The 40,849-nt window shown below is 41.4% G+C and carries 42 protein-coding genes; 25 read left to right on the top strand and 17 right to left on the bottom strand.

The features are described from left to right. Nucleotides 1–364 precede the first annotated feature (364 nt). The 8 genes from secA to H5180_RS21055 all read left to right on the top strand — a co-directional run bounded on the left by secA (nucleotide 365) and on the right by H5180_RS21055 (nucleotide 13,952). The gene (gene secA / locus H5180_RS21090; protein ID WP_182732376.1) at nucleotides 365–3,073 is read left to right on the top strand and encodes a preprotein translocase subunit SecA; all 2,709 of its coding nucleotides are present in this window, start codon (nucleotides 365–367) and stop codon (nucleotides 3,071–3,073) included. 546 nt (nucleotides 3,074–3,619) lie between these two features. After that, nucleotides 3,620–4,015, top strand: coding sequence for an 8-oxo-dGTP diphosphatase MutT (gene mutT, locus H5180_RS21085; RefSeq protein WP_149980579.1), 396 nt, complete (start codon nucleotides 3,620–3,622; stop codon nucleotides 4,013–4,015). Nucleotides 4,016–4,244: 229 nt separating this feature from the next. Continuing rightward, entirely contained in the window at nucleotides 4,245–4,700 is a 456-nt protein-coding gene (locus H5180_RS21080; protein WP_182732378.1) for an REP-associated tyrosine transposase, read from the top strand. 577 nt (nucleotides 4,701–5,277) lie between these two features. Then, nucleotides 5,278–6,822 (top strand): PAS domain-containing methyl-accepting chemotaxis protein, encoded by a 1,545-nt coding sequence (locus H5180_RS21075; RefSeq protein ID WP_145236694.1) that lies wholly within the window; start codon nucleotides 5,278–5,280, stop codon nucleotides 6,820–6,822. A gap of 237 nt (nucleotides 6,823–7,059) precedes the next feature. Beyond that, complete coding sequence (locus tag H5180_RS21070) at nucleotides 7,060–9,129, top strand: M13 family metallopeptidase (RefSeq protein ID WP_145236699.1); 2,070 nt, start codon at nucleotides 7,060–7,062, stop codon at nucleotides 9,127–9,129. A gap of 1,176 nt (nucleotides 9,130–10,305) precedes the next feature. Next, nucleotides 10,306–11,181 (top strand): NTP transferase domain-containing protein, encoded by an 876-nt coding sequence (locus H5180_RS21065; protein WP_182759018.1) that lies wholly within the window; start codon nucleotides 10,306–10,308, stop codon nucleotides 11,179–11,181. Nucleotides 11,182–11,230: 49 nt separating this feature from the next. Next, nucleotides 11,231–12,304 carry a phosphotransferase enzyme family protein gene (locus H5180_RS21060; RefSeq protein WP_182759019.1) on the top strand — a complete coding sequence of 358 codons (1,074 nt, stop codon included), beginning with the start codon at nucleotides 11,231–11,233 and terminating at the stop codon, nucleotides 12,302–12,304. Between the two features lie 277 nt (nucleotides 12,305–12,581). Then, nucleotides 12,582–13,952 carry a Gfo/Idh/MocA family protein gene (locus tag H5180_RS21055; protein ID WP_182759017.1) on the top strand — a complete coding sequence of 457 codons (1,371 nt, stop codon included), beginning with the start codon at nucleotides 12,582–12,584 and terminating at the stop codon, nucleotides 13,950–13,952. A gap of 550 nt (nucleotides 13,953–14,502) precedes the next feature. On the opposite strand, the gene yjgA is transcribed toward H5180_RS21055, so the two are convergent. Next, a complete protein-coding gene (yjgA, locus tag H5180_RS21050; RefSeq protein WP_182732384.1) occupies nucleotides 14,503–15,030 on the bottom strand; it encodes a ribosome biogenesis factor YjgA in 528 nt (175 codons plus the stop codon). An 11-nt stretch (nucleotides 15,031–15,041) separates the two neighbouring features. Between yjgA and H5180_RS23680 the strand changes: the two genes are divergently transcribed. The 3 genes from H5180_RS23680 to H5180_RS21040 all read left to right on the top strand — a co-directional run bounded on the left by H5180_RS23680 (nucleotide 15,042) and on the right by H5180_RS21040 (nucleotide 17,418). Continuing rightward, nucleotides 15,042–15,176: a hypothetical protein gene (locus H5180_RS23680; RefSeq protein ID WP_259398338.1), complete on the top strand. Its 135-nt coding sequence runs from the start codon at nucleotides 15,042–15,044 to the stop codon at nucleotides 15,174–15,176. A gap of 261 nt (nucleotides 15,177–15,437) precedes the next feature. Next, a complete protein-coding gene (gene pmbA / locus H5180_RS21045; RefSeq protein ID WP_145236716.1) occupies nucleotides 15,438–16,787 on the top strand; it encodes a metalloprotease PmbA in 1,350 nt (449 codons plus the stop codon). A gap of 214 nt (nucleotides 16,788–17,001) precedes the next feature. Next, complete coding sequence (locus tag H5180_RS21040) at nucleotides 17,002–17,418, top strand: VOC family protein (protein WP_182759015.1); 417 nt, start codon at nucleotides 17,002–17,004, stop codon at nucleotides 17,416–17,418. A gap of 394 nt (nucleotides 17,419–17,812) precedes the next feature. Here the strand turns inward: H5180_RS21040 and H5180_RS21035 are convergent, their stop codons facing one another. After that, the gene (locus H5180_RS21035) at nucleotides 17,813–18,469 is read right to left on the bottom strand and encodes a LiaF domain-containing protein (protein ID WP_145236722.1); all 657 of its coding nucleotides are present in this window, start codon (nucleotides 18,467–18,469) and stop codon (nucleotides 17,813–17,815) included. 342 nt (nucleotides 18,470–18,811) lie between these two features. Here H5180_RS21035 and H5180_RS21030 point away from each other — a divergent pair, with 342 nt between their 5' ends. From H5180_RS21030 to H5180_RS23670, 4 genes are all read left to right on the top strand, one after another. Beyond that, nucleotides 18,812–19,375 (top strand): BON domain-containing protein, encoded by a 564-nt coding sequence (locus H5180_RS21030; RefSeq protein WP_182759013.1) that lies wholly within the window; start codon nucleotides 18,812–18,814, stop codon nucleotides 19,373–19,375. A 64-nt stretch (nucleotides 19,376–19,439) separates the two neighbouring features. Then, nucleotides 19,440–19,598 carry a YqaE/Pmp3 family membrane protein gene (locus tag H5180_RS21025; RefSeq protein WP_064667813.1) on the top strand — a complete coding sequence of 53 codons (159 nt, stop codon included), beginning with the start codon at nucleotides 19,440–19,442 and terminating at the stop codon, nucleotides 19,596–19,598. Nucleotides 19,599–19,655: 57 nt separating this feature from the next. After that, the gene (locus tag H5180_RS23675) at nucleotides 19,656–19,790 is read left to right on the top strand and encodes a hypothetical protein (protein ID WP_259397404.1); all 135 of its coding nucleotides are present in this window, start codon (nucleotides 19,656–19,658) and stop codon (nucleotides 19,788–19,790) included. A 338-nt stretch (nucleotides 19,791–20,128) separates the two neighbouring features. After that, entirely contained in the window at nucleotides 20,129–20,251 is a 123-nt protein-coding gene (locus tag H5180_RS23670; RefSeq protein ID WP_259399602.1) for a hypothetical protein, read from the top strand. A 498-nt stretch (nucleotides 20,252–20,749) separates the two neighbouring features. On the opposite strand, the gene mgtE is transcribed toward H5180_RS23670, so the two are convergent. The 12 genes from mgtE to H5180_RS20965 all read right to left on the bottom strand — a co-directional run bounded on the left by mgtE (nucleotide 20,750) and on the right by H5180_RS20965 (nucleotide 30,216). Further along, entirely contained in the window at nucleotides 20,750–22,108 is a 1,359-nt protein-coding gene (gene mgtE, locus H5180_RS21020) for a magnesium transporter (RefSeq protein ID WP_145236729.1), read from the bottom strand. A gap of 124 nt (nucleotides 22,109–22,232) precedes the next feature. Beyond that, a complete protein-coding gene (locus H5180_RS21015; protein WP_064667815.1) occupies nucleotides 22,233–22,505 on the bottom strand; it encodes an HPr family phosphocarrier protein in 273 nt (90 codons plus the stop codon). 28 nt (nucleotides 22,506–22,533) lie between these two features. Then, a complete protein-coding gene (rapZ, locus tag H5180_RS21010) occupies nucleotides 22,534–23,376 on the bottom strand; it encodes an RNase adapter RapZ (protein ID WP_145236732.1) in 843 nt (280 codons plus the stop codon). A 188-nt stretch (nucleotides 23,377–23,564) separates the two neighbouring features. Beyond that, entirely contained in the window at nucleotides 23,565–24,017 is a 453-nt protein-coding gene (gene ptsN / locus H5180_RS21005; RefSeq protein ID WP_145236736.1) for a PTS IIA-like nitrogen regulatory protein PtsN, read from the bottom strand. 4 nt (nucleotides 24,018–24,021) lie between these two features. Further along, complete coding sequence (gene hpf / locus H5180_RS21000) at nucleotides 24,022–24,309, bottom strand: ribosome hibernation promoting factor (protein ID WP_145236739.1); 288 nt, start codon at nucleotides 24,307–24,309, stop codon at nucleotides 24,022–24,024. A gap of 28 nt (nucleotides 24,310–24,337) precedes the next feature. Continuing rightward, on the bottom strand, nucleotides 24,338–25,834 hold the full coding sequence (locus H5180_RS20995) for an RNA polymerase factor sigma-54 (protein WP_145236743.1): 1,497 nt from the start codon (nucleotides 25,832–25,834) through the stop codon (nucleotides 24,338–24,340). 66 nt (nucleotides 25,835–25,900) lie between these two features. Continuing rightward, nucleotides 25,901–26,626 (bottom strand): LPS export ABC transporter ATP-binding protein, encoded by a 726-nt coding sequence (lptB, locus tag H5180_RS20990; protein WP_145236746.1) that lies wholly within the window; start codon nucleotides 26,624–26,626, stop codon nucleotides 25,901–25,903. Further along, nucleotides 26,623–27,156 carry a lipopolysaccharide transport periplasmic protein LptA gene (gene lptA, locus H5180_RS20985; RefSeq protein ID WP_145236749.1) on the bottom strand — a complete coding sequence of 178 codons (534 nt, stop codon included), beginning with the start codon at nucleotides 27,154–27,156 and terminating at the stop codon, nucleotides 26,623–26,625. Before lptA ends, lptB begins: the two co-directional genes overlap by 4 nt. After that, on the bottom strand, nucleotides 27,146–27,700 hold the full coding sequence (gene lptC / locus H5180_RS20980; protein ID WP_145236752.1) for an LPS export ABC transporter periplasmic protein LptC: 555 nt from the start codon (nucleotides 27,698–27,700) through the stop codon (nucleotides 27,146–27,148). Before lptC ends, lptA begins: the two co-directional genes overlap by 11 nt. Beyond that, nucleotides 27,697–28,248 carry a 3-deoxy-manno-octulosonate-8-phosphatase KdsC gene (gene kdsC / locus H5180_RS20975; RefSeq protein ID WP_145236755.1) on the bottom strand — a complete coding sequence of 184 codons (552 nt, stop codon included), beginning with the start codon at nucleotides 28,246–28,248 and terminating at the stop codon, nucleotides 27,697–27,699. Before kdsC ends, lptC begins: the two co-directional genes overlap by 4 nt. Next, entirely contained in the window at nucleotides 28,248–29,219 is a 972-nt protein-coding gene (locus H5180_RS20970; protein WP_182759010.1) for a KpsF/GutQ family sugar-phosphate isomerase, read from the bottom strand. Before H5180_RS20970 ends, kdsC begins: the two co-directional genes overlap by 1 nt. 25 nt (nucleotides 29,220–29,244) lie before the next feature. After that, nucleotides 29,245–30,216 (bottom strand): calcium/sodium antiporter, encoded by a 972-nt coding sequence (locus tag H5180_RS20965; protein WP_145236761.1) that lies wholly within the window; start codon nucleotides 30,214–30,216, stop codon nucleotides 29,245–29,247. Between the two features lie 255 nt (nucleotides 30,217–30,471). On the opposite strand from H5180_RS20965, the gene mlaF reads away from it, so the two are divergent. Genes mlaF through murA form a run of 7 tightly spaced genes read left to right on the top strand, consistent with a single transcriptional unit; the run spans nucleotide 30,472 to nucleotide 35,132 of the window. Further along, the gene (gene mlaF / locus H5180_RS20960; protein WP_145237133.1) at nucleotides 30,472–31,287 is read left to right on the top strand and encodes a phospholipid ABC transporter ATP-binding protein MlaF; all 816 of its coding nucleotides are present in this window, start codon (nucleotides 30,472–30,474) and stop codon (nucleotides 31,285–31,287) included. After that, nucleotides 31,287–32,066 carry a lipid asymmetry maintenance ABC transporter permease subunit MlaE gene (gene mlaE / locus H5180_RS20955; protein ID WP_145236765.1) on the top strand — a complete coding sequence of 260 codons (780 nt, stop codon included), beginning with the start codon at nucleotides 31,287–31,289 and terminating at the stop codon, nucleotides 32,064–32,066. The genes mlaF and mlaE overlap by 1 nt, the downstream gene beginning before the upstream one ends. Nucleotides 32,067–32,080: 14 nt before the next feature. Next, nucleotides 32,081–32,629, top strand: coding sequence for an outer membrane lipid asymmetry maintenance protein MlaD (mlaD, locus tag H5180_RS20950; RefSeq protein ID WP_145236769.1), 549 nt, complete (start codon nucleotides 32,081–32,083; stop codon nucleotides 32,627–32,629). A gap of 6 nt (nucleotides 32,630–32,635) precedes the next feature. Next, entirely contained in the window at nucleotides 32,636–33,310 is a 675-nt protein-coding gene (locus H5180_RS20945) for a phospholipid-binding protein MlaC (protein ID WP_145236773.1), read from the top strand. Continuing rightward, nucleotides 33,303–33,596, top strand: coding sequence for a lipid asymmetry maintenance protein MlaB (locus tag H5180_RS20940; protein ID WP_145236776.1), 294 nt, complete (start codon nucleotides 33,303–33,305; stop codon nucleotides 33,594–33,596). The genes H5180_RS20945 and H5180_RS20940 overlap by 8 nt, the downstream gene beginning before the upstream one ends. Before the next feature lie 5 nt (nucleotides 33,597–33,601). Then, nucleotides 33,602–33,859, top strand: a complete 258-nt coding sequence (locus tag H5180_RS20935; RefSeq protein ID WP_145236780.1) for a BolA family protein — start codon at nucleotides 33,602–33,604, stop codon at nucleotides 33,857–33,859. A 13-nt stretch (nucleotides 33,860–33,872) separates the two neighbouring features. Then, on the top strand, nucleotides 33,873–35,132 hold the full coding sequence (gene murA / locus H5180_RS20930) for a UDP-N-acetylglucosamine 1-carboxyvinyltransferase (protein WP_145236783.1): 1,260 nt from the start codon (nucleotides 33,873–33,875) through the stop codon (nucleotides 35,130–35,132). Between the two features lie 39 nt (nucleotides 35,133–35,171). Here the strand turns inward: murA and H5180_RS20925 are convergent, their stop codons facing one another. The 3 genes from H5180_RS20925 to H5180_RS20915 form a co-directional block, all read right to left on the bottom strand. Further along, on the bottom strand, nucleotides 35,172–36,254 hold the full coding sequence (locus H5180_RS20925; RefSeq protein ID WP_145236786.1) for a trypsin-like peptidase domain-containing protein: 1,083 nt from the start codon (nucleotides 36,252–36,254) through the stop codon (nucleotides 35,172–35,174). A 102-nt stretch (nucleotides 36,255–36,356) separates the two neighbouring features. Beyond that, on the bottom strand, nucleotides 36,357–37,709 hold the full coding sequence (locus H5180_RS20920; protein WP_145236789.1) for a Do family serine endopeptidase: 1,353 nt from the start codon (nucleotides 37,707–37,709) through the stop codon (nucleotides 36,357–36,359). Nucleotides 37,710–37,917: 208 nt separating this feature from the next. Continuing rightward, a complete protein-coding gene (locus H5180_RS20915) occupies nucleotides 37,918–38,358 on the bottom strand; it encodes a YhcB family protein (protein WP_145236792.1) in 441 nt (146 codons plus the stop codon). Nucleotides 38,359–38,508: 150 nt separating this feature from the next. Between H5180_RS20915 and zapE the strand changes: the two genes are divergently transcribed. From zapE to rpsI, 3 genes are all read left to right on the top strand, one after another. Then, nucleotides 38,509–39,597 carry a cell division protein ZapE gene (gene zapE, locus H5180_RS20910; protein ID WP_145236796.1) on the top strand — a complete coding sequence of 363 codons (1,089 nt, stop codon included), beginning with the start codon at nucleotides 38,509–38,511 and terminating at the stop codon, nucleotides 39,595–39,597. Nucleotides 39,598–39,909: 312 nt separating this feature from the next. Then, nucleotides 39,910–40,338 (top strand): 50S ribosomal protein L13, encoded by a 429-nt coding sequence (gene rplM, locus H5180_RS20905; RefSeq protein ID WP_002957960.1) that lies wholly within the window; start codon nucleotides 39,910–39,912, stop codon nucleotides 40,336–40,338. 11 nt (nucleotides 40,339–40,349) lie between these two features. Continuing rightward, the gene (gene rpsI / locus H5180_RS20900) at nucleotides 40,350–40,739 is read left to right on the top strand and encodes a 30S ribosomal protein S9 (RefSeq protein ID WP_016710054.1); all 390 of its coding nucleotides are present in this window, start codon (nucleotides 40,350–40,352) and stop codon (nucleotides 40,737–40,739) included. The last annotated feature ends 110 nt before the right edge of the window (nucleotides 40,740–40,849 follow it).

The raw sequence follows: 40,849 nt of genomic DNA, 5'->3' as shown, positions 1-40,849 counted from the left end.
GAACCTAGAACCTAGAACCTAGAACCTAGAACCTAGAACCTAGAACCTAAGTTCTTATACTCCCCTTGATTTTCTTTTATCCACCTCCATATCTTCATAGTTAATATAATTTTATAGTCTTAATTAAAGTTATGTTTACGGCTTATTTTAAATTTTCTTGCAGAAAACTGATATCTTAACTACGCGATGGTTTGATGTTTCGCAGAGTCTGGTATAGTAGCGCACGTATTGAACGCTGTATTTCACAACGTTTCTCGAAATTGCTAATTAATATGTGCTCGTGTGAGTAATCTATTAATTAGTAATTATAAAAATGGGTTAGCTGATACTCGGCTAGCAAAGAACACATTGTAACGGTTTTATCATGATATCTAATTTATTTACCAAGATTTTTGGTAGTCGCAATGACCGCACTATTAAAAATTTAAGAAAGACGGTCGCGCTGATCAACGCGCTTGAAACGCAACTTGAAGCGCTTTCAGACGAAGATTTAAAAGCCAAAACAGCAGAGTTTAGAGAGCGTTACGATAACGGACAAAGTCTTGATGACATTCTACCAGAAGCGTTTGCTGTGGTACGTGAAGCATCAAAACGTGTAAATGGTATGCGTCACTTTGACGTGCAGTTGCTAGGTGGTATGGTTTTACACCAAGGCCGCATCGCAGAAATGCGTACTGGTGAGGGTAAAACCCTTACCGCAAGTTTACCAGCATACTTACGTGGTATAACGGGTAAAGGTGTTCACGTAATTACCGTGAATGACTACCTTGCCAAGCGCGATGCTGAAACTAACCGCCCATTATTTGAATTTTTAGGTTTAACTGTTGGCTGTAATGTACCGGGTATGATGCCGCAACAGAAAAAAGAAGCCTACGCCGCTGATATTACCTACGGTACCAATAACGAATTTGGTTTTGATTACTTGCGTGACAATATGGCGTTTAGCATTAACGAACGCGTGCAACGTCCACTTTACTATGCGGTAGTCGATGAAGTTGACTCAATCTTAATTGATGAAGCCCGTACTCCACTGATCATCTCAGGTCCTGCTGAAGATAGCTCGCAGTTATATGCTGAAATCAATACCATAGTTCCGCTTCTTGAGTTACAAGAGAAAGAAGACGAAGAAGGTATTGAAGGCGATGGTGATTTCACTATTGATGAAAAAGCCAAGCAAGTTCATTTAACTGAACGTGGTCAAATTAAAGTTGAAGAATTACTGATTGAACGTGGTTTGATAGCTGAGGGCGACTCGCTTTATTCTGCTGCGAGTATTACCCTGCTTAGCCATATTTATGCGGCATTACGTGCCCATAAGCTGTATCAAAAAGACATTGATTACGTTGTAAAAGAAAACGAAGTAATCATTGTTGATGAACACACTGGCCGTACAATGGAAGGGCGTCGTTGGTCTGAAGGTTTGCATCAAGCTGTTGAAGCAAAAGAAAATGTAAAAATTCAAAACGAAAACCAAACGTTAGCGTCAATTACATTCCAAAACTACTTCCGTATTTACGATACCCTTGCAGGTATGACCGGTACTGCCGACACTGAAGCATTTGAGTTTCAGTCAATCTATGGTCTAGATACTGTTGTTATGCCAACTAATAAGCCGATGATCCGTGAAGATCGCGCTGATTTAGTTTACTTAACGCAAGAAGAAAAATACGAAGCCATTCTAATCGATATTAAAGATTGCCAAGAGCGCGGCCAGCCAGTATTGGTAGGTACGATTTCAATCGAAAGCTCTGAATATTTATCGCAATTTTTACGTAAAGAAAAAATCAAGCACAACGTACTTAATGCTAAATTCCATGCCCAAGAAGCAGACATCGTTGCCGATGCTGGTTTACCAGGCACAGTAACAATCGCAACTAACATGGCCGGTCGTGGTACTGATATCGTGTTAGGCGGTAACTGGAATAGCGAAGTTGAAAAACTTGAAAACCCAACTGATGAGCAAATTAAAGCGATTAAAGAAGCATGGCAAATTCGCCATGATGCAGTAATTGCTGCTGGTGGTTTACATATCATTGGTACTGAGCGTCACGAATCACGCCGTATCGATAACCAGTTACGTGGTCGTTCTGGCCGTCAAGGTGACGCCGGTTCAAGCCGTTTTTATCTATCGATGGATGACGCATTAATGCGTATCTTCGCTGGTGAACGTATGACTAATATGATGCGTAAACTAGGTATGCAACGTGGCGAAGCGATTGAGCATCCATGGGTTAACCGTGCCATTGAAAACGCGCAACGTAAAGTTGAAGCACGTAACTTTGATGTGCGTAAACAGTTGCTTGAATACGATGATGTAGCAAACGACCAACGTCGTGTTGTTTACTCACAACGTAATGAGTTGCTTGAAGAAGGCGATATTTCAGAGACTATCACGGTTATTCGTGGCGACGTATTGGGCAACACTATTGACCAATACATTGCACCACAAAGTTTAGCTGAAATGTGGGATATTCCGGGCCTTGAAGAGCGCTTAAAACAAGACTTCTTAATTGAGTTACCGATTACACAATGGTTAGCTGACGATAACAAACTTTACGAAGAAAAGTTACGTGAGCGTATTGAAGAGTCAGTAGAGCAAGCTTACAAACAGAAAGAGCAACAAGTTGGCGATTCTGTACTTCGTCAGTTTGAAAAAGCAATCATGCTACAAAGCTTGGATCAACATTGGAAAGATCACCTTGCTGCGATGGATCACCTTCGCCAAGGTATTCATTTACGTGGCTATGCGCAAAAGAATCCTAAGCAAGAGTACAAGCGTGAGTCGTTTGAGTTGTTCTCTGAAATGCTTGAGAACCTGAAAATTGATGTAGTTAGTATTTTAAGTAAAGTACAAGTACGTGCTGAAGAAGATGTTGAAAAAATTGAAGAGCAACACCGCCAAAGTGAAAATGCTCCTCGCGAATATCAACATGAAGAGGTTGAGCACGTAGGCGGCGAAGCACCAAAAGGTGCGGTCGTAACATCACGCGCAGAGCCAAAAGTTGGCCGCAACGAACCTTGCCCGTGTGGCTCGGGTCAAAAGTTCAAACAGTGTTGTGGTAAGTTAAAATAACCAAATGTTATAATTAACAATTAAAAAGCGACGCCTGCGTCGCTTTTTTTGTTTGTAAGGTTAAATATCAGGCGAGTGGCTTGCCACCGCGTTTTTAAAATGTGGTGTGGTGTTTTTGCGTCAGCAAGCTCAACGCCTACGGGTGTTAAATTTTACTCTGGTGTCTAATTAATTACTTGTAGGCGAGTGGCTTGCCACCGCGATATTCAATATTGTTTCGGTTTTTGTGCGTCAGCAAGCTTAACGCCTGCGGTGTTAAATTGTATTCTGGTGTTAAATCACTTGTAGGCGAGTGGCTTGCCACCGCGATATTCAATATTGTTTCGGTGTTTTTGCGTCAGCAAGCTCAACGCCTACGGGTGTTGCATTTTACTCTGGTGTTTAATCACTTGTAGGCGAGTGGCTTGCCACCGCGATATTCAATATTGTTTCGGTGCTTTTGCGTCAGCAAGCTTAACGCCTACGGGTGTTAAACTTTACTCTGATGTTTAATTAATTACTTGTAAGCGCGGCTTTATGCCGCGCGGTTTTAATTAAGGTATTACGATGAATAAGAAAATTGTGCATGTAGCGGTGGGGGTTATCAAAGCAGATAACACACTATTTATCTGTAAGCGCCCTGACGATAAACACCAAGGTGGTTTGTGGGAGTTTCCGGGCGGCAAAGTAGAAGCTGGCGAAACCGTATTCGAAGCACTAAAGCGCGAGCTTCAAGAAGAAGTAGGTTTAACAATTAATAGTTCAAGCGAGCTGATGGTTATTGAGCATGATTATGGCGATAAATGTGTAAAACTCGACGTGCATTTAGTTACTGATTTTAGCGGCCAAGCCCATGGCGCAGAAGGTCAGCAAAGTGCATGGGTCGCGATTGATAAGTTAGACGATTACAATTTTCCTGCCGCCAACGTAGAGATTATCGAAAAAATAAAAGTGGATGTTTAAATTTACCTAGGCGGGTGGCTTGCCACCGCGTTTTTAAAATGTGGTGTGGTGTTTTGCGTCAGCAAGCTCAACGCCTACGGTGTTAAAGTTTATCTCGGTGTTTAATCACTTGTAGGCGAGTGGCTTGCCACCGCGTTTTAAAATTCCGTGTTTATTAAGAAAGCTCAATCTTTACTGGAGGGATCTCGATTAATTGCTATATTTACTTGTAGTTAATTGAGGGAAAGTAATGGTTGATACCAGTAAGCGGACTAAAGGGCGATGCTCGATAATTAATCATTATTACTCAGTTACAATTTGTACTGAAAATAGAATGCAGCTTTTTTGTGATTTTGATAGTAGCTGTTTAATTATGAGGGAGTTACATTTTTTTTCGCATTCGGGAAACCTTAAGACAATTTGTTTTTCATTAATGCCTGATCACTTGCATTGGCTATTTCAGCTTAGAAATACTGATGATTTATCCAAAGTTATTGGTCAATTTAAAAGTATTACTACGATTAAATTGAACCGTTATTTACTTTCTAGCGGAAAAATTTGGCAAGCTAACTTTTATGATCACAAGCTTAGATCTGATGACGATTTACTTAACCAAGCTAGATATATAGTTGCAAACCCGCTCAGGGCTGGCTTGGTTAAAAGTGTGGGTGATTATCCATTTTGGAATTGTGTATATTTAAATTAATCCCAGTACATCTAATCTACTCTTTCGTAATATGCCACCGCATTTTAAATGTGGAACGGTGTTTGTGCGTCAGCAAGCTTAACGCCTACGGGTGTTAAAGTTTACTTTGGTGTCTAATTAATCACTTGTAGGCGAGTGGCTTGCCACCGCGTTTTAAAATGTGTTGTGGTGTTTTGCGTCAGCAAGCTCAACGCCTACGGGAGTTAAGTTGTACTTGATGTCTAATTAATCACTTGTAGGCGAGTGGCTTGCCACCGCGTTTCAAAATGTGGCGTGGTGTTTTGCGTCAGCAAGCTCGACGCCTACGGGTGTTAAATTTTACTTTGATGTTTAATTAATTACTTGTAGGCGAGTGGCTTGCCACCGCGTTTTGAAATGTGCCCTGGTGTGTTTGCGTCAGCAAGCTCAACGCCTACGGGAGTTAAAGTTTATCTCGGTGTTAAATTTTACTCTGGTGTTTAATTAATTGCTTGTAGGTGAGTGGCTTGCCACCGCGAAAAGAGTTGTTTTTTTAGATAATTTGGTGTGCTGTGCTTTTTAGACTATATTTTAAGCGTTGATAATTTAAGGGATAAATATGCGCGAAAATCTTCCCGTCACTACGACAGAAAGAACTTTTCCTAGTGGCTCTAAACTCATATCTGTGACTGATTTAAAAGGTCAAATTGTTGATTGTAATGATGAGTTTGTAGCCATTAGTGGTTTTACTAAAGAGCAATTAATAGGCCAACCACATAATATTGTGCGGCATCCAGACATGCCTTCTCTTGCTTATAAAGTGATGTGGGAGCATTTAAAGGCGGGCAAACCTTGGATGGGCTTAGTTAAAAACCGTTGTAAAAATGGCGATTTTTATTGGGTTGATGCTTATGTCACCCCTGTGACTGAGCGCGGTAAAGTGACTGGTTATGAGTCAGTACGCTCATGCCCTAGTCGAGTTGATGTAAAACGGGCTGACGCATTATATAAAAATATAGTAAATAATAAACAGCTAAGCTTGCCTATTGCAGTAGAGAATATTGCCTTAATTATTGCCGCTATTATAGCGCTGTTGTTATTTGCGATGGGCTGGCAAAATGCCGCGTTATTGCTATTTATTGCTGCGACATTAAGTTATGCAATATGGGGGCAAATAGCTAAAAAACGCTTGGTGCATGCACTTAATGAAATGTTATCTGGCGCGTTTTCTCATTCGCTGGCGGTTAGCAGCTATACCGATGACACGGGTGACTTAGGCTATTTAAAAGTGGCAATTAAAAGTCAGCAAGCGCACTTAGGGGCGGTGATCACCCGTATTGAAAATGAGTCTAAGAATGTGTCGCAGCAGTCTGATATTGGCGAGCGCTTAACTAAAACCATGCTTGATAAAATTGAGCAACAGCAAAACGAAACTATGCAAGCCGCAGCGGCCATGAATCAAATGGCCACCACGATTGCTGATGTGGCAAAGCATGTTACTGATACCGCATCACATGCCGATATTGCTAACGAGTTGACTATTAGAGGCGGGCAAATTGCCAATGCCACACAGCAAGCTATTGAACAGCTACGCGACACAGTTGTTGAAATAAGCGAGTCGGTACAGCGTGTGTCTGAGCAAACTAAAAATATTGCTGAAGCAGCACAAATGATCGAGCAAATTGCTGAGCAAACAAATTTATTAGCACTGAATGCTGCCATTGAAGCGGCACGTGCTGGTGAGCAAGGGCGTGGCTTCGCAGTGGTGGCCGATGAGGTTCGTAATTTAGCTAAACGTACTCAAGACTCCACTAAAGATATTTATGACATAGTGAATGAGTTAACAACACGGGCAACGCGTGCGGTGGATGTTGCCGAAAAAGGTGGTAAAAATGCCCAGCATGGTTTGACTCAAGTGCTGCAAAGTAGCGAAATGCTTAAAGGTGTATCTGAAGCGGTAAGTGAAATTGCCGGTATGTCGACCCAAATGGCAACGGCTGTTGAACAGCAGTCACATGTTGCAGAAGACGTGAATCAGCAAATTTTACGAATTTCAGAGCTAGCTAACCACAGTTTTACTGATGCAAAAGATACCGCTGAGGCTATTTCATTATTAAAAACAGTATCGGAGGCGCTGCACGAGCTAGTGGTAAGGTTTAAATAATCAGCCTGAGCTTCGGATAATAAATTAATACGTTTGTAAGTTTTTTAATCCAATCTTAGATAATCAATGACTGCTAAAGCAGTGTGATCGATAACCGTATTAGAGTTTTGATACGAATTGTTACATATTCGATTTTATTGTTGCTCCGATGAGGTTTATGATGGGATCAGCGAGCAGCTAATTATTAAGCTGCTTAAACGGTTTGTATTATCAACAATAATGATTTACGGGATTCCCATGAAAAAAATATCGCTCACTGCAGCAAGTATTGCACTTGCGCTGGGCCTAGTTGGCTGTGGTGAACAACAAGATGTTAAAGCGCCAGAAAGCAATGCTGTTAGTGAAGTGAAAACAGCTCTTAATTCAGGTATTGAATTAGCAAATATAGATAAGTCGGTCCGTGCACAGGATGATTTTTATTATCACATTAATGGTCAATGGTTGGCGACGACTGAAATCCCTGGTGATAAATCAAATTACGGTTCATTCTCACAATTGTATGACGACTCTCAAGCCGCAATGAAAACAGTGCTTGAACAAGCGGCTGCTAATACAGCTGCTAAAGCTGGAACTGATGAATATAAGCTAGGTGCGTTCTTTAAGAGTTACATGAATGAAGCCAAGCGTGATGAATTAGGTATAACACCGCTAAATGGCCCGTTAACTGCTATTGATGGTGTTAAAAATAAGTCTGATTTAGTCGCACTTATGGCGCAAATACGTATTCAGGGTGGCGCGGTGCCATTTGGTTGGTATGTAAATAATGACGCTAAGAACTCGAGTGAAAATGCATTATATGCGTATCAATCAGGCCTTGGCTTACCGGATCGTGATTATTATTTAAAAGACGACGAAAAGTTCACTAAAATTCGTGCCGCATACCAAGTTTACATTGCTGACGTTCTAAAACGCGCTGGTGTAGAAAAAGCCGATGAAGCTGCTAAAGCAATTATTGCACTTGAAACCAGTATTGCTGATGCACAGTGGACGCGTGTTGAAAGTCGTGATGCTACAAAGTCTTATAACAAAATGAGCGTGAGTGATGCAAGTCAGCTAACAGGTGAGTTTGACCTTGCTGAATACTTCAAAGCGTCTGGTGTAAACGTACAAGATATTATCGTCAGTCAGCCTAGCTACTTTGAAAAATTTGCTGATATTTATAAAACGACAGATCTTGAAACGTGGCAACAATACCTTAAATTTCATTTAGTAAGTAACTATGCAGGTATATTAGATAAAGATCTGGTTGATTTAAACTTTAACTTTTACAGCACCACATTGCGCGGCGTAAAAGAGCAAACTCCGCTTTGGAAACAAGCCGTGGATGCATCAAATGAAGTGTTAGGTGAAATTTTAGGAAAAGTGTACGTTAAAGACAATTTCCCGCCAGAAGCAAAAGCGCGCATGGAAGAGTTAGTTGATAACGTGATCAAAGGCTATGGCGTTGCAATTGAAAATCTTGAGTGGATGAGCCCAGAAACCAAGCTTGCTGCAAAAGAAAAACTAGATAAGTTTACCCCAAAAATTGGCTACCCTGATAACTGGAAAGACTATTCACAGTTAAGCATTAATGCGGATGATTTAGTTGGTAACTATATTCGTCATAGTGAATGGGCTTATGCTGATATGATTGACAAGCTAGGCAAGCCAGTGGATCGTTCTGAATGGCACATGACACCACAAACAGTCAATGCTTACTATAACCCGGTGAATAACGAAATTGTATTTCCTGCGGCAATTTTACAACCACCATTTTTTAACTTAGAAGCTGATGATGCGGTTAACTACGGTGCAATTGGTGCGGTAATTGGTCACGAGTTAGGGCATGGTTTTGATGACCAAGGTGCTAAGTATGATGGGGATGGTAATTTACGTGATTGGTGGAGCGAGTCAGACCTTAAACAGTTTGAAGAGCGTACTGGTCAGTTAGTTGCACAGTATAACGAGTATCAACCATTTGCAGATGCCAGCGTTAATGGTCAATTGACCTTAGGTGAGAATATTGGCGATTTAGGTGGCCTAACGGTTGCTTTCACTGCTTATCAGTTATCGCTAGGTGGCGATAAAGCGCCAGTGATTGATGGTTATACCGGTGATCAGCGCTTCTTTATGGGTTGGTCGCAAATTTGGCGTCGTAAATACCGTGACGAAGAGCTACGTAACCGCCTAATGACAGATCCGCATTCACCAAGCCATTACCGCGTGATCGGTATCTTGTCGAATATGCCTGAGTTTTATCAAGCATTTGACGTTAAAGAAGGCGACAAAATGTATATCAAACCAGCTGATCGCGTAAAAATTTGGTAATTAGTTTTTATTAGTCTGATGATTAAACGGTGGCTTAGGCCGCCGTTTTTGTTTTGAGGGGGAGTAAAAGGTTAAAGGTTAATGAGAAAGGGGCTAGGTGCTAGGGAAGTGACTAGGAGCGCGTTGCTCGAAGCCCATGGCATTTACCCTCATTGTCTTCTCTTTGTGCGTCAACAAGCTTAACGCCTACGGTGTGAAAGTTTACTTTGATGTGTAATTAATCACTTGTAGGCGAGTGGCTTGCCACCGCGTTTTAAATGTGGCTCGGTGTTGGTGCGTCAGCAAGCTTAACGCCTTCGATGTTAAGGTTTATCTCAGTGTTAAATTTTACTTTGGTGTCTAATTAATTATTTGTAGGCGAGTGGCTTGCCACCGCATTTTAAATGTGGAACGGTGTTTGTGCGTCAGCAAGCTTAACGCCTACGGGTGTTAAAGTTTACTTTGATGTTTAATTAATTACTTGTAGGCGAGTGGCTTGCCACCGCATTTTAAATGTGGCTCGGAGTTTGTGCGTCAGCAAGCTCAACGCCTATGGTGTTAAAGTTTACTTTGATGTGTAATTAATCACTTGTAGGCGAGTGGCTTGCCACCGCATTTTAAATGTGGCGTGGTGTTTGTGCGTCAGCAAGCTCAACGCCTACGGGAGTTAAGTTGTACTTTGATGTTTTAATTAATTACTTGTAGGCGAGTGGCTTGCCACCGCGTTTCAAAATGTGGCGTGGTGTTTGTGCGTCAGCAAGCTTAACGCCTACGGGTGTTAAAGTTTACTTTGGTGTCTAATTAATCACTTGTAGGCGAGTGGCTTGCCACCGCGTTTTTAAAATGTAGCTCGGTGTTTGTGCGTCAGCAAGCTCAACGCCTACGGTGTTAAATTTTATTTGATGTTTAATTAATTACTGGTATGCGAGTGGCTTGCCACCGCGATATTCAATATTGTTTCGGTGTTTATGCGTCAGCAAGCTTAACGCCTACGGGTGTTAAATTTTACTTTGATGTGTAATTTATTACTTGTAGGCTAGTGGCTTGCCACCGCGAAAGGTTAAAAAAGGTACTGGATGCTAGGGAAGTGACTAGGTGCTAGGCTAGAACCTATCCCCTAAAACCTAGCTCCGATAGCTAGATCTGGCGGTTGAAACTGGTAAACTCAGCTTTATTAAACGTTAAAGCTGATTAAAAATGAAAAAACATCATCTAAGTTTAGTCGTCCTCGCGGGTGGCTTGGGTACTCGCTTTGGTGGCAATAAACAAATCGCTGAGATTGCTGGGTTGGGTTGTACCATTATGGAGTTGAGTATTGCTGATGCTGTTGCCGCAGGAGTAACTCAGGTTGTATTAGTGATCAATCAGGCTGTGCGCAGCGAGATTGAGCAAGTGATTTTACCGCGCTTACCAATGGGGATTGATGTTGTGTTGGTTGAACAACGCATTGATTCAGTGCCAGAACAATTCCAATTACTTGCACAACAGCGAAGTAAGCCTTGGGGCACCGGGCATGCTTTATTATGCGCTAAAGATCATGTTCATAACCCCGCGATCGTCATCACAGCCGATGATTATTATGGCGCGTCGTCATTTTTATTACTCGCTGAACATTTTAAAAACCTGACTAGTTGGGCTATGGTGGGTTACCCAATTATTGATACTTTGTCAGATCAAGGAGGGGTGAATAGAGGCGTATGCCAAGTTAAAAATAACCAATTAATTGATGTTGTTGAGTATTTAAATATTCAGCACGAGAACGGTCAAATAATGGGTGACAATCCGCAGGGGCTCCGTGAGAAAATTGCCGTGGATGCGTTGGCATCAATGAGTTTTTGGGCAATTACGCCAACATTTTTTGACTGCCTAGAAGCAGGCTTTGACGAGTTTCTGCAAAAGTATGACAACGGTGTCAGAATGGAGTATTATTTACCCGATCAAGTTCAACAAGCGATCACATCTAATCAACAAATAGTTACCATATATACCGCAAAAGAGTCGTGGTATGGAGTGACTTATAAATCAGAATTACAGGATGTTACAGGTAAATTATATGAATTACGTCACGGATGAACTAGCCCCGATCTTGCCTTTTCCAGGGCACAACAATAGCGAAGTAAGTATGAAGTCAAATTCCATTGCGGTTTACTTGTCTGAGAGTTTTGGTCTTGGTAGTGAAAAAATCAGCATGAAGCCAATTGGTAGTGGTCACATAAATAGCACTATGCTATTAACTGCACCAAAAAAATCATTAGTTGTTCAAAAACTAAATACCGAGGTTTTTCCTGAACCAGATATGTTAGTTAAAAATGCTCGTTTAATTGAACGTCATTTAACTAAAAAACGTCAATTAGGCGAGTATGATTTAGCAATCATCCGCCATGTTCCTACAGTTGAAAATAACTATTTAGTTGATTGTGATAACGGTGTTTGGCGCGCACTCGAATTTATTGGCGGCAGTTATAGTGAAGATGTAGTTTTAAATACTTCACAAGCGCAAACTGCAGCCAATGCATTTGGTCAATTTGCTGTTGCTTTAGAAGATTTTGATGCCAAGCAACTACATCATGTTATTCCTGATTTTCATAATTTAGCGATGCGCGCTGAAAAGCTCAAAGCTGTGATTGCAAAAGATCCACAGCAGCGCTTAGCCAGCTGCCAAGCTGACGTTGATTTTTGTTTCGCGCAATTTGGCTTAATTGATGAGCTTAAAGCATTGACGGGCATTGTACCGGTTCGACCATGTCATAATGATACTAAAATTAATAATATGCTGTTTTGTAATACATCAAATGATGCCAAAGCAGTGATTGATTTAGACACCTGTATGCCTGGTTATTGGTTGTATGATTTTGGTGATATGGTGCGTACTTTTTGCTCTCCTGAACAAGAAGATTCAACGGATTTAGCTAATGTATGTGTGCGTGAAGAGGTTTTTGCAGCGGTAGTCAAAGGTTATGTAGAGCCTTTGAAAGACTTGATTACCGAACAAGAAAAACAAAGCTTTTGGTTAGGCACCAAAGTAATGACCTTTATGATTGGCCTACGTTTTTTAACTGATTACATTGACGGTGATCATTATTTTTCAATCAAGCATGCTAACCATAACTTAGAACGTGCGCAAAATCAGTTTGCTTTATATCGTGATATTCTCGCAAAAAAAACCACGCTTAAAGCTATTTTAAGAGATGTGTGATAAAGGTTAAAGGTTAAAGGTGCTAGGAAGATAAAGGTACTAGGGAAGTTACTAGGGCCTAGAGCCTATAACCTAGTACCTATGTTTTAAAGCGTAGGCGCGGCTTATAAAATTCATGGCTAAAGCCATTTCCTACATCGTCGATTGAGATTGGTTAAATACCAAGGGTTAAGGTTAATTCTAACTCCTTCTTTTCCTATGCTATCCATCCCCATCTGCTTTACCTCCTAAGCTGTTTTAGGTAAGTTAAAACTAGATTAGTTCTAGGATAATAATAATGAAGCAGTTTAATCGTCGAGATTTTTTAAAAGCCGCGAGTGCTACGGCAGCGGCTAGTGTGATTTCAGGATGTGCCACGGGTACTCAAAGTGGCGTTATTACTCCCCCAGCGCAAGGGCGCTCTGTGATTGGTCTTGTCGCGCCAAAAATGGATGTAGTACGGGTTGGGTTTATAGGTTTAGGGCAGCGTGGTTTTGGCCACGTAAAGCGTATGAGTCATATTGCTGGTACAGAAATTAAAGCAATATGTGATACCCATGACGAAGTATTACAGCGTTCAGCTAACTATCTCACTGACAAAGGGTTGGCTAAGCCTGCACTTTATACTGGCGCCGATAATGCCTATCAAGCAATGCTTAATCGCGATGATATTGATATTGTGATTATTTCTACGCCATGGTCGTGGCATGCACCGATGGCAATCGATACCATGAATAGTGGCAAGCATGCTTTTGTTGAAGTGCCATTAGCATTGACGGTTGAAGAAATGTGGCAACTAGTTGATACCGCTGAGCGCACGCAAAAGAACTGTATGATGATGGAAAATGTCAACTATGGTCGTGATGAGTTAATGGTATTGAATATGGTTCGCCAAGGTGTGTTTGGTGAGCTGCTACATGGTGAGGCGGCGTATATTCATGAATTACGTTGGCAAATGAAAGAAGTGGAGCATAAAACTGGTTCTTGGCGTACCGCTTGGCATGCAAAACGAAACGGTAATTTGTATCCAACGCACGGTTTAGGCCCTGTGTCACAATATATGAATATTAATCGCGGCGATCGGTTTGATTTTTTAACCTCGATGAGTTCACCTGCACTGGGCCGTAGCGCCTATGCAAAGAAAGAATTTCCAGCCGATCATCAACGTAATCAGCTTAATTATATTGCTGGAGATATGAATACTACGCTTATCAAAACAGTAAAAGGGCGCAGTATTATGGTTCAACATGATACCACTACGCCACGGCCGTACTCACGCCATAATTTAATTCAAGGCACTAACGGTGTGTTTGCCGGTTTTCCGAATCGTATTGCGCTGGAAGATGGTGGTTCGAAGAGCTTCCATGAGTGGGATTACGAAATGGCTGATTGGTATAAAAAATACGACCACCCACTGTGGACCAAAATGGGCGAAGAGGCAGAGCGTAACGGCGGCCATGGCGGCATGGACTTCTTAATGTTTTGGCGGATGATTTATTGTTTACGTAATGGTGAGGCGCTTGATCAAGATGTTTACGACGGCGCTGCTTGGTCTGTTATATCACCGCTGTCAGCACAGTCAGTTAGTAATCGTAGTGCGTCAATTGATATTCCAGATTTTACCCGCGGGGCATGGCAAAGTGCCAAACCGCTAGCAATTGTAGGTTAAATGCTAAGAGTTGCGCGAGGCAAACTCGCGCATATTGTGTTTTGCGTCAGCAAGCTCAACGCCTACGGGTGTTAAGGTTTATCTCAGTGTTAAATTTTACTTTGGTGTCTAATTAATTATTTGTAGGCGAGTGGCTTGCCACCGCGTTTTTAAAATGTGGTGTGGTGTTTTACGTCAGCAAGCTTAACGCCTACGGGAGTTAAATTTTACTTTGATGTTTTAATTAATTACTTGTAGGCGGGTGGTTTGCCACCGCGTTTCAAAATGTGGAGTGGTGTTGGTGCGTCAGCAAGATCAACGCCTTCGGTGTTAAGGTTTATCTCAGTGTTAAATTTTACTTTGATGTGTAATTAATCACTTGTAGGCGAGTGGCTTGCCACCGCGTTTCAAAATGTGGCTCGGAGTTTTTGCGTCAGCAAGCTCAACGCCTACGGTGTTTTAATTTGCTGCGAGGGAGGCGTTACTGCTTACTAAACGGTAACTGCCTATAAATAGCGGGTGTTTATACCCAGACTGAATATAGGCAATTCATTACTACACTAAATGTAGTTTAGCGCATGATACTTTCTTTAAGATATTGAAATAGCTCTTTATAGCCTTTAGCTGGCTTTTCAATTTTTACTTCTTTTGCCGCATTACGCACCAATTGACGTAACTTTTGACGATCAATACTCGGGTACTGCTCAATGGTTTGATTGACTAAATCATCACCTTGGGCAATTAAATCATCGCGTAATTGCTCAATCTTTTTAATCATCACTTCGGCTTGATTATTTTTATTCAGCATTATGTCGATAATAGCGTTGATCTCTTCGATATTCTCAACGGTACGCAAAGTTTTTGCGATGTAATTTAAGTGACGACGATATGCATCACTTTTGTTACTGATTTTGTCTGCAACAACCATTGCCGCTTTTAAATCGTCATTTAAGGGTAAGCGCTCGCGCTGTTTTTTCCCCATTTTGGCAATTTCAGCACCTAACTGATGAAACTCTTGCGCTTCGCGCTTTAGCTCACTTTTTGATATATAGATAATTTCTTCTTCAATTTCAGCAGGCTTGCCTTTTTTCTTCGCCATGGGGTACTCATATGATAACGTTAACTGCAGTCATTATACCCAAACCACCTCAAGATGCGAGCGTCGTTGGAGTTAAAAGCGATTTAGGCAAGGCATTGATTGCAAGTAATAGTGGTTCTATTGTTAAAATCAATAACGCAGTATAAATCGCTTTTAAACCAACCCGTTGGGCGTTTCACAGGCACTTACTCTCATCGTTGTTACTTCTTAAAAGGGACTGCCATTCTTGCAAAGTAACGCCTTGATATTAAGCCCCTGTGAAACGCTGAATTCTGTATCTTGAGGTGGCTTGGGTATATACGTGATTCTTTTAATGATTAATATTAGCTGATGCAATGCAGTGAGTGTGTTAGCATTTAAGTATTATGATTGCGCATGCAAAACGCTCCAAGCTCAGGACTAAAAATATGAAAAGCCAACAGCAAGATCCTATTTATACACAAATTTCTCAAATAAAAGATGCCGTTGCAGAGGTTTTAGAACACGCGAAAAAACTCGGTGCTACTGGCGCTGAAGCGGCGATGTCGAGCACCTCAGGTTTATCAGTTAGTACCCGCATGGGTGAAGTCGAGACCATTGAATTTAATCAAGATGGTGGACTGGGGATCAGTGTGTATGTTGGTAATCACAAAGGCTCTGCGTCAACAGCTGATTTAAACCCCAAAACACTGCGTACAGTGGTAGAGAAAGCCATTGATATCGCCAAGTTTACCTCAGATGATCCACATAATGGCGTAGCCGATAAAGACCTACTTGAATTTGCTCCGCTTGATTTGGATTTATACCACCCGTGGGATGTCAGCCCTGAGCAGGGCATTGAACTGTGTCATGCTGCAGAGCAAGCGGCGCTTAATGCCGATGCGCGTATTGTTAATTCAGATGGCGCCAGTTTTTCATCGCATCAAGGTTTACGCGTATATGGTAATAGCCATGGTCTAATCACAGGTTACCCGCGTACTCGCCACAGCATTAGTACTATGGTGATTGGTAAAGATGGTGAGCAAATGCAGCGAGATTCAGCTTATACCGTAGCGCGAGACCAAGCTGGTTTGAAAGATGCTGCGGCAGTAGGTTTAGAGGCTGCGAGTGAAACTCTTGCTAAGCTCAATAGCAAAAAATTAGGTACCATGAAAGTCCCAGTTGTTTTTCGTGCAGATATCGCTAATTCATTGTTTGGTCACTTGGTGTCTGCAATAGGTGGTGGTGCGCTGTATCGTAAATCGAGCTTTTTGTTGGATAGCCTTGGCACGCAAGTATTTAATAAGTGCGTTAATATTTCAGAGCGCCCGCATATTTTAAAAGGTTTAGCGTCTTCACCATTCGATAGTGAAGGGGTAAAAACTATCGACCGTGAAATCATTCAAGGTGGTGATCTGCAAACTTACTTATTAGCGAGCTACGCAGCCCGAAAAATGAATATGACACCTACCGGTCATGCTGGTGGTATTCATAACTGGTTAGTAGAACAAACTCATGCTGACTTAGCTGCGTTGTTAAAAACGATGGGCACTGGTTTATTGGTCACTGAATTAATGGGCCAAGGCGTTAATACCGTAACCGGTGATTACTCGCGTGGTGCTGCCGGTTTTTGGGTTGAGAATGGTGAAATACAATATCCTGTAAGCGAAATTACCATCGCTGGTAAACTGCAAGATATGTTTAAAGGCATCAGCGGTATAGGTGGTGACATAGAGCGTCGTGGTGGAATTCAAACCGGTTCGGTATTGATTGAACAAATGCAGATTGCGGGAAGTTAGGTTAAAGCTTTAAGTCTTAAGCTATAAGTTTTAATTTGCGTAGGCGCGGCATTATACCGCGCTGTTTTATTTAGACGTTAGATGGAGCTAGTCTCTGCCTTTAGCCTTTAACCTAGTACCTTTCAATTATTAAATCTTTTATAAAAAACACTTTACCTCAACGTTGCTTGAGGTTTTATTGTGGCTTTAATTACTTAAATAAAGGAATTTAATTATGTATTTAGAGCATGTAAATTTGGTAGTCGATGATGTTGAAGCTATGCTGCACTTTTATAAGGCGGCTTTTCCGTACTGGTCTATAAGAAGTCAAGGCGAAGGGGAGTGGTACGGTAAACCACGAAAATGGTTACACTTTGGCGATGATTTTCAGTATTTAGCATTGAGTGATCATGGTGAACAACATAACCGTGACTTAACCGGACATCAAGTTGGCTTAGCGCACTTTGCTTATGTTACGAATAATATTGCTGCAGTAATTTCGCGTTTAGAAAGCGCTGGTTACAGTATTGATAAGCCTGGTGCGGTAAATCCATTTCGTAAAAATGTGTATTTTATTGACCCCGCAGGGTTTGAAGTAGAGTTTGTTGAATATTTAAGTGATATTCCTAGTGAGCGTAATAATGATTTATAACATTAGTTTCGCGTCAGCAAGCTCAACGCCTACGGGTGTTAACGTTAATCTCAGTGTTTAATTATTCACTTGTAGGCGAGTGGCTTGCCACCGCGATATTCAATATTATTTCGGTGTTTTTGCGTTAGCAAGCTTAACGCCTACGGGTGTTAACGTTAATCTCAGTGTTTAATTACTCACTGTAGGCGAGTGGGTTGCCACCGCGTTTCAAAATGTGGCGTGGTGTTTTCGCGTCAGCAAGCTTAACGCCTACGGGTGTTAACGTTAATCTCAGTGTTTAATTACTCACTTGTAGGCGAGTGGCTTGCCACCGCGATATTCAATATTGTTTCGGTGTTTTTGCGTCAGCAAGCTTAACGCCTACGGGTGTTAAGCTTTAACTGTGTTTTATCCATTAATGTTTATTGATATCTTGCCAACTGGTTTTAAGGCTGTTGGCGAATGAGACAAACTTTTCTTTAATGGTGCGCTTAATTTTAATTTCCACAGAGCCCAGAATAACTTTTCCTTCGATAGTAATGGTTGGCCCTTGGTGTTTATTCAGTGACACTGATTTGTTTTCAACACTACCAATAATACTGAACAGTTTTGATACAACATTGACGTGTTCTGGCACATAAATTTCATCATTGCCTAGTAAGCAATTGACATGGATGGTGATATTTTGATGCTGAAATATGGCGTCAGTGAAATCAAGTTCAATAGATCCAAGTAAGTTCGTCAGGTGGATTTCTTTTGGTACTACCCATTGCCCACTGCGCTCGTTTGATCCTAAGATACTTCGCAAGTGCAATGTTTCATCGCTGCTTTTATTACTATAGTTTGGGCTAAACTGCGCACGTTTTTCCCACTGGTAATTACTATCGGTTGTTAATTCTAGGTCACTTACCAAATCAATTAAGCTTTGGTTATCTTTCGCAGCCATTGCCTGATCTAATCGACGCTCAAAAGCATCAGCTGAAATAACAGCATGACTGTAGTTATATATTAATTGATCAATAACTTGTTCACGCACTTGCTCAATTGGGCGATCTTCTAATTTTACAGTCATGATGTATTCCTTATAAGTGATGCTGTTGGTGTATTTTACGATTGTCAGTACTGCAATAGTTAAAGCAAAGCTTAGGCCATTTATTAATTAGCTTAGTAATCAATAATTTAAATTTATTTTCGTTAGGTGCGTTTGTTATATTAACGACAGATTAACGAATAATGCTATTAAATGGTTAATTTTGCAACGACCAGAATAAATTACCGAGCAGTCTGTAAATAATTACCAAGACTAAAGCTAGTGCTATATGAAATTAAGTTTAAGCGATTGATTTTAAATGTTTTAAAAGTTGGCTTGATGTTCGCATTAATCATATTGTCTTTAATCAAAAGGAGAAAGATTATGAAAACATTTAACAAATCTATTATTGCAGCGTTAGTTCTTGGTACAACCGCTATGGGTGCTCAAGCAAATAGCTGGGAAAATGAAAGTAAAGATGCTTGGATTGATGGTAAGGCAGAAACGGTTCTGTTAATGAACACTAACTTAAACAACTTTGACATTAACACTGATGTAAATAATGGCAAGGTTGTACTAACTGGTAAGGTTGAAAGTGAGCTTGATAAAGAGTTAGCGGAAGAGCTTATCTTAAGTCTAGATGGTGTAACTGATGTTGATAACGAGCTAACGGTCGTTAAAAACACGGATACAAAAAGCAAGAAGATGAAATCAGATAGCACAGAAAGTGATTTAACGGATGCTAAAATTACTACCGTGATTACAACACGCTATTTATTTAATTCTGAAGTAGGCGGTACGGATATTGACGTAGATACCGATAAAGGTGTGGTAACGCTAAATGGTACTGTTGGTTCGGATGCTGAAAAACAGCTAGCGGTGAAAATTGCTAAGAATGCTGAAGATGTTCGCGATGTAGTTGATAATTTAACTATTGTAGCTGAATAATCTATAAGCAACGAATGCCCAGTTATGCTGGGCTTTCTTATACAAATTTCAGGGAGTGAGAGTCATGGATTTAATACGAATTATATTTTCAGTGCTTATTCCACCACTTGGTGTATTTTTACAAGTTGGTTTAGGTGCTCAATTTTGGATTAATATTTTGTTAACATTACTAGGGTATATTCCTGGTCTAATACATGCAATTTATATAATCGCACGTCGTTAGAGTCACAGTTTAAATATAACAAGGATGAACAGCCAATAGATGGCAAGGAGTAACATTATGGATAACGTATTAAGGAAAAACCAACAAGGGATCGTAAAAAGCGCAAAGCCACTTTGGACGGCACAACAATGGAAGGAGCTAATGAATAGCGCATCAAGGAGCGAAGTCAAAGCAGCAAGGAATGGGCTTTAAATATCAGAGTATATAAATATCAAATACTAGAAGGATTTTGCTAGGATGTTATATATCAAAATTATAAGTGCATGTTGTTATTTTAATTAAGAACATCCACTTATAACCTTCCCCAAGAATGTTTAACCTCTCATTTTATTATAGTCATAGGTGTTTTTGCGTCAGCAAGCTTAACGCCTACGGGTGTTACCGTTAATCTCAGTGTTAAATCACTTGTAGGCGAGTGGCTTGCCACCGCGATATTAAATATTGTATCGGTGTTTGTGCGTCAGCAAGCTCAACGCCTAATGGTGTTAACGTTAATCTCAGTGTTTAATTACTCACTGTAGGCGAGTGGCTTGCCACCGCGTTTTGAAATGTGCTCTGGTATTGGTGCGTCAGCAAGCTTAACGCCTACGGGTGTTAACGTTTATCTCGGTGTTAAATCACTTGTAGGCGAGTGGCTTGCCACTGCGTTTTAAATGTGGCTCGGAGTTTGTGCGTCAGCAAGCTCAACGCCTACGGGAGTTAAATTTTACTTTGATGTTTATTACTTACTTGTAGGCGAGTGGCTTGCCACCGCGTTTTAAATGTGGCTCGGAGTTTGTGCGTCAGCAAGCTCAACGCCTACGGGTGTTAACGTTAGTCTCAGTGTTTAATTACTCACTGTAGGCGAGTGGCTTGCCACTGCGTTTTAAATGTGGCTCGGAGTTTGTGCGTCAGTAAGCTTAACGCCTACGGGTGTTAACGTTTATCTCGGTGTTAAATCACTTGTAGGCGAGTGGCTTGCCGCCGCGAAAAGATTAAAGGTGCTAGGAAGACAAAGGTACTAGGTGCTAGGGAAGTGACTAGGACCTAGAGCCTAAAACCTAGCTCCGATGTTTAAAGCGTAGGCGGTGCTTTATGCCGCGCGGTTGATAACATTCATGGCTAAAGCCATTTCCTACATTACGATGTAAACCTAGAACCTCTATTTCTATCTACACCAACAACCATGTCGCAGTGCCTAGGAAGGCGAATATACCTACAATATCGGTTACGGTTGTCAGTACCACGCTGCCAGCTAATGCAGGATCAATTTTCATTTTTTTCAATAGCAGCGGAATACTGGCACCGGCGATACCTGCGGCTACTAAGTTCATAAACATGGCAAAGGCGAGTACGCCGCCAAGCTTAAAGTCCCATTGCCAAATAGCAACAACACCGGCAATTAAAATAGACCAAACAATTCCGTTTATTGCGCCGATTGCAAGCTCTTTGATCAGTAAAAAGCGTTGGTTAGTTTGGTTGATATGACCCACTGCAATACCACGTATTACGAGTGTTAATGTTTGGCTGCCCGCAACACCACCCATGGATGGCACTATACCGTTGAGTACTGCTAGAATAGGTAAAATTGCTAAAGTGTTTTCAAAGAAGCTTGCCACAATCGCAGCAAGTAGCGCGGTTAACAAGTTAACGCCAAGCCAAATTGAGCGCTTTTTCGAACTTTTTAACACCGGAGCAAAGGTATCTTCTTCATCATCAAGACCAGCTAGGCTTAATAAGCTATGCTCGGCGTCTTCACGGATAACGTCAACGATATCATCGATGGTGATACGGCCAAGTAGGTGGTCATTATCATCAACCACTGGGGCTGATATCCAGTTATGACGTTCAAACAGTTGTGCTACATCGGTTTCATCCATCGAAATGAGGATAGATTCACAATCTTCATCCATTAAGTCGCGAATGATTTTATCTGGCGAGTTAGTCAACAAGGTCGTTAACGACATGGCACCTATAAAGCAGTTATGTTTATCAACAACATAAAGATCATCGGTACCTTCTGGTAGCTCACCACGTAAACGTAAGTAGCGCAGTACTACGTCGATAGTGACATCAGGGCGGATGGTCACTGTATCGGTGTTCATCAGCGCGCCAGCAGAGCGCTCTTGATAAGAGAGTGCTTGAGTTGCACGTTCTCGATCTTGGCTGTCCATGGCACTAACAACGTCTTTGTAGACGGTATCAGGTAGGCTACGTAGTACTTCCCCTAGATCATCGTGACTCATGTCCTCAGTTGCCGCAGCGATGTGCTTCGGCTCCATTTGGGCAATGATCCCTAAACGAACATCTTCTGATAGTTCTTCAAGTACGTCACCTTGTACATCTGGATCAACCAGTTGCCATAATAAGGTACGAATCTTATGCGGGGATGACTCGAGTAATAATGCGGTGTCACACGGAGCTGTTTTTGCCAACATACGCCTTACTTGAACAAATTGACCACTGTTAAGTGACTTGGTCACTTGTTTTAGTTGTTGTAGTGGGTAATCTTGTTCAAAAGCTTCTGGCATTGGCGTCCTTAAAAAATTAATACACTTGATAGGTAGGGTAACTGTTGTCGATAATTAACGCGCTTGGTCTGTTTAATTAACGACTTTATTCAGTTTAACGCAATTTAGTGGTACTGACTACGAGCTATTCTTGTTCGTTAAAGCGTTGTGCGATCAACTCACCAATTGCTGCAAGAGCAGGTTCAGCGTCCGGGCCCTCACATACAACTTTAACTTCTTTGCCTTGGCTACTTTCTAATAGCATTAAGCCCAGTACGCTGTCGCCTGCGGCTTGTTTGTCATCTTGATGAAGTGTGATGCTGGCATCAAACTGCACAGCTAATTGCGCTAATACGCTGGCTGCGCGAGCATGTAAACCGAGTTTGTTTTTTATTAAAAATGTATCTTCTAAGCGCATCAACATTCCTTACTGTAAACGTGAGTTGTTATTCTTGTTCACGATGGCGAATTTTCACATTACTGTGGCTCATCGAGAAGCTTTCACCTATAGTTTGCGCTAGATAAACTGAGCGATGTTGACCACCGGTGCAACCAATAGCAATTGTTAAGTAACTGCGGTTATTACGTTCTAAGTGCGGTAACCAAGTTTGTACAAAGGTTTGGATCTGCCAAGTGAATTTTTGCACGATACTGTGACTGGCTAAATAATCTTTTACTGGTTGATCCAGGCCTGTGAGCGGTTTTAACTCAGGCTCCCAGTGTGGATTAGGTAAAAAACGTGCATCAAATACATAATCGGCTTCTTTTGGAATACCATGCTTAAAACCAAATGATTCAAAGGTGATGATTAGTTTTTTATCTTTTTTCCCTAAAATCTTTTCACGGATTGACTCAGCAAGCTGGTGGACACTGAGATCTGTGGTATCAAGCATGAAATCAGCACGAGTAGTTAATACATCAAGCAACACTTTTTCTTGCTTGATGGCTAAATCCAGTGGCAAAGAGTCCAAAGATAATGGGTGTAAGCGGCGGGTTTCAGAAAAGCGTTTGATCAGGGTTTGATCATCACTGTCTAAATAAAATAGCGTCGGATTTGCAAAACCAGGCAAGTATTCAAGAATGTCGTTAAATTCTTCCTGCTCTTTCGGTAAATTACGAACATCGATACTGACGGCTATTTTGTCGTAATTATCAGAGACACTGCGTACTAATGACGGTAATAAGTTAACTGGAATATTATCTACACAATAATAGCCAAGATCTTCTACTACACGTAAAGCAACAGATTTACCTGAGCCAGAACGCCCACTGATGATGATTAACTCCATGTAAATTCTCCTTCATTTAATACCAATTTTATTAAAAACATGCTCATTCTTGCTTGTTAAATAACCCACTAACTTTGTTTAAAATTATTTATATAGAACAACTATATCTCATAATTTCCACCTTGTTCTAGAGCTATTTTCCTGTTGCAATAATTACTCTCTAATTCAATACAATACAATTGGTATGACTACGATTGAGCTGCAATTACATGATACAAATCTTGGTCTGTTTTTGCGCTACGTAGTTGTTTACAAAAATCTTTGTTATTGAGTTTATCAGCAATTGTGGCTAACGTCTTCAAATGAAGTTGGCTGTCACCATCTGGTACGATGAGGGCTACAAATATATCAACTGGGCGATTATCAATCGCATCAAAATCAACCGGTGATTCACTCACTAAAATTATTGCTAGCGGGTTTTCAACACCACTCATACGGCCATGAGGGATAGCAATACCACGACCAATACCGGTACTACCTAGTTTTTCTCTCGATAGTAGTGCGTTGAGGATTTCTTGTTGTGATAGCTGAGGGAGTTGTTCATGAGCCAATTGGCTTATAAATTCAATGATCCGTTTTTTGCTATTAAAAAGGACCGCAGCTTTACTGCAGTCCTGACAAATAAGTGAGCTTAATTTCATAGTGTTAGTGTCGAGCGTGCTTCTCTTTGTGTTTAATTACTTGACGATCAAGTTTATCGATTAGTCCGTCAATAGCTGCATACATGTCTTGGTGCTCAGTCGAGGCAAATAATTCAGCGCCACTGACATGTAATGTGGCCTCTGCTTTTTGGCTTAGTTTTTCTACATCAAGAATAACATGGACATTATTGATATGATCAAAATGCCTTTCAAGCTTGGCAAACTTATTGTTTACATAGTCTCTTAATGAATCAGTAATTTCTACGTGACGACCAGTTAAATTTAGTTGCATAAGCATTTTCCTCTTGTGATTTTACGCCTTAAATCAAACTTTTACGTTGATTTGACGGTGGAATAGCCAGCGACTCGCGGTATTTTGCAATAGTCCGTCTAGCTACTTTGATACCTTGCTCTGCCAATATATCTGCAATCTTACTATCACTCAATGGTTTCGCTGAGTTTTCTGCACTGATCAATTTTCTGATCAATGCTCGAATAGCTGTCGAAGAGCATTCGCCGCCGTTCTCAGTGCTTACATGACTTGAGAAAAAATACTTTAACTCAAAAATACCACGGGGGGTATGCATGTACTTTTGTGTCGTTACGCGAGAGATTGTTGATTCGTGCATCTCAACCATTTCAGCAACGTCGTTTAGTACCATAGGTCGCATTGCTTCAGGGCCATGCTCAAAGAATCCCTGCTGTTGTTTTACAATGCAGTTAGTTACTTTGAGTAACGTCTCGTTACGACTTTCTAGGCTTTTAATAAACCATTTAGCTTCTTGCAAATGCGAACGTATAAATTGGCTGTCAGTGCTTGATTTTACTGAGCGTGACATTGCCGCATATTGGCTGTTCACTCTAATTTTTGGCATGCTGTCTGGATTAAGTTCAACCACCCAGCGACCTTTAATTTTTTTCACCGAAACATCAGGTATAACATACTCTGACTCTTCGCGTACTATAGTATCCGCAGGCTTTGGGTTAAGGCTGTGGATCAATGTCATTACTTCTTTCAGCTCATCTTCTTTAAGCTTAGTCTTTTTCATCAAAGTGCGATAGTCACGACTAGCTAATAAATCGATATGATCAGTTAAAATCATTTTAGTCTCGCTAATCCAAGGAGTTGCAGGATCAAATTGATTTAATTGAATACATAAACATTCTTGTAGGCTGCGCGCAGCAATACCAACAGGGTCAAATAACTGAATGCGTTTTAACACTGCTTGCACTTCGTCTAGTTCGATTTCTTCTTCGTTATTACCTTGATTTAAGCTCTCTGCGATGTCTTCGCAGCTCAAGGTTAAAATACCTGAATCGTCAACAGCTTCAACAATCGCAATGGCAATAGCTTCATCGGTTGGACTAAAAGGTGTGAGCTGTAATTGCCACATCAGATATTCGTGCAGGGTTTCAGTTGAAGCACCTTGATAAATTGACTCATCTTCAGGCATTGGGCCGGATGACGTATTTGGCGCAGCACTCATGTATTCGTCCCAGGTGACGTCCATAGCCATTTCGTCACTTAAAGTCTCTTTGCTTAATGCTTCGCTACTTTCTTGTTCATATTCGCTGGGCTTGTCGTCTGCTGATGCACTAACAGTTAAGTCATCGTTGTCTTGTTTTTGTTCGTTTTTACCAGCCGTGTCGTCTGAATATTCATGCTCTTCTAGCTCTAACAATGGATTGCTGTCGAGTGCTTCTTGAATTTCTTGCTGGAGATCCAATGTACTGAGTTGCAATAAGCGAATTGCTTGTTGCAGCTGTGGTGTCATTGTAAGTTGCTGGCCCATGCGCAGCTGGAGTGATTGCCTCATGTATCTCTAACAATCCTTTTATTGTTATCATCGTTAAGTCTAGCAGATACTTAGCCGAGCGTGGCTTTATAGCCTAAATTGCTCGCCCAGGTAAACATCGCGGACTGTTTGGTCGGCAAGTACATGCTCAGGGGTACCTGATGCAATTAACTCCCCATGAGAAACTATGTAGGCTTTTTCACAAACATCAAGGGTTTCTCGTACATTGTGGTCGGTAATAAGTACGCCAATACCACGGTTTTTAAGGTGTTCAATAATCTTCTTTATATCTAACACTGAAATAGGATCAACGCCAGCAAAAGGCTCATCAAGTAAGATAAATTTTGGATTTGCGGCTAAAGCGCGTGCAATTTCAACTCGACGACGTTCACCACCAGATAATGCCATACCTTGGCTGTCGCGAATATGTTGAATGCTAAACTCATCAAGTAAGCTGTCTAGTGCTTCTTCTCTGGCTTGTTTATTCAGCTCTTTACGAGTTTCTAAAATAGCCATCAGGTTTTGATAAACAGTTAACTTACGAAAGATGGATGATTCTTGTGGTAAGTAGCCAATCCCTAACCGTGCGCGACTGTGCATTGGCAGTAAAGTGATGTCATTATCATCAATACTTATTTTACCTTTGTCGCTAGGTACTAAACCCACAATCATATAAAAAGTGGTGGTTTTACCTGCGCCATTAGGACCCAGTAAGCCAACAATGCTGCCTGCGCTAACTTCTAAACCCACGCTTTTTACAACTTGGCGACCTTTATAGCTTTTTGCTAAAAATTCAGCTTTTAATATACTCATGGCTGCCCTTTAGGTTTGTCTTTTTTACTGTCAACAGGTACCAAAATAGTGTGTACGCGATCGTTTGAGCTTGCGCCTTTTTCAGCACTGATCAGCTGTTGGTCCATATCATAGGTAATGCTTTTGGCATTAATTTTTTGACCTGCTTGAGTGACTTGTGCATTACCAATTAACGTTAAATAGCGCTTGGCGACATCGTAACGGACTTCATCAGCACTGGCGCTCATTATTGTGCCATCAGTTTGTTTTTCTTCAAAGTAAGCAGGGTTACCAGTTGCAACAAGCAATTGTTTGTTATTGCCTAAATCTTCGCGCTTATGGACTTCAAGTCGATCCGCTTTGATACGGCGGTTACCATGAATGATTTCAACATTTTTTTCAAAAATACCGATATTATCTTTCAGTTGGGCAAGCTGCTTTTCAGCACTGATAGAGACTTGATCCGCAGGTGGTGCCGTATTTTCAGCAAAGCTTGCAAAGGCAATGAATAAGCTTGGTATCACAAGCAAGTGAGCAAATTTATTGGTCATAATATATGGTTCGCGTATGGTTAATTAGTTCTACCACTTCGGCTTTTAAGTCGGCATGGAGGCCGCGCCCAGTGATCTTTAAATTTGGTCCGATTAATTCAACTGGTTGTTCTGAACTCATGGTTTGTAGTTCAATATCAACCTGAATATTATCTGCGTTTATATGTTCAATCATGGCATTATTGGTCAGGTTTTTAGCAACCACATTACCTTCTAAAATTAATTGATGATTTTCATATAGGGTGGCTTCATCGGCATTAATTTGCCACGTTTGCTGTTGATTATAGAGTGTAAAAATAGGTTGTTCAAAGTAAGTAAACCCTAACTGTTGGTAAAGTTCCATTTTTGCAGCTGTTACTTTGTGGCTAATTTTACCTTGTTCATCAAACGCGGTTTGTTTTAATGCCACCGCAGTATAATCAGGTTTTGCTATTATATCTTCTTGGTTTTGTTTTATGGCAGTGCTTTGATAAAAATACGGATACCACAGCCATACCATACAGCCGACAAATAATACGCATAATATTAAACGCGCACTATTCATGAGCTTGTGCCTTCGCTAGTTAATGATTTACCATTTTCGAGCATTAATAAATCAGTGAGTTCACGCACCGCTCCAAAACCACCAGGGAGCATGGTTGTATAATGTGAAACTCGCTTGATCAAGGGGTGAGCATCATTTACTGCCACCGCAAAACCAACTAATTCCATTACCGGCAAGTCAGGCCCGTCATCGCCTATGTAAGCGATTTGTTCATCGCTTAACTGCAATTTATCTTTGAGCTGTTGATAAGCTTGCAACTTGTTTTCTTGACCTTGGTAAATATGCGGTACTGTCAGGCTAGTCATCCGTTGCTGAACTATCTGTGAATGACGACCGGTGATCACGGCAACTTCAAAACCGCTATTGATCAGTGCTTTGATACCAAAACCATCTTTAGTATTAAACGCTTTGAGTTCTTCACCTTGATTGCCAAGATAAATGCGGCCATCTGAAAACACCCCGTCGATATCACAGATCAGGAGTTTGATTTTTTGTGCTCGCTCGCTCGCATCATCTGAAAGTGGCTGATATAAGTCAGCAAACTGCATTATAAAACTCCTGCTTTGAGCAAATCTTGCATATTAAGAGCACCAATAGGGTGGTGTTTATCATCAACTACAATTAAGCCATTGATACGCTTATTCTCCATAATATTGAGTGCCTCGGCGGCAAGCATATCTGCAGTTGCTGTAGTGCAAGAGCGGGTCATGACAGTGCTGATCAAAGTACTGTGAATATCCATTCGTTGCTCTAAAATTCGGCGTAAATCACCGTCAGTAAAAAGCCCTGCAAGTTGCCCTGTGTCGTCAACAATGGCCGTCATACCTAAGCCCTTGGCCGACATTTCGATTAATGCATCTTTGATACATTGCTTGTCATTGATCATAGGCGTTGCTGGGCCACTGTGCATAATATCTTTTAAACACAATAGTAAACGTTTGCCTAAGCTTCCCCCTGGATGCGATAGCGCAAAGTCATCGGCAGTAAAGCCTCGGGTTTCTAACAGAGCAACGGCTATTGCATCACCCATCGCAAGCGTTGCAGTCGTGCTCGCAGTCGGGGCGAGTCCTAATGGGCAGGCCTCTTGACTTACTTTGATGCATACATGAGCATCAGCCCAATTTGCCATTGATGATTCAGGGTTACCTGTCATGGCGATCATTTTTGCGCCAATACGTTTAATAACCGGAATAATATTCAGTACTTCGCTGGTTTCGCCTGAGTTAGAAATAAGCATAACCACGTCATCACGAGTGATCATCCCTAAATCACCATGACTTGCCTCACCCGGATGGACAAAAAACGCAGGCGTGCCAGTGCTTGCCAGTGTTGCAGCAATTTTATTACCAATATGCCCAGATTTCCCCATACCGACTACTATGATCCTTCCGTGACATTGATACATCAATTGGCAAGCTTGATTAAAGTTTTCGTCTAGATATTGGGTTATATCAAGCAGTGCTTGGCGCTCTATTTCTAGCACCCGCTTACCTTGTTCAATAAAATTTAACTGCGTCATTGTGTTATCCATTTTGTGGGTAGCATTAAGCAACTTGGCTAAAAATATAACTCTGATATGCTAAAAATGCGACCAATAACAGGCCACCTTCAACTCTATTAATGCGCCTTGTACCTTTAAAGCTCAAGGACATAGCTATAAGGGCTATGGTGGCACCAATCATAATTAAGGCATCACGGTTTGCAGCTGAAGGGTCAATAATTGAAGGGTTGATAATCCCAGCCAGTGGCAACACAGCTAAAATGTTAAAGATATTTGAGCCAACAATATTACCCAGTGCTAAATCATCTTCGTTTTTTAATACCCCAGCAATACAGGCTGCCAGCTCAGGCAGACTGGTGCCAATAGCAATAATGGTTAACCCTATTACTAAATCACTTAGGCCAAAGTATTTGGCTATATCAACTGCTGAGCCAACTAAAAAATGTGAGCTGACAGGCAGTAATATCATACCAATAATTAACCAAAATAAAGCCGATTTGGTGGGCACGTTATCTGGTACGTCTTCACAGGCTTCACTTACAAATGGGTCATCAGCTTGGTTTTTAGCGCGAATAGAAATAATAACTAAGCCCGCAATAAAGACCACAAAGCCTATGATTAATGCAACGCCCTCAGCAAATGAAAAGTAGTTATCCGAAAATATATACCAGGCGGCGATTGACACTAGCAGCACAAGCGGCATTTCGCGTTTTAATGTCATTGATGATACTGATAGTGGGCGCAATAGCGCGGTAATACCTAAAACAAGTAGAATATTAGTGATATTTGAGCCAACGGCATTACCCACGGCAGTGTCAGTTTTACCTGCAAGCGCAGCTGATGCTGAGACCATCATTTCAGGGGCTGACGAGCCCATAGCAACAACTGTTAAACCAACAATAAGAGTAGGAACACCGAAATTTTTTGCCAGTGCCGCAGCACCATATACAAAGCGATCTGCACTCCAAACGAGAGCTGCAAATCCGAGAATTAAAATGACAAAAGAAGTCACCATTACGTTACGCCAATTATTCAAAATGAGATGACTGCAAATAGTAACAAAAGCCAACCTGAAAGTATAAATAAAAGAATCTGCGAAGCTTGTTAGATTATGGACTGATTTGGACTGAGAATAATTATTTAAGCGACGGTTAAGCCTACTGCTGTAAGGTTTGCAGCGCTATTACATAGAATATTACAAAATTTTACGATTTGTTTTTTCCATCTTGCTGTAAAAACGCTTAAAATAGGTGAACTAGTGAAAATAGTAATGGAGAGCGACTTGTCGCAACCAATAGTAGAAATCAAGGATGTAAGCTTTTCTAGGGGCAATCGCTGTATATATAAAAATATGAGCTTTAGTGTCCCGAAAGGAAAAATTACGGCAATTATGGGGCCAAGCGGAATTGGTAAAACCACCATGTTGCGTTTAATTGGTGGCCAATTAAAACCAGATAGCGGCACTATTTTATTCGAAGGTAATAACATTCCTGCCATGTCGCGCAAAGAGCTTTATGCGGCGCGAACCAAAATGAGTATGTTGTTCCAAAGCGGCGCATTATTTACCGATATGTCAGTATTTGACAATATCGCTTTTCCGCTGCGTGAACACACTCGTCTAAGTGAAGATTTAATTCGCCTTGTGGTGCTAATGAAATTACAAGCTGTTGGCTTGCGTGGCGCACAAGATCTAATGCCTTCTGAGCTGTCAGGTGGTATGGCACGTCGTGCTGCATTAGCGCGTTCAATCGCGCTTGATCCTGAATTAATTATGTATGATGAGCCATTTGCAGGCCAAGACCCTATCTCCATGGGTGTGTTGGTTAAGTTGATTAAGTCGCTTAATCAAGTGCTTGGGTTATCATCATTAATCGTAACTCACGATGTAACAGAAGTAATGAGTATTGCCGATCACGTTATCATTATTGCCGATCAAGGCGTTATTGGTAGCGGTACACCGGATGAAATGCGTAATCATGAATCGGCCCTAGTTCAGCAGTTCTTAAAAGGATTATCTGATGGCCCAGTGCCGTTTCATTTTCCTGCTCAACCTTATCAAGAAGAATTACTGGGAGGGCGCCGCTGATGTTTGATTTTTTGCAAATGCTAGGTCATAAAACGTTAGGACGGTTTGCTGCACTTGGTCGCTCTACTCAGATGTTGATAGGTGCGTTGTGGAGTTTGCCTAATTTTAGAAAAGGCACGCCGCTTTTAATACGGCAATTATATATGGTCGGCTCGCAGTCACTATTGATTATCATGGTGTCGGGCTTATTCATTGGTATGGTGTTGGCGTTGCAAGGCTACACCGTACTAGTTGGTTATGGTGCAGAGGATAGCTTAGGCCCATTAGTAGCATTGAGTTTACTTAGAGAGTTAGGCCCTGTTGTTACTGCATTATTGTTTGCCGGGCGAGCTGGTAGTGCATTAACCGCAGAAATAGGTTTAATGAAAGCGACTGAGCAGTTATCAAGTCTTGAAATGATGGCTATTGACCCTCTTAAACGTATTATCGCGCCACGCTTTTGGGCGGGCTTTATCAGTATGCCATTACTGGCGTTGATATTTTCAGCAGTTGCAATTATTGGTGCTCATTTAGTGGGGGTTGATTGGTTGGGTGTTGATACGGGGAGTTTTTGGTCAATCATGCAGTCACAAGTGTCATTCCAGCAAGATATTTTAAATGGCATGATCAAGAGTTTTGTATTTGCCATCGTGGTTACATGGATTGCGCTTTATAAAGGCTACGATTGTATACCGACCTCTGAAGGGATCAGTAAAGCAACAACAGAGACAGTTGTACACTCATCTTTGGCTGTTTTAGGGTTTGATTTTATTTTGACAGCGGTAATGTTTACTAGCTAATAAAGGTATAGATAATGAATTCACGGAAATTAGAAATTTTAGTTGGTTTTTTTGTTGCGCTAGGCATAGCAGCTTTTGCTATGTTGGCGTTAAAAGTTGCCAATGCAGGGATCAGCGGCAACGGCGAAACCTACTTATTGAAAGCCAAATTTGAAAACATTGGTTCATTAAAAACACGTGCGCCGATTAAAGTAGGTGGTGTAGTGGTTGGTCGAGTTGAGGGAATTTCAATTCACCCAAAAGAATTTGTGCCAGTTGTTGATATGACGATTGATGCGCAATATCAATGTCGTTTTTCAGATACCAGCTCAGTTTCAATCCTGACATCAGGCATTCTCGGTGAGCAATACTTGGGGATTAACCCTGTTATTGCCCCAAAATCAGCTGAACAAGCGTGTTTAGGTGTTGCGGTAACGAGTGATGATAAAAACTTAGGGTTAGACGAGTTATTTGGTGTTGAGAGCAAAGCCTTAAATGATGGCGACTATATCACTGACACGAAATCAGCATTGGTGCTTGAAGAGTTAATCGGGCAATTTTTATTCAATCAAGGCGGCGAGTAAGTAATTATGTTTAAGAAATTTTTAATGGTAGTTGCGCTGACTTTCAGTGCCATTAGCGTAGCAAGCGATGCGGTCAATTTAACAGACCCATATAAAATGGTCCGCCAAGTATCTGATAATACTTTTCAACGTATTACTCGTGACCAGCCTTTAATCGAAAAAGATAAGGAGCACCTACGGGTTATTGTCAAAGAAGAGTTGATGCCTTACATTGATTATAAATATGCTGCACTGCGTGTATTAGGAAGTCATGTATCAAAAGTACGTGCGATTAAAGATCCTGCCGAGCAAAAACAAGCAGTTGAGGATATTAAACACTTTATTGATGTGTTTCAAGAATACTTAATCGCTACTTATGCTGGTGTGTTTACGCAATACACCAACCAAAAAGTAGAGTTTGGTGCAAGCAAAGAGTTTACAGGACAAGACCTAGTATTAGTGAAAACCAAAATTGTCGAGCCAGGCAAGCCGGAAATTAAAATTGATTTTAAAGTACGTGAAGATCGCGATGGCGAATGGCGTGCTTATGACATGGTTGCCGAAGGCATTAGTTTATTAGATGCCAAGCAAAGTGAATTTCAAGGCATTTTGCGCCAGCAAGGTATTAACCATGTAAGTGACCTACTTGAACAGAAAAGTAAGTTGCCAGTGCAATTTAGAGGTGACGGCGGTAATGAGTAAAGTAACGGTTACTCAGCTTGACGAACAGCACTATCGAGTCAGTGGTGAATTGACTCGAAATTCAATTTCCGCTGAACGACTTCTGAATAAAAACTCACAAAGTAACCATAAAAACTGGTATTTTGACCTTTCTGAGGTGTCTAGGGTTGACACGGCGGGCTTAGCTTGGTTAATTCACTCTTTCGCAGAATTAAAGCAGCAAGGTATTCACCTTGAATTGCAAAATATTCCTGAACAACTGCAAAAGTTGATGCAGTTAGGACAGGTTACCAACCTATTTGAGTGAGAGTTATGGAAACAAGCCAAGTCGAAACCTTATTGCGCGACGCATTGCAATTAGCTGAAGTACATGTGAAAGCCAACGGTAGTCATTATGAAGTTATCGCAGTCGGCGATTGTTTTGATGGTTTAAGCCGAGTGAAAAAACAACAGCTGGTATATGGTCCGTTGATGAACACCATTTCTGACGGCACAATTCACGCAGTTTCGATCCGTGCATTTACGCCAACTGAGTGGAAGCGCGAACAAAAATTCATTTTACCTCAATAAAAAAGGTTTCCTCATGGATCAATTTGTAATTCAGGGTGGAACCGGACTTGCCGGTGAAGTCACTATCTCTGGCGCTAAAAATGCCGCTTTACCTATTTTGTTTGCAGCATTATTAGCTGACGGTAAAAGTACCTTTAATAATGTTCCTCGCCTGCGTGATATCGGCACTACTGAAGCATTATTAAAAACCCTCGGCGCAGAAATACACTGGCACGGCGAACAGCTCGTTATTGATGGTGGCAAAGTTGATAAAACATTGGCCCCTTACGAGTTAGTCAAACAAATGCGTGCGTCAGTATTAGCATTAGGTCCATTGGTTGCTCGTTTTGGTCAAGCACAAGTATCGCTTCCTGGTGGTTGTGCAATTGGTGCTCGCCCGGTTGATATTCATATTCAAGGTTTGGAGCGCATGGGCGCTGTTATTAGCGTTGAAAATGGTTATATCAATGCCAAGGTAGATGGGCGTTTAAAAGGTGCTGAAATCTACATGGAAATGGTCAGCGTTGGCGCGACCGAAAATTTATTAATGGCCGCAACCTTAGCTGATGGCAAAACCGTATTAGAAAACGCGGCGCGTGAACCAGAGATTATAGATTTAGCTGCTTGCTTAACAGCAATGGGGGCAAAAATTAGCGGTGCAGGCACTAGCCGTATTGAAATTGAGGGTGTTGAAAAGTTGCATGGTTGTGAGCATCGCATCTTGCCAGATCGGATTGAAACTGGCACATTTTTAGTGGCCGCAGCAATGGCGGGTGGTGAAGTGCTATGTAAGCTTACCGATTTTCATAGTTTAGAGCCTGTAATTGAAAAATTGCGTGCGACTAATGCTTTGATTGAAGTACATAAAGATAGTATTTATCTTGATATGCGTGGCCGTGAGCTTAAAGCCGTTAATATCAAAACCATGCCACACCCAGGTTTTCCTACCGATATGCAAGCACAGTTTACTGCGTTAAATGTAGTTGCTAATGGCAGTGCGACCATTACCGAGACGATTTTTGAAAACCGTTTTATGCATGTACCAGAACTACAACGCATGGGTGCTAACATTCGTTTAGAGGGGAATACGGCAATTTGTGGTGACACTAAGAGTTTGAGTGGCGCACAAGTAATGGCAACTGATTTACGTGCATCAGCGAGCCTAATTTTGACTGGTATTGTGGCACAAGGTGAGACGGTTGTTGACCGTATTTACCACGTTGATCGTGGTTATCAACGGATTGAAGATAAACTCAGCGCGTTAGGTGCTAACATCAAACGTCGAAGTAGTTAATAGCCTAGAACCTAGGTCCTAGCTTCTAGGCCCTAGGTTTTATAGTTTAGTCTCTAACTCTGCAACCTTCACCATCACTTTTAGTACTTCTCCGCTTCGATAAAGTTCAAACTCTATTTCATGCCCCGGCTCTGAATTACCAATTGTGGTCAAGGTTTTTTGCGGGTTAGTGACATCTTCACCGGCAATTTTAATCACAATATCTTGTTCTTTAATACCAGCTTGCCATGCTGGACCTAATGGATCTAGATTGGTTATACGCAAGCCCGCAACAGGGGTGAATTTATCGCTAACTTCTTTACCCGTACTATCAACGGCAGTACCGGTGAAGCCCAAATAACCACGTACAACACGGCCATGACGGATCAGTTTATCCATTACCTCTTTTGCTAATGAGTAAGGTACTGCGAAGAATATGCCTTGGATATCGAGGTTCTCTCGGGTTTTAAATTGTGCAGAGGTGATCCCAACCAAGTCACCGTTAGAGTTTACTAGCGCGCCACCTGAATTGCCGACATTAATTGCCGCATCCATCTGTAGTAGGCTATTGTAAGGACTATCGGTAATTTTTTGTTTACCCGTGGCACTGATGATCCCTTGGGTGATTGTTTGTCCTAAATTAAGCGGATTACCAATCGCCAGTACCACATCGCCCACACGTGGCGTAAAACGCTCACTAATTGGAATAACGGGCAAATGCTCCACGTTAATTTTCAACAGTGCTAAGTCGGTGATGGTATCAAAGCCGATGAGCTGAACATCAAAATAACGGCGGCCATCAGTAAGCAGCACCATAATTTGATCAGCATTATTAATCACATGATAGTTGGTAAGAATATAGCCATCACTTGACATGATTACACCGGAGCCAAGTTCTTGCACGGTGTTTTGCCGTTTATAACGAGGTTCCTTTGAAATGCTCTCAGAAATGATTGTCACAACAGATGGCGCTGCGCGCTGTACTGCATCGGCAAAGCTCAAATGGTCAATACTCATAGCACTTGGTAAGGGTACATTGGGTAACAGCGTTGCACGCATATTTGGGCTAAAAAATACTACCAAAAATGCGATACCGAGTCCGGCAAATAGCGGGGGGAGGACAAACTTAAAAAATTTCAGCACAATTTTCTTATTCTTAATGAGCGATCTTCTAATGATGGCACAAAAAAAATAGCAGCGGCAAGTACCACTGCTATTATTTATGTTATTTACCTAATATTTATTTTATTGGATTAAAACAAATACCGACTCACGACCGCGTTGTACTCCAAGTACGATGTTACCTTTAGTATTTTCGATGATCTTATTCATGTCACTAATTGTTTCAACACGCTGACGGTTTACTTGCATTACCACGTCGCCTTCTTCAAGGCCTACTCTAGCCGCTGGTGAGCGCGGATCAACAGTTGTCACCTCAACCCCTTTATTACCATTCTTTTGGGTGTTTTCAAGTGTTGCACCTTGGAAGGCTGGATGTAGTTCATCACCGGCTGCGGTTAGTGCTGATGCGCCATCAAGGGTCACTTTAACGGTTTGCACTTTACCATCACGATAAATGCCTAATTTTACCTTTCTGCCTTCACCTAGCGTGGCGATTTTACTGCGCAGTTCATGGAAGCCGCTGATCTCACTACCATCAATACTAATAATTACGTCACCAGCTTTAATACCGGCTTCACTGGCGGCAGAATCATCCATTACTTGCATAACATAAGCGCCTTGTTTTACATCAAGCTGTTGTGCTTTAGCAAGGCCAGCATCCAGTGGGCGCCCAGAAATACCTAGTGAGCCACGGCGTACTTCACCATGTTCAATAATTTGGTCAACGAGATTTTTCATCATATTGGATGGGATCGCAAAGCCGATACCAACATTGCCACCCGATGCACCTAAAATGGCCGTGTTAATACCAATTAGCTCACCGTTTAAGTTAACTAACGCACCACCTGAGTTACCTTGATTAATTGCAGCATCGGTTTGAATAAAATCTTCATAACCTTCAATATTTAAACCACTACGCCCCAGTGCACTAACAATCCCTGAGGTAACAGTATGGCTTAAACCAAATGGGTTACCAATCGCTACTGCAAAGTCACCCACTCGTAGTTGATCTGAGTTTGCCAGTTTAACGGCGACTAAATCCTCGGCATCAATTTTTAATAACGCGATGTCTGATTCTTTATCGCTACCGATTTTAGTTGCTTCGTATTCACGACCATCTTCAAGAGTAACCAACATTTTTTCAGCATCTTGAACTACGTGGTTATTGGTAACGACATAGCCTTCTTTGGCGTCAATAATAACGCCTGAGCCTAAACCACTAAATTCACGCTTTTGGCTACGCGGTTGCGGATTGCCAAAAAAGAAATCAAGCGGATCAGCGCGACGACGGACTTCCTTTGAACCGGAGACTTGGATACTAACAACGCCTGGTGTTATTTGTTCTAGCATCGGCGCTAACGTCGGTAATTGTTGACCATTGACTGCGATAGGCATCTTAGCCATTGATACTGAAGGGGTTAATAATAAACTGGCAGATAACATTGCTGCACTGATTAACGATAATTTCATTTTCATAGTCAGGGTTTACTCCACATCACAGGAAAAAGCACAAACAAAAAAGGCTGCATAAGCAGCCTTTTATCAATTTAGTTCAAAACATTTTAAAGTAGGTTCGCTCTTTAGAATGTTTTGAAATGCATGTAAAACATAAGCTGCTTTATAAACAGACTATGGGGTCAAAAAAAAGTTCATCAAGAAGCTTTAGAAATTTCTGAAACCTTAATTAAACTTTGTCCGGCTCGGCTACTTTTGGTTCGCCGGCGAATAAGCCTGATTCACCTGATACATAATCAGCAGGTTGAGCATGTGCCGATGAACGGTCACTTTGGCGTTCCTTTAGTGAGCGCTGTAGCTGCTCAGTCGTTTCTTTAGAAAAAAATGGTTCGTTAGGATGCTGTTTTTTATCAGCTAGTAGCAGCTTGTTAGTTTCATCAACATGATTTAACAATTGGTCGTAGTTGTCTTTCATTTTGTTGACGAGTCTACCAGTGCTTGCTAAATGATCTGCAACATCTTGACGGTATTGCTCTAATGCATTTTTAGCTTGTTCTGCTTGTTGCTCTAATTCATCTTGCTTAAATTGCTTTTTAGTGACGAAGGCGCCAAGGAAAAATGCAGCTACTGCCACAATAACAATAATGCCGATCCAAGTAACTGTACCCATAATTCTACCCCTTTGGGAATTAATACATAAAAATAAAATAACGCCTAGATTGCGTACTCAAGAATAAATCCTGTTGCTGCTAATATACCCCGAGTTACGATGCGTGTTAACATATTGCGTAAATTAAACCGTGTTTTATTGTAACTATCTATGACTCCTTGGCAAAAGTACCAACAAGATTTACAGCGTGAAGACTTTGTTTACGATGCTGCGCAAGAAAATGCAGTACGTCATCTACAAAGGCTCTTCGATGACTTAACAGCACAAAAGCCCGCAGCTAGAGGCTGGTTCTCTAAACTATTTAATAAAAATAGCACGGCGCCTATAAAAGGTTTGTATTTTTGGGGGGGAGTAGGGCGTGGTAAAACCTATTTGGTTGATACCTTCTATGAGGCGCTGCCGGGAACACGCAAGATGCGCGTGCATTTTCATCGTTTTATGCACCGTGTTCACGAAGAGCTAAAAAAATTAGACAAAACTGCTAATCCCTTAGAAGTTGTGGCTGATATTTTTAAAGCTGAAACCGACATTATCTGCTTTGACGAATTTTTTGTGCAAGACATTACTGATGCCATGCTGCTTGGTGGTTTAATGGAAGCCTTATTTGCGCGCGGCATTGTGTTAGTGGCAACGTCTAACATTATACCTGATGAGTTATATCGAAATGGTTTGCAGCGTGCTCGCTTTTTGCCTGCAATCGCACTTGTTAATGCAAACACTGAGATTGTGAATGTGGATTCTGGCATTGATTACCGATTGCGTACTTTAGAGCAAGCAGAGATATTTCATAGCCCACTAGATGAACAAGCCGATAAAAATCTGTTTGAGTATTTTGATAAGTTATCTCCAGAGCCGGGGAAACTCGATCACCCCATCGAAATCGAAGGGCGAATGATCAAAACCCGTAAGGTCGCTGATTGTATTGTGATGTTTGATTTCTCTCAGTTGTGTGAAACCGCACGTAGCCAAGTCGATTATATGGAAATAAGCCGTTTATATAACACCGTTATTTTATCGAACGTAAAACAGCTTGGCCAAAATAACGATGATGCCGCCAGGCGCTTTATTGCGTTAGTCGATGAGTTTTACGAACGCCACGTCACACTTATTATTTCTGCTGAAAAACCTATTACGGAACTCTACACGCAAGGCAACCTTAACTTTGAGTTCAGACGTTGTATTAGTCGATTGCAAGAAATGCAGTCGTTAGAGTACCTAGCAAGAGAGCATTTGGTTTAATGTAGCTGTAAGTTATAAGCCATCAGCCGTCAGGTAAAGAGAATATTTTCTTGACTCTTAAGTTGATAGGGACAAAGTTTTGATAGCTGATAGAACAATTTTCTTGTGGAAAAAACAACCGTCGAGTAGCAATGTGATAAAAGTGCTGGTATACTCCCGCGTCTGCCACGTTGCGTTCTATTGCCTTCATTAGATTAGCCTCTTTTGAATGGCGCAAAAGTCTTAAACTCGAAGGGGTTGGAGCAAACATTTAGAGCGGTAATTAATAATAATTACCTGTGGTTTTAATTGAAAAACATTGGATTTTTATAAATGAAAACGTTTGTTGCTAAACCAGAAACAGTAAAACGTGACTGGTACGTAGTTGACGCTGAAGGTAAAACTTTAGGTCGCATCGCTACTGAAATCGCTCATCGCCTACGCGGTAAGCACAAAGCTGAGTACACTCCACACGTAGATACTGGTGATTACATCATCGTTATCAACGCGGAGAAAGTTACTGTAACTGGTAACAAGTTCAAAGATAAAGTGTACTATGCTCACTCTGGTTTCCCAGGTGGTCTTAAGTCTACTACTTTTGATAAACTTCAAGCTGCAAAGCCTGAAATGATCATCGAGAAGGCTGTTAAGGGCATGTTGCCACGTGGTCCTTTAGGCCGCGCAATGTACCGTAAACTTAAAGTTTACGCAGGTACTGAGCACAACCATGCTGCACAACAGCCTCAGGTTCTAGACATTTAAGGAGCACTAACATGGCAAATCAATACTACGGTACAGGTCGTCGTAAAAGTTCAAGTGCTCGCGTATTCTTACGCCCAGGCACTGGTAACATCGTAATCAACAATCGCTCTTTAGAAGAGTATTTTGGTCGCGAAACAGCACGCATGGTTGTTCGTCAAGCTTTAGGGCTTGTTGATATGACTGAAAAGTTTGATCTTTACATCACCGTTGCTGGTGGTGGTACTACTGGTCAAGCTGGTGCTATCCGTCACGGTATCACTCGTGCACTTATGGAGTTTGACGAGTCACTACGTCCACAACTTCGTAAAGCAGGTTTCGTTACTCGTGATGCACGTAAAGTTGAACGTAAGAAAGTGGGTCTTAAGAAAGCGCGTAAGCGTCCACAGTTCTCAAAACGTTAATATTTACGTTATCAAGAATTTCAAAAACCCAGCTTCTGCTGGGTTTTTTGTTTTTGGAGTTATAAAAGTTAGCGAAAGTAAAGTTAGCGAGAGTAAAGTTAGCGAGAGTA

This window comes from Pseudoalteromonas sp. SR41-4 (assembly GCF_014163985.1).
Classification (GTDB): Bacteria; Pseudomonadota; Gammaproteobacteria; order Enterobacterales; family Alteromonadaceae; genus Pseudoalteromonas; species Pseudoalteromonas rhizosphaerae.
This window is presented reverse-complemented; position numbering and strand designations above follow the sequence as displayed.

Excerpts from the sequence above, each read along its gene's own strand:
- secA (WP_182732376.1), top strand. The coding sequence starts at position 365 with ATGATATCTAATTTATTTACCAAGATTTTTGGTAGTCGCAATGACCGC.
- mutT (WP_149980579.1), top strand. The coding sequence starts at position 3,620 with ATGAATAAGAAAATTGTGCATGTAGCGGTGGGGGTTATCAAAGCAGAT.
- H5180_RS21080 (WP_182732378.1), top strand. The coding sequence starts at position 4,245 with ATGGTTGATACCAGTAAGCGGACTAAAGGGCGATGCTCGATAATTAAT.
- H5180_RS21075 (WP_145236694.1), top strand. The coding sequence starts at position 5,278 with ATGCGCGAAAATCTTCCCGTCACTACGACAGAAAGAACTTTTCCTAGT.
- H5180_RS21070 (WP_145236699.1), top strand. The coding sequence starts at position 7,060 with ATGAAAAAAATATCGCTCACTGCAGCAAGTATTGCACTTGCGCTGGGC.
- H5180_RS21065 (WP_182759018.1), top strand. The coding sequence starts at position 10,306 with ATGAAAAAACATCATCTAAGTTTAGTCGTCCTCGCGGGTGGCTTGGGT.
- H5180_RS21060 (WP_182759019.1), top strand. The coding sequence starts at position 11,231 with ATGAAGTCAAATTCCATTGCGGTTTACTTGTCTGAGAGTTTTGGTCTT.
- H5180_RS21055 (WP_182759017.1), top strand. The coding sequence starts at position 12,582 with ATGAAGCAGTTTAATCGTCGAGATTTTTTAAAAGCCGCGAGTGCTACG.
- yjgA (WP_182732384.1), bottom strand. The coding sequence starts at position 15,030 with ATGGCGAAGAAAAAAGGCAAGCCTGCTGAAATTGAAGAAGAAATTATC.
- H5180_RS23680 (WP_259398338.1), top strand. The coding sequence starts at position 15,042 with ATGATAACGTTAACTGCAGTCATTATACCCAAACCACCTCAAGATGCG.
- pmbA (WP_145236716.1), top strand. The coding sequence starts at position 15,438 with ATGAAAAGCCAACAGCAAGATCCTATTTATACACAAATTTCTCAAATA.
- H5180_RS21040 (WP_182759015.1), top strand. The coding sequence starts at position 17,002 with ATGTATTTAGAGCATGTAAATTTGGTAGTCGATGATGTTGAAGCTATG.
- H5180_RS21035 (WP_145236722.1), bottom strand. The coding sequence starts at position 18,469 with ATGACTGTAAAATTAGAAGATCGCCCAATTGAGCAAGTGCGTGAACAA.
- H5180_RS21030 (WP_182759013.1), top strand. The coding sequence starts at position 18,812 with ATGAAAACATTTAACAAATCTATTATTGCAGCGTTAGTTCTTGGTACA.
- H5180_RS21025 (WP_064667813.1), top strand. The coding sequence starts at position 19,440 with ATGGATTTAATACGAATTATATTTTCAGTGCTTATTCCACCACTTGGT.
- H5180_RS23675 (WP_259397404.1), top strand. The coding sequence starts at position 19,656 with ATGGATAACGTATTAAGGAAAAACCAACAAGGGATCGTAAAAAGCGCA.
- mgtE (WP_145236729.1), bottom strand. The coding sequence starts at position 22,108 with ATGCCAGAAGCTTTTGAACAAGATTACCCACTACAACAACTAAAACAA.
- H5180_RS21015 (WP_064667815.1), bottom strand. The coding sequence starts at position 22,505 with ATGCGCTTAGAAGATACATTTTTAATAAAAAACAAACTCGGTTTACAT.
- rapZ (WP_145236732.1), bottom strand. The coding sequence starts at position 23,376 with ATGGAGTTAATCATCATCAGTGGGCGTTCTGGCTCAGGTAAATCTGTT.
- ptsN (WP_145236736.1), bottom strand. The coding sequence starts at position 24,017 with ATGAAATTAAGCTCACTTATTTGTCAGGACTGCAGTAAAGCTGCGGTC.
- hpf (WP_145236739.1), bottom strand. The coding sequence starts at position 24,309 with ATGCAACTAAATTTAACTGGTCGTCACGTAGAAATTACTGATTCATTA.
- H5180_RS20995 (WP_145236743.1), bottom strand. The coding sequence starts at position 25,834 with ATGAGGCAATCACTCCAGCTGCGCATGGGCCAGCAACTTACAATGACA.
- lptB (WP_145236746.1), bottom strand. The coding sequence starts at position 26,626 with ATGAGTATATTAAAAGCTGAATTTTTAGCAAAAAGCTATAAAGGTCGC.
- lptA (WP_145236749.1), bottom strand. The coding sequence starts at position 27,156 with ATGACCAATAAATTTGCTCACTTGCTTGTGATACCAAGCTTATTCATT.
- lptC (WP_145236752.1), bottom strand. The coding sequence starts at position 27,700 with ATGAATAGTGCGCGTTTAATATTATGCGTATTATTTGTCGGCTGTATG.
- kdsC (WP_145236755.1), bottom strand. The coding sequence starts at position 28,248 with ATGCAGTTTGCTGACTTATATCAGCCACTTTCAGATGATGCGAGCGAG.
- H5180_RS20970 (WP_182759010.1), bottom strand. The coding sequence starts at position 29,219 with ATGACGCAGTTAAATTTTATTGAACAAGGTAAGCGGGTGCTAGAAATA.
- H5180_RS20965 (WP_145236761.1), bottom strand. The coding sequence starts at position 30,216 with ATGGTGACTTCTTTTGTCATTTTAATTCTCGGATTTGCAGCTCTCGTT.
- mlaF (WP_145237133.1), top strand. The coding sequence starts at position 30,472 with ATGGAGAGCGACTTGTCGCAACCAATAGTAGAAATCAAGGATGTAAGC.
- mlaE (WP_145236765.1), top strand. The coding sequence starts at position 31,287 with ATGTTTGATTTTTTGCAAATGCTAGGTCATAAAACGTTAGGACGGTTT.
- mlaD (WP_145236769.1), top strand. The coding sequence starts at position 32,081 with ATGAATTCACGGAAATTAGAAATTTTAGTTGGTTTTTTTGTTGCGCTA.
- H5180_RS20945 (WP_145236773.1), top strand. The coding sequence starts at position 32,636 with ATGTTTAAGAAATTTTTAATGGTAGTTGCGCTGACTTTCAGTGCCATT.
- H5180_RS20940 (WP_145236776.1), top strand. The coding sequence starts at position 33,303 with ATGAGTAAAGTAACGGTTACTCAGCTTGACGAACAGCACTATCGAGTC.
- H5180_RS20935 (WP_145236780.1), top strand. The coding sequence starts at position 33,602 with ATGGAAACAAGCCAAGTCGAAACCTTATTGCGCGACGCATTGCAATTA.
- murA (WP_145236783.1), top strand. The coding sequence starts at position 33,873 with ATGGATCAATTTGTAATTCAGGGTGGAACCGGACTTGCCGGTGAAGTC.
- H5180_RS20920 (WP_145236789.1), bottom strand. The coding sequence starts at position 37,709 with ATGAAAATGAAATTATCGTTAATCAGTGCAGCAATGTTATCTGCCAGT.
- H5180_RS20915 (WP_145236792.1), bottom strand. The coding sequence starts at position 38,358 with ATGGGTACAGTTACTTGGATCGGCATTATTGTTATTGTGGCAGTAGCT.
- zapE (WP_145236796.1), top strand. The coding sequence starts at position 38,509 with ATGACTCCTTGGCAAAAGTACCAACAAGATTTACAGCGTGAAGACTTT.
- rplM (WP_002957960.1), top strand. The coding sequence starts at position 39,910 with ATGAAAACGTTTGTTGCTAAACCAGAAACAGTAAAACGTGACTGGTAC.
- rpsI (WP_016710054.1), top strand. The coding sequence starts at position 40,350 with ATGGCAAATCAATACTACGGTACAGGTCGTCGTAAAAGTTCAAGTGCT.